At 41.1% G+C, this 57,671-nt stretch carries 46 protein-coding genes, 2 pseudogenes and 1 riboswitch (1 of these 49 running past the window's edge); of the genes and pseudogenes, 26 read left to right on the top strand and 22 right to left on the bottom strand.

Features of this window, described 5'->3' with window-relative positions; translation table 11 throughout:
• Both BM135_RS02150 and maeB read right to left on the bottom strand, forming a co-directional pair.
• A protein-coding gene (locus tag BM135_RS02150; protein ID WP_092517367.1) for a ChaN family lipoprotein crosses the window boundary here: on the bottom strand, nt 1–555 show its 5' portion. The gene continues 348 nt to the left of window position 1, outside the view; 555 of the gene's 903 nt are visible here — the first part of the coding sequence; the start codon lies at nt 553–555; its stop codon lies beyond the left edge, outside the window.
• A 152-nt stretch (nt 556–707) separates the two neighbouring features.
• Nucleotides 708–2,987, bottom strand: coding sequence for an NADP-dependent oxaloacetate-decarboxylating malate dehydrogenase (gene maeB / locus BM135_RS02145; RefSeq protein ID WP_092517365.1), 2,280 nt, complete (start codon nt 2,985–2,987; stop codon nt 708–710).
• Between the two features lie 543 nt (nt 2,988–3,530).
• Between maeB and BM135_RS02140 the strand changes: the two genes are divergently transcribed.
• The 5 genes from BM135_RS02140 (at nt 3,531) to BM135_RS02120 (ending at nt 7,025) form a co-directional block, all read left to right on the top strand.
• Nucleotides 3,531–4,166: a response regulator gene (locus BM135_RS02140; protein WP_092517364.1), complete on the top strand. Its 636-nt coding sequence runs from the start codon at nt 3,531–3,533 to the stop codon at nt 4,164–4,166.
• A 332-nt stretch (nt 4,167–4,498) separates the two neighbouring features.
• On the top strand, nt 4,499–4,909 hold the full coding sequence (locus tag BM135_RS02135; protein WP_092517509.1) for an ArsC family reductase: 411 nt from the start codon (nt 4,499–4,501) through the stop codon (nt 4,907–4,909).
• Nucleotides 4,910–4,923: 14 nt separating this feature from the next.
• Nucleotides 4,924–6,051 carry a succinyl-diaminopimelate desuccinylase gene (dapE, locus tag BM135_RS02130; protein ID WP_092517363.1) on the top strand — a complete coding sequence of 376 codons (1,128 nt, stop codon included), beginning with the start codon at nt 4,924–4,926 and terminating at the stop codon, nt 6,049–6,051.
• Nucleotides 6,048–6,716 (top strand): M15 family metallopeptidase, encoded by a 669-nt coding sequence (locus tag BM135_RS02125; protein WP_092517361.1) that lies wholly within the window; start codon nt 6,048–6,050, stop codon nt 6,714–6,716. Before dapE ends, BM135_RS02125 begins: the two co-directional genes overlap by 4 nt.
• A gap of 111 nt (nt 6,717–6,827) precedes the next feature.
• Entirely contained in the window at nt 6,828–7,025 is a 198-nt protein-coding gene (locus BM135_RS02120) for a YpfN family protein (protein WP_092517359.1), read from the top strand.
• Here the strand turns inward: BM135_RS02120 and BM135_RS02115 are convergent.
• The 5 genes from BM135_RS02115 to dapA all read right to left on the bottom strand — a co-directional run bounded on the left by BM135_RS02115 (nt 6,967) and on the right by dapA (nt 13,263).
• Nucleotides 6,967–9,177 carry a tRNA(Met) cytidine acetyltransferase TmcA gene (locus BM135_RS02115; RefSeq protein WP_479688439.1) on the bottom strand — a complete coding sequence of 737 codons (2,211 nt, stop codon included), beginning with the start codon at nt 9,175–9,177 and terminating at the stop codon, nt 6,967–6,969. The two genes, BM135_RS02120 and BM135_RS02115, sit on opposite strands and share 59 nt — an antisense overlap.
• Nucleotides 9,178–9,179: 2 nt before the next feature.
• Nucleotides 9,180–9,632, bottom strand: coding sequence for a DUF441 domain-containing protein (locus tag BM135_RS02110; RefSeq protein ID WP_092517357.1), 453 nt, complete (start codon nt 9,630–9,632; stop codon nt 9,180–9,182).
• Nucleotides 9,633–10,494: 862 nt separating this feature from the next.
• Complete coding sequence (purC, locus tag BM135_RS02100; RefSeq protein WP_092517353.1) at nt 10,495–11,208, bottom strand: phosphoribosylaminoimidazolesuccinocarboxamide synthase; 714 nt, start codon at nt 11,206–11,208, stop codon at nt 10,495–10,497.
• Nucleotides 11,209–11,299: 91 nt separating this feature from the next.
• Nucleotides 11,300–12,346 (bottom strand): outer membrane protein assembly factor BamC, encoded by a 1,047-nt coding sequence (bamC, locus tag BM135_RS02095; RefSeq protein ID WP_092517351.1) that lies wholly within the window; start codon nt 12,344–12,346, stop codon nt 11,300–11,302.
• Between the two features lie 17 nt (nt 12,347–12,363).
• Nucleotides 12,364–13,263 carry a 4-hydroxy-tetrahydrodipicolinate synthase gene (dapA, locus tag BM135_RS02090; RefSeq protein WP_092517349.1) on the bottom strand — a complete coding sequence of 300 codons (900 nt, stop codon included), beginning with the start codon at nt 13,261–13,263 and terminating at the stop codon, nt 12,364–12,366.
• A gap of 251 nt (nt 13,264–13,514) precedes the next feature.
• Here dapA and BM135_RS02085 point away from each other — a divergent pair, with 251 nt between their 5' ends.
• Complete coding sequence (locus BM135_RS02085; protein WP_092517347.1) at nt 13,515–14,102, top strand: glycine cleavage system transcriptional repressor; 588 nt, start codon at nt 13,515–13,517, stop codon at nt 14,100–14,102.
• Nucleotides 14,103–14,218: 116 nt separating this feature from the next.
• Here the strand turns inward: BM135_RS02085 and BM135_RS02080 are convergent, their stop codons facing one another.
• Nucleotides 14,219–14,947: a Thoeris anti-defense Tad2 family protein gene (locus BM135_RS02080; protein ID WP_092517345.1), complete on the bottom strand. Its 729-nt coding sequence runs from the start codon at nt 14,945–14,947 to the stop codon at nt 14,219–14,221.
• A gap of 402 nt (nt 14,948–15,349) precedes the next feature.
• On the opposite strand from BM135_RS02080, the gene bcp reads away from it, so the two are divergent.
• Nucleotides 15,350–15,817 (top strand): thioredoxin-dependent thiol peroxidase, encoded by a 468-nt coding sequence (gene bcp / locus BM135_RS02075; protein ID WP_092517505.1) that lies wholly within the window; start codon nt 15,350–15,352, stop codon nt 15,815–15,817.
• 223 nt (nt 15,818–16,040) lie between these two features.
• Here bcp and BM135_RS02070 read toward each other — a convergent pair whose 3' ends face one another.
• Nucleotides 16,041–17,096 (bottom strand): AI-2E family transporter, encoded by a 1,056-nt coding sequence (locus BM135_RS02070; RefSeq protein WP_092517343.1) that lies wholly within the window; start codon nt 17,094–17,096, stop codon nt 16,041–16,043.
• A gap of 153 nt (nt 17,097–17,249) precedes the next feature.
• Between BM135_RS02070 and bepA the strand changes: the two genes are divergently transcribed.
• Together bepA and arsC are read left to right on the top strand one after the other, a co-directional pair.
• Nucleotides 17,250–18,713 (top strand): beta-barrel assembly-enhancing protease, encoded by a 1,464-nt coding sequence (bepA, locus tag BM135_RS02065; RefSeq protein ID WP_092517342.1) that lies wholly within the window; start codon nt 17,250–17,252, stop codon nt 18,711–18,713.
• A gap of 11 nt (nt 18,714–18,724) precedes the next feature.
• A complete protein-coding gene (gene arsC / locus BM135_RS02060; protein ID WP_092517341.1) occupies nt 18,725–19,081 on the top strand; it encodes an arsenate reductase (glutaredoxin) in 357 nt (118 codons plus the stop codon).
• A gap of 92 nt (nt 19,082–19,173) precedes the next feature.
• Here arsC and hda read toward each other — a convergent pair whose 3' ends face one another.
• On the bottom strand, nt 19,174–19,881 hold the full coding sequence (gene hda / locus BM135_RS02055) for a DnaA inactivator Hda (protein ID WP_175485901.1): 708 nt from the start codon (nt 19,879–19,881) through the stop codon (nt 19,174–19,176).
• A gap of 849 nt (nt 19,882–20,730) precedes the next feature.
• Here hda and BM135_RS16845 point away from each other — a divergent pair.
• Entirely contained in the window at nt 20,731–20,883 is a 153-nt protein-coding gene (locus BM135_RS16845; RefSeq protein WP_175485899.1) for a hypothetical protein, read from the top strand.
• Here the strand turns inward: BM135_RS16845 and uraA are convergent.
• Nucleotides 20,872–22,104, bottom strand: a complete 1,233-nt coding sequence (gene uraA, locus BM135_RS02045; RefSeq protein ID WP_092517338.1) for a uracil permease — start codon at nt 22,102–22,104, stop codon at nt 20,872–20,874. The genes BM135_RS16845 and uraA overlap by 12 nt on opposite strands.
• 69 nt (nt 22,105–22,173) lie before the next feature.
• Nucleotides 22,174–22,800 carry a uracil phosphoribosyltransferase gene (gene upp / locus BM135_RS02040; protein ID WP_092517336.1) on the bottom strand — a complete coding sequence of 209 codons (627 nt, stop codon included), beginning with the start codon at nt 22,798–22,800 and terminating at the stop codon, nt 22,174–22,176.
• Nucleotides 22,801–23,025: 225 nt separating this feature from the next.
• Here upp and purM point away from each other — a divergent pair, with 225 nt between their 5' ends.
• The 11 genes and pseudogenes from purM (at nt 23,026) to baeR (ending at nt 41,246) form a co-directional block, all read left to right on the top strand.
• The gene (gene purM / locus BM135_RS02035; RefSeq protein ID WP_092517503.1) at nt 23,026–24,069 is read left to right on the top strand and encodes a phosphoribosylformylglycinamidine cyclo-ligase; all 1,044 of its coding nucleotides are present in this window, start codon (nt 23,026–23,028) and stop codon (nt 24,067–24,069) included.
• A gap of 168 nt (nt 24,070–24,237) precedes the next feature.
• Nucleotides 24,238–24,876: a phosphoribosylglycinamide formyltransferase gene (gene purN, locus BM135_RS02030; protein ID WP_092517335.1), complete on the top strand. Its 639-nt coding sequence runs from the start codon at nt 24,238–24,240 to the stop codon at nt 24,874–24,876.
• A 383-nt stretch (nt 24,877–25,259) separates the two neighbouring features.
• A pseudogene (gene speG / locus BM135_RS02025) lies at nt 25,260–25,799 on the top strand (spermidine N1-acetyltransferase); the annotation flags it as partial.
• 76 nt (nt 25,800–25,875) lie between these two features.
• Nucleotides 25,876–27,945: a polyphosphate kinase 1 gene (gene ppk1 / locus BM135_RS02020; protein ID WP_092517334.1), complete on the top strand. Its 2,070-nt coding sequence runs from the start codon at nt 25,876–25,878 to the stop codon at nt 27,943–27,945.
• A 3-nt stretch (nt 27,946–27,948) separates the two neighbouring features.
• Nucleotides 27,949–29,481, top strand: a complete 1,533-nt coding sequence (ppx, locus tag BM135_RS02015; protein ID WP_092517333.1) for an exopolyphosphatase — start codon at nt 27,949–27,951, stop codon at nt 29,479–29,481.
• Nucleotides 29,482–29,741: 260 nt separating this feature from the next.
• On the top strand, nt 29,742–31,205 hold the full coding sequence (gene mgtE, locus BM135_RS02010; protein WP_092517332.1) for a magnesium transporter: 1,464 nt from the start codon (nt 29,742–29,744) through the stop codon (nt 31,203–31,205).
• 442 nt (nt 31,206–31,647) lie between these two features.
• The gene (locus BM135_RS02000) at nt 31,648–32,886 is read left to right on the top strand and encodes an MdtA/MuxA family multidrug efflux RND transporter periplasmic adaptor subunit (protein ID WP_092517330.1); all 1,239 of its coding nucleotides are present in this window, start codon (nt 31,648–31,650) and stop codon (nt 32,884–32,886) included.
• The gene (locus BM135_RS01995; protein WP_092517329.1) at nt 32,886–36,041 is read left to right on the top strand and encodes an MdtB/MuxB family multidrug efflux RND transporter permease subunit; all 3,156 of its coding nucleotides are present in this window, start codon (nt 32,886–32,888) and stop codon (nt 36,039–36,041) included. Before BM135_RS02000 ends, BM135_RS01995 begins: the two co-directional genes overlap by 1 nt.
• Nucleotides 36,038–39,145, top strand: a complete 3,108-nt coding sequence (mdtC, locus tag BM135_RS01990; protein WP_092517328.1) for a multidrug efflux RND transporter permease subunit MdtC — start codon at nt 36,038–36,040, stop codon at nt 39,143–39,145. Before BM135_RS01995 ends, mdtC begins: the two co-directional genes overlap by 4 nt.
• 8 nt (nt 39,146–39,153) lie before the next feature.
• Nucleotides 39,154–40,539 (top strand): envelope stress sensor histidine kinase BaeS, encoded by a 1,386-nt coding sequence (baeS, locus tag BM135_RS01985; protein ID WP_175485913.1) that lies wholly within the window; start codon nt 39,154–39,156, stop codon nt 40,537–40,539.
• Nucleotides 40,539–41,246, top strand: a complete 708-nt coding sequence (baeR, locus tag BM135_RS01980; protein WP_092517326.1) for an envelope stress response regulator BaeR — start codon at nt 40,539–40,541, stop codon at nt 41,244–41,246. The genes baeS and baeR overlap by 1 nt, the downstream gene beginning before the upstream one ends.
• A gap of 117 nt (nt 41,247–41,363) precedes the next feature.
• On the opposite strand, the gene BM135_RS01975 is transcribed toward baeR, so the two are convergent.
• Nucleotides 41,364–42,518 carry an MFS transporter gene (locus BM135_RS01975; RefSeq protein WP_092517324.1) on the bottom strand — a complete coding sequence of 385 codons (1,155 nt, stop codon included), beginning with the start codon at nt 42,516–42,518 and terminating at the stop codon, nt 41,364–41,366.
• A 503-nt stretch (nt 42,519–43,021) separates the two neighbouring features.
• Between BM135_RS01975 and trhP the strand changes: the two genes are divergently transcribed.
• Nucleotides 43,022–44,398 carry a prephenate-dependent tRNA uridine(34) hydroxylase TrhP gene (gene trhP / locus BM135_RS01970; RefSeq protein WP_092517322.1) on the top strand — a complete coding sequence of 459 codons (1,377 nt, stop codon included), beginning with the start codon at nt 43,022–43,024 and terminating at the stop codon, nt 44,396–44,398.
• Nucleotides 44,399–45,012: 614 nt separating this feature from the next.
• Entirely contained in the window at nt 45,013–46,062 is a 1,050-nt protein-coding gene (fbaB, locus tag BM135_RS01965; RefSeq protein WP_092517320.1) for a class I fructose-bisphosphate aldolase, read from the top strand.
• A 105-nt stretch (nt 46,063–46,167) separates the two neighbouring features.
• On the opposite strand, the gene thiD is transcribed toward fbaB, so the two are convergent.
• The 3 genes from thiD to BM135_RS01950 all read right to left on the bottom strand — a co-directional run bounded on the left by thiD (nt 46,168) and on the right by BM135_RS01950 (nt 49,468).
• Nucleotides 46,168–46,965, bottom strand: a complete 798-nt coding sequence (gene thiD / locus BM135_RS01960) for a bifunctional hydroxymethylpyrimidine kinase/phosphomethylpyrimidine kinase (protein ID WP_092517318.1) — start codon at nt 46,963–46,965, stop codon at nt 46,168–46,170.
• Nucleotides 46,966–47,009: 44 nt separating this feature from the next.
• Nucleotides 47,010–47,102, bottom strand: a riboswitch (TPP riboswitch).
• 124 nt (nt 47,103–47,226) lie between these two features.
• A complete protein-coding gene (gene cspE, locus BM135_RS01955) occupies nt 47,227–47,436 on the bottom strand; it encodes a transcription antiterminator/RNA stability regulator CspE (protein ID WP_092517316.1) in 210 nt (69 codons plus the stop codon).
• Between the two features lie 670 nt (nt 47,437–48,106).
• Nucleotides 48,107–49,468 (bottom strand): amino acid permease, encoded by a 1,362-nt coding sequence (locus BM135_RS01950; protein WP_092517314.1) that lies wholly within the window; start codon nt 49,466–49,468, stop codon nt 48,107–48,109.
• Nucleotides 49,469–49,975: 507 nt separating this feature from the next.
• Between BM135_RS01950 and BM135_RS01945 the strand changes: the two genes are divergently transcribed.
• A complete protein-coding gene (locus BM135_RS01945; protein ID WP_092517501.1) occupies nt 49,976–50,362 on the top strand; it encodes a helix-turn-helix domain-containing protein in 387 nt (128 codons plus the stop codon).
• Between the two features lie 49 nt (nt 50,363–50,411).
• Here BM135_RS01945 and BM135_RS01940 read toward each other — a convergent pair whose 3' ends face one another.
• The gene (locus BM135_RS01940; protein WP_175485909.1) at nt 50,412–51,242 is read right to left on the bottom strand and encodes an N-acetylmuramoyl-L-alanine amidase; all 831 of its coding nucleotides are present in this window, start codon (nt 51,240–51,242) and stop codon (nt 50,412–50,414) included.
• Between the two features lie 205 nt (nt 51,243–51,447).
• A complete protein-coding gene (locus tag BM135_RS01935; RefSeq protein WP_092517311.1) occupies nt 51,448–52,905 on the bottom strand; it encodes an alanine/glycine:cation symporter family protein in 1,458 nt (485 codons plus the stop codon).
• 1,255 nt (nt 52,906–54,160) lie between these two features.
• Between BM135_RS01935 and BM135_RS01930 the strand changes: the two genes are divergently transcribed.
• Together BM135_RS01930 and BM135_RS01925 are read left to right on the top strand one after the other, a co-directional pair.
• On the top strand, nt 54,161–54,640 hold the full coding sequence (locus tag BM135_RS01930) for a PliI family lysozyme inhibitor of I-type lysozyme (protein ID WP_092517309.1): 480 nt from the start codon (nt 54,161–54,163) through the stop codon (nt 54,638–54,640).
• A 148-nt stretch (nt 54,641–54,788) separates the two neighbouring features.
• Entirely contained in the window at nt 54,789–55,166 is a 378-nt protein-coding gene (locus BM135_RS01925) for a hypothetical protein (protein ID WP_092517308.1), read from the top strand.
• Nucleotides 55,167–55,233: 67 nt separating this feature from the next.
• On the opposite strand, the gene BM135_RS01920 is transcribed toward BM135_RS01925, so the two are convergent.
• The 4 genes and pseudogenes from BM135_RS01920 to BM135_RS01910 form a co-directional block, all read right to left on the bottom strand.
• Nucleotides 55,234–55,617: a putative signal transducing protein gene (locus BM135_RS01920; protein WP_092517306.1), complete on the bottom strand. Its 384-nt coding sequence runs from the start codon at nt 55,615–55,617 to the stop codon at nt 55,234–55,236.
• A 122-nt stretch (nt 55,618–55,739) separates the two neighbouring features.
• The gene (locus BM135_RS01915) at nt 55,740–56,084 is read right to left on the bottom strand and encodes a hypothetical protein (RefSeq protein ID WP_092517304.1); all 345 of its coding nucleotides are present in this window, start codon (nt 56,082–56,084) and stop codon (nt 55,740–55,742) included.
• Nucleotides 56,085–56,408: 324 nt separating this feature from the next.
• A pseudogene (locus BM135_RS17270) lies at nt 56,409–56,483 on the bottom strand (isocitrate dehydrogenase); the annotation flags it as partial.
• 254 nt (nt 56,484–56,737) lie between these two features.
• Nucleotides 56,738–57,244, bottom strand: a complete 507-nt coding sequence (locus BM135_RS01910; protein WP_092517302.1) for a hypothetical protein — start codon at nt 57,242–57,244, stop codon at nt 56,738–56,740.
• Nucleotides 57,245–57,671 lie beyond the last annotated feature (427 nt).

The raw sequence follows: 57,671 nt of genomic DNA, 5'->3' as shown, positions 1-57,671 counted from the left end.
ATCTCCAGCCCTGTGATTCTTGTACGCTTGATCGATTTCACGGCGATCCAAGTTTGCCGCTAACAATGGGTAAGGTGCTTTCATCAGTTCTATAACCAAATCACCATACCATTTCCATGGCCACCCCTGATTCCACGCCAATAAGTTCTCGACTCGTTCACTCCTGACAATCGGATTACCCTGTAACCAGCTTTTCACTTTATTCACTTTTTCTTGCTGGCTTGGGTTAATCATTTCTAGTAATACGGCACCATGAGGACGTTTCTGCCCTAGTTGTTGAACTAACCATAACTCGATTTGGTGATGGTAAGGATTGTCATGTTTTTCACCAACAACAATGCGAGGATAGGTTGCCAATTGTTCCAGCAGTTCATCAGAGGTTATCGCCTTCCCTGTTTTCATATCAAGTACTGCACCGGATTGCATTAATTCGCCGGGAAGGACTTGAAGTGCTACTTGAGAGGTATTCTGAGCATCATTTGGTGCTACGGCACAGCCACCAAGTAACAGAGAACAGGCTAAAAAAGTCGATTTTATGCAGGGAAATGTTTTCATTCTTATTCATTATCAAAAGAAAAATTGCCCGCATAGTATAGATAATGAGAATTATTTACAAATAAAAATACCCCGTTAAGCATAGACTTAACAGGGTAGCTCACAATTTTATTCCGATCTCACAGCGAAATCGGGACAATGGGCAGAGGTGTTTAGAGAGGGTCGGTTTGCGCTTCAACAGCCGCCAATGCCACCATATTCACGATACGGCGTACAGAAGCGATCGGCGTCAGAATATGAACAGGCTTTGCAACTCCCATCAGGACTGGGCCAACAGTTACGCCATCTGAACTGGTCACACGCAACAAGTTATAACTTATACGAGCGGCTTCCATATTTGGCATGATCAACAAATTCGCAGAACCTTTCAGTGGGCTGTCCGGCATGATATCACGGCGGATGCTTTCCATCAGGGCGGCATCACCGTGCATTTCACCGTCAATCTCAAGTGATGGTGCCATTTGCTGAACCAATTCCAGTGTCTTACGCATTTTTCGTGCAGATTCACAATCGACAGAACCAAAACTTGAGCGTGACAATAGAGCGACTTTAGGTTCAATCCCGAAACGGCGAACAGTTTCAGCCGCCATCAGCGTGATTTCTGCCAACTCTTCTGGGCTTGGATCTTCATTGACATAAGTATCGGCAATAAAAGTATTCCCCGTTGGCAACATCAAGGCATTCATAGCACCTGCGGTATGTACACCTTGACGGAAACCAAAGACATCTTTCACAACTTGGTAATGTTCGTTATAGCTGCCAACCGTGCCACAAATCAGGCCATCCGCTTCACCACGCTGTACCATAATTGCACCTATCAACGTAGGATCACCAATCAATGCGCGACGGGCCTGCTCCTGAGAAACGCCACGGCGCTTCATCATTTGATAATATTCTTGCCAATATTCTTTGAAACGCGGGTCATTCTCGTTGTTCACGACTTCGAAATCTTTACCGACTTCAATATGCAGCCCCTGCTTTTTAATCCGCATTTCAATAACGCTAGGACGACCAATCAGGATAGGGAATGCTAGTCCCAGGGAGACAAGTTCTTGCGTAGCATGCAGAACACGAATATCTTCCCCTTCTGCCAATACAATACGTTTCTTCTCTTTCTTAGCTTGGGAGAAGATTGGTTTCATAAATAGATTGGTCTTATAGACAAACTCACTGAGTTTCTCAATATATGCCCCGAAATCGGTAATAGGCCGAGTTGCTACACCTGATTCCATTGCAGCTTTCGCTACAGCTGGTGCAATTTTTACAATCAAGCGAGGATCAAACGGTTTCGGAATAATATAATCCGGGCCAAAGAACAGGTCTTGATCACCATAGGCAGAAGCAACTTCCTGACTTTGTTCAGCCAGTGCAAGATCAGCAATGGCACGCACACAGGCAAGTTTCATTTCTTCATTGATGGTTGTTGCCCCGACATCCAATGCACCACGGAAGATGAATGGGAAGCAGAGAACATTATTCACCTGATTAGGGAAATCAGAACGACCAGTACAAATAATTGCATCAGGGCGTACTGCTTTTGCCAGTGGTGGCAATATTTCCGGCTCTGGGTTGGCCAATGCCATAATCAGAGGACTTTTTGCCATGGTTTTCACCATGTCTTGTGTCAGTACTCCCGGCCCAGAACAGCCAAGGAAAATGTCAGCATCAGGGATCACATCTGCCAGGGTACGGCTGCCATTATCCTCAATGGCATAATCCGCCTTGGTCTTCTCCATATTCTCTTCGCGACCACGATAAATAATCCCTTTTGAGTCACAGACGACAATATTTTCACGTTTTAGACCCAGTGCTACCAGCAGGTTCATACAGGCAATCGAGGCAGCCCCAGCCCCTGATACAACCATGCGTACTTTACCAATATCTTTGTCAACAACCCGCAATCCATTCAATACTGCTGCGGTACAGATAATTGCCGTACCATGTTGGTCATCGTGGAATACAGGAATTTTCATGCGCTCACGAAGTTTTTGCTCAATGTAGAAACACTCTGGTGCCTTGATATCTTCGAGGTTGATACCACCGAAAGTCGGTTCCATAGCCGCGATGATATCAATCAATTTATCAGGATTGGATTCATCTACTTCAATATCAAAAACATCAATGCCAGAGAATTTTTTAAACAAAACTCCCTTACCTTCCATTACAGGTTTACCGGCTAATGCTCCAATATTTCCCAACCCTAAAACAGCACTACCGTTGGAAATAACTGCAACAAGATTGCCACGTGCAGTATATTTATAAGCCGCCAAAGGATCTTTTGCTATTTCAAGACAAGGTGCAGCAACACCCGGTGAGTACGCCAATGCCAAATCACGCTGCGTTGTCAATGGCTTGGTTGGTGTAACTGTGATTTTTCCAGGTTGTGGAAACTCATGAAAATCAAGAGCACTTTGTTTTAATTTTTCATCCATTATCGGATCCTTTACGCGTCATGTCTTAGTGAAGATTTGCTCAGTATAATAGTTACGGAAGGTTAAATCATGATGCCAACAGCATTTTGTTCATCACCTTCAAAATCAAGGCACAAAAAACAAACAAAGAATGACTTCATGTTGATCAATATTATATAGACATTATCCCAATGATACCTATAGAGAGGTATTTTATCTCCAATAAATAACCTGATAAATTAATTAAATTTGCATTTAAGAATTAATATTTAAAATAAGTTTACAAAAACAAAACTTAATCTATAAAATATTCACTTAAATTTATTTGGAAAATTATCAGCAACTAAGGAAACACATTTTTTTATGAAAGTGAATTTATTTCACCCTAATGGTTAAACCTGTTTGCGATATTTCTATTTTTATATCAGGATATATTTTCAGAATCTCATTAATGATGATTCAATATACTCCATAAAAATCACACAGCAATTTAACATAAAGCAGAATCCTATCTTTTATGTTTTATCAAACATAGAATCTGCATTTCTATATGGGAGAAAGAACATGCATAATCATTCAGTCATGATAGTCGATGATCATCCAATCATTCGTCACGGCTTAAAAGAGTTAATTGAACTAGAACGAGAACTTATTGTGACTGCTGAAACCGGCAATGGTGAAGATGCGATTAATATCGCTTGCCAAATAAAACCTGACATTATTTTGATGGATTTGAAAATTAACGGCCTTTCAGGTGTTGATACGATTAAGTCCCTCCGCCGAAAAGGGCTTGACTCCTATATCCTGGTACTCTCCGATTCAGATTACCGAGGTGACATTTACGATGCGGTTGATGCTGGTGCAAATGGTTATTTATTAAAAGATATCGAGCTTACTCCACTATTGAACAACATAAAAAAAGCCACAGATGGTCACGCAGTTTTCAGTGAAAAAGTCCATCAATACTTATCTACACGTCATCTTTATGTTGATCCGTTAACAAAACTAACCAAACGTGAATTAGATGTCTTAAAAGAAATCGCAGAAGGAATGACAAATAAAGAAATTGCTGATTTCCTTTTTATTTCAGAAGAAACTGTGAAAGTTCACACCCGTAACTTATTGAAAAAACTCAAATCCCGCTCCCGTCTCGAAGCCACTATCATCTTTCTAAAACATAGAAAAACAGATTTCATTTAACGTTAGCTTTTCTCTTAACGTCCCCAATATGAAACACAATTTCCCTAATCTTCATCGGTGGGAAATTGTGAGTTATCAAGAATAATAAATTAATTTGTTTTTAATTGACCCCCAATATAATACATAATGGCATTATATATATAATTTATTACTTGATTTAAAGTTAATCTACCTTTGCTGATGGTTTAAACATCCATAACATAAATGATAGGAAAGAAGTGGACAGAGAGGTGGATAGAAAGTTATGCGCAAGAATGTGTTGTCTGGATAAAATGCTAAATTTCCCGCATTATGTCGGATATGTTAAACAAGATAAAACCAAGGCTTTCATCATGTCAGATGCCACTTCTCACAAAGTATCCATTCTCTACGGTATCAAAAACTGCGATACCATAAAAAAAGCGCGTCGTTGGTTAGAAGATCAAGAAATCCCTTATCAATTTCATGATTATCGGATTGATGGCCTATCCTCTGAGCTGCTTCAATCATTTATTGACCAGGCTGGCTGGGAACCTCTCTTGAATACCCGTGGTACAACGTGGCGCAAATTATCTGACGAGCAAAAAGCAGCCATTAACAATGCAGAAGCTGCCAAGGCACTAATGCTGGAGCAACCCTCAATCATAAAACGCCCTCTGTTGATCTCGAGTACAGAAGATTCAAAAAACAAGGGGACAAAAGCAGAGAAGTATTTGCTAGGCTTCAAGGCAGAACAATATGAACAATTTTTCTCCCACGGCTAGATAAGGATTCCATCATGACTTGTCCAGTAATCGACCTTGCTCAACAGTTAATCAATCGTCCTTCAGTCAGCCCAGATGATCAAGGCTGTCAGGAACTTCTTATCCAGCGCCTGCAAGATATTGGCTTCACAATAGAACGAATGCCTTTCGGCGATACCCTGAATTTCTGGGCTTATCGTGGAACTGGAGTAACTTTTGCTCTTGCTGGACATACTGATGTCGTCCCTGCCGGAGATATCTCACAATGGCAAACTCCCCCTTTTGAAGCGTCTATTCGTGATGGAATGTTGTATGGTCGTGGCGCGGCAGATATGAAAAGCTCTCTGGCTGCAATGGTTGTTGCTGCCGAACGTTTTGTCGCAGAGAATCCTGAGCATAAAGGCCGTCTGGCTTTTCTGATCACCTCCGATGAAGAAGCCAAAGCAGCCAATGGTACTGTTAAGGTGGTTGAAGAGTTAATGTCTCGCCATGAACGCTTGGATTATTGTCTGGTGGGAGAGCCATCCAGTCAGCAATGCCTTGGGGATATGATAAAAAATGGTCGTCGGGGTTCTCTGACTGCCAACCTGACTATTTTTGGCATTCAAGGACATGTCGCCTATCCACAGTTAGCTGATAACCCTATTCATCGTGCAGTGCCTTTTCTGCAAGAACTCGTCAATACTAAATGGGATAATGGCAACGAATTTTTCCCTGCTACCAGTATGCAAATCGCCAATATTCAGGCGGGAACCGACAGTAATAACATTATCCCGGGTAAATTGTGGGTTCAATTTAATTTCCGCTTCAGCACTGAACTGACAGATGCCGAGATTCGCCAGCAGATTGAAGATATGCTGAAAAAGCACCATCTCAAATACGATCTTGATTGGTGGCTATCAGGTCAACCGTTCCTGACTTGCAAGGGTGCTCTTGTGAATGCTGTGGTTGAATCCATTGAGCACTATTGTGGATATAAGCCAGAGCTATCAACCAATGGCGGTACATCAGATGGACGCTTTATTGCCAAGATGGGCGCACAAGTCGTGGAGTTAGGGCCAATCAATGCAACAATCCATAAAACAAATGAATGTGTCAAAATATCTGATTTACAAGAATTGAGCCTGATTTATCAACGTATCATGGAGCAATTAATCAAATGATGACACCTGAAATCTTGACCGGTCTGTCCACGGATCATTTAATCACGCTTACTGGCAATCACCGTTTGCAGTTTAATGCTACTAAAGCGTTTCTTGCCATGCAGAAAGAAGCAACTAAAGCAGGTTTTAAACTACAACCTGCCAGTTCATTCCGCGATTTCACGCGTCAGCAAACTATCTGGAATGAGAAATTCCGTGGTCAGCGCCCAGTATTAGATGACAATAGCCAACCTCTTGATATCTCGAAAATGAGTGAAGGTGAACTTTGTGAAGCCATTCTCCGTTGGTCAGCCCTGCCAGGAGCGAGTCGCCATCATTGGGGTACTGAGCTGGATATTTATGACCTCTTTCTGCTGCCAGAAGGTAAAAAATTACAGCTAGAGCCGTGGGAGTATGAAAATGGAGGGTACTTTGAGCCATTAACCCATTGGCTGACAGAAAACATGTCTCGCTATGATTTCTACCGTCCCTTTACCCGTCATGACGCAGGTGTCGCTTATGAACCATGGCATATCAGTTATTGGCCATTATCCCATGAAGCCGAAAATTTATTCGATGAACAAACTCTGCTGAGTGCTTGGGAGAATCGCGATATTGCCGGTATAGATTGGTTAAAATCCAATCTCTCTTATATATTTAAAAAGTACATCAGGACAGTAGACTAAAAACAGTTAACTTAAAAATAGCTAATCATCAGAAATGACACATTAGGTTCTTAGGCTTCATGAAAGAGGCTCTTAACATTCCAAGGAAAATATCATATTGAGGAAAATACTATGCATTGGTTGATAGATTATTGGTGGATTGTTCTGTTAGTGCTCATCGGCATTATCATTAATGCGATAAAAGCGTTAAATAGCGTCGATCCAAAATCTTTCTTGGATAACAAACGTGAATTGCCCCCGCATCGAGATCTTAACGATCAATGGGATGATGATGAGGATGATTGGTCGCAGAAGAATCGCAAGAAATAACCCAGTTTCGCCAGCGATTGGCAAGCATTTCATCTATGTTTGCCAATGCATCAGCCACCTCTTCTCGCCAGTGTTTCAGCAATGCCTTACGCCCGCTCAAAGATAAATCACTAACACATTGTTCGATACTTAGTTGCTGTTGAAGATGTTTTCTCAACGCAGGCAGAGCCAAATTACTCATCAACAGTAGTCTCTGTAATGCAAAATAAGACGCTGACAAAGGGCGATGGGCAAATGCAAATCCAGCCAATTCCTGCCAATCACTGGCATTAAGATTCTCGTCACTGTCATGCTCAACTGGCAAGGCAAAGCCCAGTAACGATTCCAATCCACTGGCATCTCGGGATAATCGCTGCTGTGCGGATTGGGTAAATCGTTCCCCCTGCTCACTCAACGGCAAGACAGCCATCGCAGTATAACAACCACTGCTCGCTTCTCGATGGGTGCCCATTCTTACCAATCGAAAACCACATTTTTGCCACAGTGCCCAAAGGGCAGCGGTATAGCCAAAACTGACAGAAATAAAATCCAGCTTTTGTTTACTGGCTTCCCGATATTGTTGGATTATCAAATGTTGCGCGATACCACGACGGCGATATTGAGCTTGTACAGCAATACGACTGACTCGCTGCGATCGCAAGATTGCAGCCTGCGGAAAACCGCTATGTGCTGCCAAGGATTGAGCCACCAAATTTCCTCTTGGCCGCCGACGCCCTGCCCATATCTCATGTGCCAATGTCTGTGACAAACCACCTTCGCTCACCATCCATAAAGCGCCTGTCAATTGTTGCTTATGCTCTGAAGTACGGGAGATGGCAACCTGAAATGTCATCCCGTTACCATCCATTAATCGACGCAAATCAAGAGGAGATGTACGATAATGCGCACTGGTTAATAATCCATAAAATTGATGCAGTAATGTGGAATGTTGTTGCCATTCGGACTGATGAATCGGATGAAAATGCAACTTTTCTTCGCTCAGGCTTTTTTCACTCAAAGGTTCTTTGCCTGATCGCTCTTCACTTAATCGTGCGTCATAAACCTGCTGTTTATCATTGAATAATTGTTTGTCATTGAATAACAAAGCACTGTCCAGCCACGCTTCCAATGGATCATTCTCAGCCCAACGCATGGGCGTTTTTAGTTCACGAATATGACAATCAGGTAATGCGGCACAAAGCTTCAACAAAAAACCACGCCCTGTTCCTTCATAACCTTGAACCGTTGATGTCAACAATACTCGTGGAAAATGGCGGATCAATTCTGCCAATTGTGGCGTTGGGATCGCCGCAGCTTCATCAATCAATAACCAATCAGCATCACTTTGATTTTCTTGCCCACCATTTTTCGCTCGGCAATATTTCAATAAATTGTCTACCGCCCAAAAAGGTGTTTCTTGTTCCAAAGATTTCTGCTCGGCATCCTCTGAGATACCGGAATAGCGTCGAATAACTTCCGTCGTTATTTTTGCAGGTGCACATAGCAAGCATTTACCTTGCCAATATCGCACCAACATGCCTGCCAGAGCCGATTTTCCCCGCCCGCGTGGCGCAGTTATCACCCAAACGCCTCGTGTAACCTGTAACAATTCGTCAAGAAGAGATTGTTGGCTGGCTGTTGGGTTCCCATCAGGCATCTGCCACATTCCAGTTTGAGGCAACGCCGACATCTGAAAAGGCATTTCCTGACGCCATAATAATACTTCAGGAAATGCGAGGATTTGCTGTTGAATATGCCGAATAAAATTAGGCGTTGGAGTGATGCCTGCCAATTCATTCCAACGCAAACTATCTTCATCAGGCTGTTCTGACCATTGTGACCAAGCGGGTGCACGCATCACTAACCAGCTTCCCGCTTTTAGTGTGCCAGCCAGTATTGCCAATGCTTCAGCATTAAACCCTTGGGTTGCATCAAAGACACCGTGTAGAAATTCACGTCCAAGCAAACTAACAGCTTTTGTTGGATCAATAGCTTTTATTAAATCAATAGCACCAGATGTATGGGCTGAAACTGTCAGCCAATCCCCTTGGAACTGCTTTGTGAGCTGATTGACGATCAGTGCACTCCATTGGGGATCACCACTTAAAACAATCAAACGGCGCTGTCCCTGTTGTTGCATCTGTGCCTGCAACGTTACCCATGAGCTATGCACAGTTACGACTTACCAATCATGATCGATAAAAGACCAGCAGCAATCAGCGGACCTACGGGAACACCCCTGAATAGAGCCACACCCAACACCGTGCCGACCAATAACCCCGCTACTGTAGAAGGCTGACTAGACATTAAAACAACACCACGGCTACCCAACCATGACACAAGAACACCCACAGCAATGGCCAACAGAGATTTCCAGTGTAAGAAAGAACTAAAAATTTCCTGTGTGGAAATTTTTCCACTTGCGATGGGTGCCATGACTCCGATAGTCAGAATCAGAATACCCATCGTCAAGCCATACTTTTCCACCCAAGGGAAAAACTGATTCAATGGTGTGATACGAACTACCAACAAAAATAACATGGCCAGTGTCACTGTCATGTTATGGCTGATGATGCCAAGCCCTGCAAGCACAAGCAAAATAAGTAAAGTAGGATCAATATGACTCATTAGTTTTTATTTCCTATAAGACTCTATAAAAACAATGTTTGATTATTTTTGAATCAGACAACACAAATTATGACACGGACAGGATAATAACTTAAAATTTTTGTATTTAATGAAAAATATTTTATTCAGTGAGTGAATGATTATAAATATTGAATGAATAGTGTGGCAGCTTGCAGTTTGTTAACTCTCTTGCTTTAAGTAATAACATTGATAAATAATTATTCATACAAATCAAGACGCACCTTGTTTCTTGATAAGAAAAAGTATCACAACATGGCAATTTAGCCACTGTGTCAGTAATAAGCCAGCCTTATCGCGCTTTACTGATAAACACCAACACTTTTACTAGGGTGAATTGCGGAAAGATTGTCAGAAGTAGCTTGCAATCAAGATGCGTTCTTATAAGCGATATGAAAAAATTAACGTCCTCCATCATAATCTGTCTCTCCTTGGCTGGTTGCACCACTCAATGGGTACCTGCAACAAGTAATCCTGCCCCTTTCAGTGAAGCAAATGCTGTATGCACGCAATCGGCATCACAACTATTTCCTGTAAAAAATGAAGTAGCCCAAAGATCAGCACTGAAAACAGTACAGCAACCTTGTGTGAATGGAGTTCAATGCGGAAAAAACGGTTATTACAATCAGAGTGTTCCCGTAACAGAAAGTTATGTGATAGATGTTAACAAGGATTCTAGAGGAGAATCTTATTACAACTGTATGCAACAGAAAGGCTGGAAACAAATAACCAAATCCCTGCTCTAACGTTAGTTGAGCGCGCAAAATAAGAAAATCGGATGCCCTTTTTATTGCCGGGCATCCTTTTATTTTAAATAATATTTGTTAAGTAATCGTTTGCGTCACTAGTCTAAAATAACGCCAATACGGCGTGCAACTTCCTCATACGCTTCAATCAAACCACCGAGACTTTGGCGAAAACGATCTTTATCCATTTTATCCATCGTCTGTTGATCCCATAAGCGGCTACCATCCGGTGAAAATTCATCTCCCAATATGACTTTGCCCTTGAATAAACCAAATTCCAACTTAAAATCCACCAAAATCAAACCCGCATCATCAAACAATTTGGTCAATACTTCATTGGCTTTGTAGCTCAGGCGTTTCATTTCAGATAAATGCTCTTGGCTCACCCAACCAAATGTCTCACAGTAGGATTCATTGACCATAGGATCGTGTTTGGCATCGTCTTTCAGAAACAGATCAAACAGTGGCGGATTAAGCACCATCCCTTCTTCCACCCCCAGACGCTTAACAAGGGAACCGGCGGCACGGTTACGAATAACACACTCAACAGGAACCATATCAAGTTTTTTCACCAAGGACTCATTATCTGACAACAGTTGTTCCATTTGCGTCGGAATGCCCGCTTCTTCCAGTTTGCTCATAATGAAATGATTGAATTTATTATTCACCATTCCCTTGCGATCGAACTGTTCAATGCGTTCACCATCCAATGCTGATGTATCATTACGGAATTCTAGTACAAGCAAGTCAGGATTGTCAGTGGCATACACTGTTTTTGCCTTTCCACGATACAACTCAGCTTTCTTCTGCATTTTATACTCCAGAAATATGACATCTTTAAACGTAAATAATTAAATAAAAAACTCTTCCAAAATATAAAGGGGCCTTAGCCCCTTTAATATATTACTTATCTTTGGATTGGCTAAATGCGGCTTCCAGCACAGCCAGAATTTGATCATTTTCAGATTGAGTCAGCGGCTTACCTTTCTCACTAATAAACTGTAGGCTGCTTCGGTTATCCAAATCACCCACCTGCAATTTATAGCTTCCTTCGCTGATAGAAGGCGCTTCTACTCCCAACGCTTTCCAGTCAGAAGAACTACGTCCTTTATAAGTCACTTCTATCTCTCCCTTGGAACGTGTACGATCCGTGACCTGCATACCGATGCTTTCCAACACATATGGCAATCTGTTCCAAACTACGTTGTATGGGGCACGCACAATGATTTGTGGCAATCCGGTATTATCACTACCACTTTGTAAGAACAATGCACCTGAGCTTTTAGCGCTGTTCAGGCTCGTAGCCTCTTGTTGCAGGCTTAAGCCACTGACCAATTTATTAAGCATTATTACATTGTAACGCTGAATTTCGGCCGGAGCGGTAATTTCCTTTTCTCCCTGTTTCAAACCTTCATTCGAAACAGACAGAACTGTTTGATAACTTTGCTGGGTAACCGAAATACGGTAACGTCCCTGATAAGGAACATCTTCATCTGCCCGTTGCCATGTGATCCAATCAGTCGTCACTGTTTGTGCAGAATCATCTTTATGGCTGACTTTATACCCATTTTCTGCCAGCAGATTGTTTATCTGTGACCATAATTTGCTGTATTCCGGGGTATTCTCAAGCAACAACTTACTGCTGTTAGCACTATTTTCAACGCGGGAACCCGTCAATAACGCCAGAACCTGCAATGGAGGACGTATATCCAAATCTTTTCCCACTGCTCCTGTTGAATCCGTTGCCGGAATATTATACTCGCCATTTTGCAGCGGTAATATCATTCCCGCAGGGATGTTCAATGTCTTCAGTGGAGGCATAGCAAGATAGGATTGATCCCCGCTTACTTGACGTTTATAGCGCTGATCGCTGGAGCAGGCAGCCAAAAAAACCACCAATGACAGACCAGCAATCTTTATGACCTTCGATTTTTGCAATAATGTTGCCATTAAAATTCCCTAAAATTTTACAGTAATCCAGCTATTTTCAAGGCCTTACCAACTGGAATTTGCCCTTCCTGCGTTAGCGGGATCATTGGCAAACGCAATGAATCATCGGCAATCAATCCCAATTGACGGCAAGCCCATTTAACTGGCGTCGGGCTAGGTTCAACAAATAATTGATGATGCAACTCCATCAGTCGGCTGTTCAGGCCACGAGCCTTCAAAAATTCACCTTGCTCAGCCAATTCACACACCTGTGCCATTTCCGCCGCCGCAGCGTTTGCGGTTACAGAAATAACACCTTTACCACCAAGCTGCATGAAATCGACAAAACTTGCATCATCACCACTCAGCAGAATGAAATTTTCATCATTAACCAATTCTTGGATCTGACTAACACGACTTAAGTTCCCTGTCGCTTCCTTAAGCGCAACAATATTTTTCAGTTTCGCCAAACGTGCGACAGTCGGAGGCAATAAATCACATCCGGTACGAGGTGGCACATTATACAGAATTTGTGGTAAGTCAGTATTCTCAGCTATTGCCTTATAGTGCAAATATAAACCTTCCTGCGATGGTCTATTATAATAAGGTGTCACCGACAGGCAACCCACAACACCCGTGTTTTCGAAACAGTTGGTCAGAGAAATAGCTTCCGCCGTAGCATTCGCTCCTGTTCCTGCAATCACAGGAATGCGTCCATCAGCCATTTCCAATGTTGTCAGTACAACATCAACGTGTTCGTCATGGTTAAGTGTTGCGCATTCGCCAGTTGTTCCAACAGACACAATCGCAGATGTACCACTGGCGATATGATAATTAACTAATTTTTTCAAACTAGCCTTATCAATCTGACCAGCTGAGTCCATCGGAGTTATCAATGCAACTATACTGCCTGTAAAACCAGAATGATTGCTTACCATTGCCATTTCCCCTTAGTAAAACCTTAAACTGCAAATGAGAAGTTCATGGTACTTTCTTGTTATACAGAAGAAAACTCTTTAAACACGCGATTTCAATGAATTTTGTTAATATCAAGTGTAGCCAATTAAACAGAAATTATAATCATACTCTGTACACTCTTAACAAATGCGATTGACCTTCTCCTGAACATTTTTTATGTTTAAACACAATATACACAGCAGACATCTATTAAAATTAAAGGAAAATCGCTTTGCCAACATCAGAACAGCATTTTTTAGTGATCACAGCCCTGGGTACCGATCGGCCCGGCATCGTTAATACCATCACCCGTCTCGTTAGTACATGCGGTTGTAATATTGAAGATAGCCGTCTGGCAATGTTTGGCGAAGAATTTACTTTTATCATGTTACTATCTGGTAGCTGGAATGCCATTACTTTGATCGAGTCCACCCTGCCACAAAAGGGCGCAGAGCTTGAATTACTCATAGTAATGAAACGCACACGATGCAGTGTTCAGAAAAAATTTCCTTCGACCATCACCGTTAAAGTAGATGTAGATGATTCACCGGGCATTGTTGAACGTTTTACCAGTTTATTCACGGCCCAAGATTTTAATATCGCTGAACTGGTATCAAAAACTCAACCAGCAGAAGGGAATCACCATGCTCGCTTACAGATTCAAATTATAGGCCACAACCCATCTGACGATAACGGCACGATATTTAAAGAAACTTTTCATCATCTATGTACGGAATTAAAGGCACAAGGCAGCATTAGTGTACAAAATCGTTCAAAAGTTGAAATATTACAACAAAAACGAAATAAAAATAAAAACTAAAGAATGCATATCCGTATGTGCAAAGAAAAAAGACACTCAGGGCCTTCAATGTGGAGGCTGATTCTTAAGAAAAAGCCACGCCGGAGCGTAGCCTTGCATTCAGGGTGTAAGCAGAATTAACGCCAATTTATACAGAATGCCTTGGTTTTATTTGTTTGTTTCAATATCTCACCTAGTTTTCGCGAGTCATTATTGCTATATGCAACGGTGTATGTATCGTTGGTGTCGTCTCCACTTAAAAGTGCGGAAGCGCTAAGATTATAGATTGTGTTATCAACGGTTACATAGACATTTTTCGTAAGTAATCCTGCCACCTTCTCATGGCTCTCTTTCGAAGATACTATCAAATGCAACCAATCATACGTACTCCAATAGAATGCCAGAATATCTGCAATTTCTGTCTTATTTGAGATTATATTTAGAGTACCAAAAGGAGATTCACTTCCACTGACCCATCCTCCTCTGTCGCTTATATATCCCCAATCCTGACCGTGATTAAATTTGCTGGTTCCGGATGTAAGATCAAAGGACAGCATGCAGTTAAATTTCCAATCACAAGCCATCATGTCTTCTTGAGTTGGCTGCCAAATTGAAAATTCGCCACTTTCATTGATCTTTTCAATTTGGGGCGAAAAATTCGCCGACTTGGGGGCAAGGCGAATATATTCGTCAGAAGCCTCCCAATCACTACGATACAGCTGATTACCTAAATACACTTGAATTATTGCCCAAGGAAAAGAACCTGTTGGCGCTGCTACAGCATCAATCTTAATCTTATATTGGTCTGGATCAAATGGGCATTTGAGATCAAACTGTTGATTTTCTGGCTTATTAACTTCAGACATAAATCCCTCACTTATTATTTGTTAAAGTTCAAGGCAATTTCATCCTACGGCTAAATCACCAAAAAATTTTACTTAAGTAAGATTATTGCTTCAATCAAATATCCTCGTGTAGCAAGACATATAATTTGATATATGAGGAGTGATTCACTGAATTGTAAGCTCAAAGTTTGCTGCTATGTACATTTTACTGCTACGTACATTTTACTGCTACGTACATATTTATCGTGAAATAAGACGAATGCATATGAATAATGTTTAATACAACGATGCAAAAAGAAAAAATTTAACTTTAAATTCATATGCATGTATAACATGTGATGCATACACATGTTAATGTAAGAATGTATAGCAGCATTAGCGTTCAAATCATTTAAATCAAAACAACTAAACGGAGAATGAATGATGAGTCCATTGAAAGCCGGTGATAAGGCACCTCAATTCAGCCTTCCTGACCAAGATGGCGAAGCCATTAATTTGTCTGATTTCAAGGGGCAGCGTGTTTTAGTTTACTTTTATCCCAAAGCAATGACTCCAGGCTGCACAGTTCAAGCATGTAACTTACGTGATACAATGGATGAACTGAAAAGTGTTAATGTTGAAGTACTGGGCATTAGCACAGATGCACCTGAAAAGTTATCCCGCTTTGTAGAAAAAGAGATGCTGAATTTCACACTACTTTCTGATGTTAACCATCAAGTTGCCGAGCAATTCGGTGTTTGGGGAGAAAAGCAGTTCATGGGGAAAACCTATGACGGCATTCATCGCATCAGTTTCTTAATTAACCCACAAGGTGATGTTGAACACGTTTTTGATAAATTTAAAACCAGTGATCACCATCAAATTGTACTGGATTATGTGAAACAACATTAATCTTGTGCCTATTACACCATAGGCACAATAAATTTTGAGTTGCCGCTCCATCCAACAGGCGGCAACTTATTTACTCTTTCACTCGCTACTTTTCATGATTAATTCTCACGACTTAATTCCGCAACGAAGCCCAATTCGACAAGGAAGCGAATATCGATTAACCCTGCTTACGATGTCGCTGAAAAGATAAAGCTATAACCATCTGTAATATTAGCAGTTGCTTTTATCGTTCTTTTTCTTCCGGCAAAACGTGGATGACAGCCTTGATTAAAGTAGCCAGTGGAATAGCAAAGAAAACGCCCCAGAATCCCCATAATCCGCCAAAAATAATGACAGAAAGGATGATGACAAGTGGGTGAAGATTAACTGCTTCCGAGAACAAAATTGGCACAAGGAGGTTACCGTCTAACCCTTGTACCACTAAATATGCGATGAACAGAGTCCAGAAATCAGCCCCAATTCCCCATTGAAACAAAGCCACAACAATAACTGGAATGGTGACAAGTACGGTGCCGATATAAGGAACGAGCACAGATAAACCGACCAAAACCGCAAGCAACAAAGAATAATGCAATCCAAAGAAAGCAAATACCGCATATGTACAGATAGTCAATATAACCATTTCTGTTACTTTACCGCGGATATAATTGGTGATCTGCTGGTTCATTTCGCGCCACACTTTTCCAGCTAAGCTGCGGTTACGTGGCAATATACACTGTAATGCCACCACCATTTGTTTTTTGTCTTTTAATAGAAAGAACACCATCAAGGGAACAAGGATCAGATAAATCGCTAGCGTCAATAATCCAATCAAAGATGCAACCGAAAACTTAAAAACGGACTCACCCGCCAAAGAGAGTTTGCTGCGCAGATTATCAGCAACCATATCAATAATGCCGGCATCAACCAACGCAGGATAACGAGAAGGTAAAGTATGCGCGTACTCATTAAATCGGTTAATCATATTGGGGAGATCAGAAATTAAATTTAAACCTTGCTGCCAGACAGTCGGAGCAACAATCAAGATAATTAACGCGCTGATTCCCATAAAAACTGTTAATACAATAGAAACAGAAAGTGTACGGCTACAGCCCAACCTTCCTAATTGTACAGTGGGCCATTCCAACAAATAAGCCAGTACAATAGCTGCAAGAACAGGTGCCAAAATTCCATTGAAAAAGTAGATGATCCCAAAACCAGCTAATAAAATAACTGATAATGCAACAACTTGTGGATCAGTGAAACGGCGACGATACCATTGCATGATCATATCTAACATAAATACAGCTCCTTAAAGATTAGAGACAACTCCTAATGATTATTTTTCACTAAAATTTATTATCATTAACAATTTTAGGGTACCCTTTTACCATAAACGTATTCATGAAATTGATAGCCAGAACGGAGCACACTGTTTTATGAGAATCGCTTTATGAAAAAAACGTCGAAAAAATCTCCGATAACCCTCTTTATCAGCCTGTTGTTATTGGGTAATACACCTGTATTATCTGCCCCGGCTGAAGATTCACTGCCTGATATTGGCACTACAGCAGGGGCAACCCTCAGCATCAATCAGGAAATGGCTATGGGTGATTTTTATATACGCTCAATACGGGCCCAGGCACCTCTGATTTATGACCCGCTACTAACCCAATACATTAATGACCTAGGTCATAAATTAGTCAGCCATGCCGATTCAGTAAAAACTCCCTTCCATTTCTATCTAATCAATAATCCTAATATTAATGCCTACGCATTTTTCGGCGGTAACGTTGTTCTGCACTCGGCTCTATTGCACTATAGTCGCAATGAAAGCGAGCTGGCATCTGTCATGGCTCATGAAATTTCCCATGTTACACAACGGCATTTAGCACGATTAATAGAAGAACAAAAACGTACCAGTCCTCTGGCATGGGCTGGCACACTGGGTTCGATCCTGCTAATAATGGCCAATCCACAGGCCGGTATGGCTGCACTCAGTAGTACATTAGCCGGTTTCCAACAGGGCATGATCAGTTTTACTCAATCGAATGAGCAAGAAGCTGATCGCATTGGCATGCGAACGCTCAGTCGAGCAGGATTTGACCCGCGCGGTATGCCTAATTTTATGCAGATACTGGCAGACCAATCCCGCTACAGCTCCAGGCTACCGGAAATGCTATATACACATCCATTACCTGACAGCCGCTTGGCCGATGCTCGCAATAGGGCAACTCAATATTCAGCTAAAACCGTTCCTGAGTCGCAAGATTTTCTGTTCGCCCGTGTTCATATTTTAACCATGTATTCAACCGATCAACGCCCTTATATTGACGAGTTATTAAAAAAATATAGTCAAGGAACCGCCAAAGAACAGTTTGCAGCTGCCTATGGACATGCTATTTTGCTTTCTCAGGATAAAAAATATACTGAGGCCAGAACAATACTCTCTCCATTGCTGGATAAACAACCGGATAACATTTGGTTTATTGATACAATGACTAATATTGATATCGGGCAAAAACAGTATACCAGTGCCATCAATCGATTACAGGACGCCCTTAAAAAGCATAAAAACAACCCAGTGTTGCAATTTTCCCTCTCAAATGCCTATTTTCAGGACAATAAGTATTCTCAGGCATCACAACTTCTGTTTCGTTATACCTTCAATCACCCAGACGATCTCAATGGATGGGAGCTGCTAAGAAACGCCGCCGGAAAACAAGGGAAACGCGATGAGGCACTCGCCGCCCAAGCAGAAGTCATGGCATTAAAAGGTCAATTTGACTTAGCGATAATGCAACTTAGCGAGGCCAGTGCATTGGCAAAATTGGGCAGTTATGCTCAAAAACGGTATGATGCCCGCATTGATCAATTGCGCCAACTGCAACAAAGTTATAGCCAATACAAAAAATGAAGGATTTTTACATGCAACAAGTTACTTTCTACCATAATCCCCGCTGCTCAAAGAGCCGTGAAACACTTAAATTGGTTGAAGAACTCGGCATTGTGCCAGAAATCATTCACTATCTCGATACGCCACCTACAGTAGAACAACTTGCCGTGTTATTGAAACAGCTCGGTTTCAAAGATGCCCGTCAATTGATGCGCATCAAAGAAGAGCTATATAAAGAGTTAAACCTTGATGATGCTGCATTATCCCAAGAGGCCTTGCTTCAGGCGATGGCTGAAAACCCTAAATTGATAGAGCGCCCGATTGTTGTTGTTGGTGATAAGGCGCGTTTGGGGCGTCCCCCTGAGCAAGTTAAAGAAATTCTGTTCTAAATATTCTTCAGAGAAAATAAATAAAAAAGTGATAGGGATATATTCTCTATCACTTTTTTATCCTGATCTAATTTCCTTTCTGCTTTATTAATTCAAAGCTCAAGGATATCCTTCACAAATGGAATCGTCAGTTTGCGTTGTGCCACAATGGAAGCACGATCAAGCTCATCCAAAGTTTTAAACAACGTTTGCATTTCCCTATCGAGCCGTTTCAGAACAAAGCGCCCGACATCTTCTGGTAATTCAAAACCCCGTAATTTTGCCCGTAGTTGTAATGCCTGAATTTTCTCATCATCAGACAAAGGCTGTAATTTGTAAATTTGCCCCCAATCCAAACGAGATGCTAAATCCGGCAGCGTCAGGTTAATTTGCCGCGGGGGACGATCACCTGTGATCAAAAGACAAGTCCGGCCAATTTCTACAATTCGGTTGTAAAGATTAAAAATAGCCATCTCCCATGCCTGATCACCGGCAATACACTCAATATTATCGATGCACACTAATGATAAATGTTCCATGCCATCAAGGACTTCAGGAACAAAATAGGCACGTTTATCCAGTGGTACATACCCTACAGCTTCTTCCTGCTGGGACAATTCGGTACAAGCTGCATGAAGCAAATGGCTCTTACCCCCGCCATCGCGGGACCAAAAATAGATATAACTGCCGTGTGAATGGCTAATGGCCAATTTTATTGCAGCTAATAAGGAAGTATTCTCACCTGCAAAGAAACTGGCAAAGGTTTCATCATCGGGCAAATATAATGGCAATGAAAGCTGCGACGGTGTATTCAGAAGCACCTCAAACAGAATGGATAACGAACAGTGCTAAGTCTACCACAAAAGAGCTCTATAAATGAAACGAATGCTTTGTTTAAAGCAGGAGGTTATTATTGAGGCACATTACCCCATAAAATGGGGGCAATTTACAACCAATCAGATAGTAAAAATTTACTTTTTTTGACTGGCATTATAATGAAAATTCAGGTTAGTATCAAAACATACTTTTCATAACTATACAGCTGTAACAAAACAAAGCCCATTATGTCCTCAAGCTAGATATAGTCCACCCCAGAGAAAAAGTTCTTATATCTGACAACCCTATACTACCAATAGTCAATATTGCTAATGGTAGAAATACGATACATTACCAGAGACTTTAACTTATCTATCTTAAATTATTTTCATTGGAGGTTAATATGTTAATAGAAACAATATGACGTGATGTGATAAAAAAACTCAAATCTTTTTTATAAATGTTTCCTCCAACAAATTTTTTTTGAAACTAAAAAAATTGATAAAGTTGGTGAATATGAGGATCCTATAGTACATAAACTAATAAATATCATTGAACAAAAAGAAGAGATAATTAATAAATTACATACAGAAGAAAAGCAGATTTATAGTCAAAATGGCTCAGAAAGCATTCCCCGATGCTATAAACATTTTACTGAGAATAAATTCAAAACTAATCTCGTTGAAAATTGTGATGAACTTTCTACTTATGCTTTTCATTACTTGATCAAGAATTATTCCCTCAAAATTTTTAATCATTACAAAAAGCTAGATCCCAAACCTAAGAAAATAATATACATAACCATGTATGAGACCCAGGAACCTCATGATCATATTTTTATAAATATATGCCACATGGAAGATAAAAATATTAGAGAACAAATAGCAAACATGGGAAGATACAATAATTTATCTGATATTACAGCCGATAAGCTAAGAGAAAAAGCACGCATATATAGTGAATTAACTAAGATAGCCTTAAAAAAAGATGTTAAATTATCTGATTAATTTGAAAAGCAAACTCAAACCAATGCCTACAACCGTGGCAAGAGCCATACCTTTCAATTCGGCTGCACCAATCTGAATTTTCGCTCCACTGACACCAATAATCAAAATAACGGAAGTCAGAATCAAATTCTGCGCCTTGCTGTAATCAACTTTCGAATCAATCAAAACTCGGATACCTGATGCACCAATCACTCCGTATAGCAACAGGGAAACGCCACCCATAACAGGAACAGGGATCATTTGAATTGCCGCGGCCAATTTACCGACACAGGAAAGCAATATTGCAATCACCGCAGCACCACCAATCACCCACGTGCTATACACACGGGTAAGCTCCATAACACCAATATTTTCACCATAAGTCGTATTGGGTGTTGAACCAAAGAAACCCGAAATCATCGTTGAAAAACCATTCGCAAACATCGAGCAATGCAGGCCCGGATTTTTCAATAAATCTTTCTGCACAATATTTGCTGTTACCACCAAGTGCCCAACATGCTCCGCAATGACTACCAACGCCGCAGGTAAAATCGTCATGATGGCAAGCCATTCAAAACGTGGAGTATAGAATGTTGGCAATGCAAACCACGGAGCTTCACGTACTGGAGTTAAATCTACAACACCCATGAAGAATGACAACGCATAACCCGCCAAAACACCAATCAGAATCGGGATAATCGCCATAAAACCACGGAACATCACTGAACCAAAGATAGTTACACCCAGCGTTACCATCGATATAGTCAGGTTGGTCGTATTGACCTCAGTGCCTGCTGCTGGACGCAAACCCGCCATATCAGCAGCAACACCTGCCAGCTCCAGCCCGATCACTGCAACAATAGCCCCCATTGCTGCAGGCGGAAACATCGCATTGATCCATCCCCTTCCTGCAACTTTTACAATCAGGGCAACCAGACAAAACAACAAACCACAGATAATGAATCCACCCAATGCCAACTCATACCCCAAAGGAAGCAACAACAATACAGGAGAGATAAAAGCAAAACTGGAACCTAAGTAGGCCGGAATTCTTCCTTTACAAATCACCAAATACAGCAATGTTCCAATGCCGTTGAACAACAAAATTGTCGCGGGATTAACTTTAAACAAAATGGGAACTAAAACGGTTGCACCAAACATGGCAAATAGATGCTGTAAACTTAAAGGGATAGTCTGTGCCAAAGGCGGCTTTTCGTCTACCCCAATAGTCCGACGGGTCATTATTGATATCCTCTTATATCATCTTGCTAGAAACCAAAAAAAAGCCGACTTTTCAGCCGGCTATAAATGTTATTTAGTACCAAATATTTTATCACCTGCATCTCCTAAGCCGGGGACGATGTATCCATGCTCATTAAGATATTCATCAATCGAAGCGGTATACAATTCAACATCAGGGTGAGCTTTCTCTAGTGCAGTAACCCCTTCCGGCGCAGCAACCAAAACCAGTACCTTAATTACAGGGCATCCCGCTTTTTTCAGCAAATCAATGGTGGCAATCATGGAGCCACCAGTCGCCAACATCGGATCAACAACCAATGCCATGCGTTCATTAATGTCAGAAACTAATTTCTGAAAATAGGGCACAGGTTCAAGTGTTTCCTCATCACGATACACACCAACCACACTGATTCGCGCACTAGGGATATTTTCCAGTACGCCATCCATCATGCCCAAGCCCGCACGCAGGATAGGTACAACTGTAATTTTCTTCCCTTTAATTTGGTCTACTTCTACCGGACCACACCAGCCATCAATGGTTACTTTCTCAACCTCTAAATCAGCAGTTGCTTCATATGTCAGAAGACTACCCACCTCTGAGGCCAGTTCACGAAAGCGTTTGGTGCTTATATCATGATCTCGCATCAGGCCAAGCTTATGTCTAACTAGTGGGTGTTTAACCTCAACGATCTTCATGGGTTTCTCCTAATATAGCCAGCAGATAAAAAATCGCGGGATTATACCGCCTTTTCAATATCAAGCCACTACTAATCTATTGATTTTTATCAATCACGAATAGTTTTCTTCTGTTCTGCTCCGGCAGGAAACCTATACAAAGCTATCGCAAACGTTTGCTTAGGCTGTTAGAATTGTCGCCGTTCTGTTTTATTCATAAAAATGCAACCGCCTGGGAGCTACGCAGTGACCAACAAAACCTCTCTTAGCTATAAAGATGCTGGTGTCGATATTGATGCTGGCAATGCCTTAGTCAATCGTATCAAAGGTGTCGTAAAACAGACCCGTCGCCCCGAAGTGATGGGAGGATTAGGTGGTTTCGGTGCATTATGTGCCCTGCCACAGAAATATCGTGAACCAATATTGGTTTCCGGTACAGATGGCGTTGGTACCAAGCTGCGTCTGGCCATGGACTTGAAGCGCCATGATACTATCGGAATTGATTTGGTTGCCATGTGTGTCAATGATCTGGTTGTTCAGGGAGCTGAGCCTCTTTTCTTCCTTGATTACTATGCCACCGGCAAACTGGATGTCGACACAGCTGCCAGTGTCATTACGGGGATAGCAGAAGGCTGTAAACAAGCAGGCTGTGCATTGGTCGGTGGTGAAACAGCAGAAATGCCCGGTATGTATCACGGTGAAGATTATGATGTCGCTGGTTTTTGCGTCGGTGTTGTCGAAAAATCAGAAATTATTGATGGCAGTCAGGTGCAGGCTGGCGATGCACTGATTGCACTCGCGTCCAGTGGACCACACTCCAACGGCTACTCCCTGATCCGTAAAATCCTTGAGGTGAGTCAGGCAGATCCAGAGACAACTCAGCTCGAAGGGAAACCACTCGCAGACCATTTACTTGCCCCAACCCAAATTTACGTTAAATCAGTCCTTGAGCTGATCGAAAAAGTTGAGGTTCATGCGATTTCACATTTGACCGGTGGTGGCTTCTGGGAAAATATTCCCCGCGTTCTGCCAGAAAACATGCAGGCCAGAATCAATGCCGACAGTTGGCAATGGCCAGCAATTTTTACCTGGTTACAGCAAACAGGTAATGTCAGCGAGCACGAAATGTACCGCACATTTAACTGCGGAGTCGGTATGATAATCGCTCTTCCACAATCTCAGGCAGAACAGGCAATTTCATATCTGCAAGCATCAGGCGAAAATGCCTGGCAAATCGGTACAATTACCGAACGCCATGCCGATGATCAATCTGTTGTTATTTCAATATAAAGTTGCAATATAAAGTTACAATATAAATTATTAAATAAACATTCTGCCCAATTGATTTCAGGTTACAGCCAATCAAGCTGTAGCCTGAAAAAGATGTATCTTATGGCTTTCAAGTTGCAATGAAGACAAGCTATTCAGTGAAAACAAATCATTCAGCGAAAATAAATCATGAAAAAAATTGTCGTTTTAGTATCCGGCAATGGTAGTAATCTTCAATCTATCATAGACGCCTGCCAACAAAATCGAATTAATGGACGTATTGCGGCGGTTTTCAGTAATAATGCTGATGCCTATGGCCTGCAACGTGCTGAACAGGCAGATATCCCAGCCTACTTTATCAATCCGAAAGCCTATGGGGATCGTACAAGTTATGATATCGCCCTATTCAAAGCCATTGATCAATATGATCCAGATTTAGTGGTTTTAGCGGGTTATATGAGAATTTTATCGCCCGAATTTGTACAGCACTATTATGGACGCCTGCTCAATATCCATCCTTCTCTTTTGCCCAAATATCCTGGCCTGCATACCCATCGGAAAGCCATTGAAAACGGCGATAAAGAACATGGTACTTCTATCCATTTCGTTACTGAAGAATTAGATGGTGGCCCCATTATTTTACAAGCTAAAGTGCCGATTTTTGCAAGAGATAAAGAAGAGGATGTTATCGAACGTGTACAAACCCAAGAACACAGTATTTATCCTTTAGTCATCGGCTGGTTTTTAGATCAGCGTTTGGCAATGGAAGGCAATACAGCAATAATGGATGGCAAAGTTCTGCCACCACAAGGTTACGCATCGGAATAATCTAGGCTAGCAAATTTCAACTTACAGCTTTCTGTTACTGATTTTATTAGAGTATTTTTTAAGTGCTATGCTTCAGTGACACTTTACTGTAAGTTGCTATTTTTGATTGATTTATTTTTTACGCACGAGATGATTGGTTATTTATCAACCTAAAGATAAATCTAGTAATAATTATTTATTCGAACATTATTTAATATCAAATATATTTATACCCAATAGATTTCAATTTGATACGCAATGGTGAGAGAACAAACTTCCGGGAGCATAGCGAGTTATATGGCTTGGACAAGTAGGTGCAGCCAACAAAGCGGCGACTTGAAATCTGAAAGGTGTAAGCATGGTTTCATGCTTATACAATCCCTTAAAAAACACTGAGGTATCCAATGCCCAATGGTGCAGAAAGCCCATCTGTAAACTTGCGTCCCCTTGAACGGGAAGACCTCCCTTTTGTTCACCAGCTTGATAACAATGCTAGTGTCATGCGTTATTGGTTTGAAGAACCTTATGAAGCCTTTGTTGAATTATGCGACCTCTATGACAAGCATATTCATGATCAAAATGAGCGCCGCTTTATCATCGAAAGCCTGAACTCCAAAGTTGGGCTGGTGGAATTAGTCGAGATTGATTATGTCCACCGTCGTGCTGAATTCCAGATTATCATCGCCCCAGCCTATCAAGGACAAGGCTACGCAACAGTGGCCGCCAAACTGGCGATGGAATACGCTTTTGCTGTTTTGAATCTTTACAAACTGTATTTGATTGTTGATAAAGAGAATACGAAAGCAATTCATATATACAATAAATTGGGATTCCACATTGAAGGCGAATTAATCGATGAATTTTTCGTAAACGGCTCTTATCATACAGTTATTAGGATGTGTACTTTCCAACACCACTATTTCGCCAATAAAGCCCGTAAAGCTCAGACCAGCACATCGGCTCATCAAACGCTAACCATCAAGCCAGATGGAAAACCAAATGGAGCAGTAAGGAGTAGTAATGTCCCACGATCGCCTTTATACCGAAAAAGAACTCAGCTGGCTCTCTTTCAACGAGCGTGTACTTCAGGAAGCGGCTGACAAAAGTAACCCGCTGATTGAAAGAATGAGGTTTTTAGGGATCTACTCCAATAATTTGGATGAGTTTTATAAAGTTCGTTTTGCTGATGTAAAGCGACGCATTCTTATCAGTGAAGAACGGGGTTCAGCCACTGGTTCCCGCCAATTATTGAGAAAGATTCAGGCTAAGGTTGTCAAAATTGATCAAGAATTCGATGCCCTCTATAACGATCTGCTGCTGGAAATGGCACGTAATCAAATTTTCTTGATCAACGAACGTCAGATATCCCCGAATCAACAAATCTGGCTGCGGCAATATTTTCGTCAGCATTTACGGCCACACATAACACCAATTGTCATCAACTCAGAAACCAATTTGGTTGAGTTTTTAAAGGATGATTATACCTATTTGGCCGTTGAAATTATCCGTGGGCAAGAAACGCAATATGCTTTGTTGGAAATTCCATCCGATAAAGTCCCGCGTTTTGTCAATCTACCCCCAGAGATGCCTAAAAAACGCAAGTCAATGATATTACTTGATAATATTCTGCGTTACACACTGGATGAAATTTTCAAGGGATTTTTCGATTATGATACGTTGAACGTCTACTCAATGAAAATGACCCGCGATTCCGAATATGACCTTGCAACAGAAATGGAATCCAGTCTGCTGGAACTGATGTCTTCCACATTGAAGCAAAGACTGACTGCGGAGCCTGTACGGTTTGTCTATCAGCGTGATATGCCTGATGAAATGGTGGAACTACTGCGCAGCAAGCTGGGGTTATCGAATGATGACTCTGTGATTGCAGGTGGTCGCTATCATAACTTTAAAGATTTCATCAAATTTCCCAATGAAGGAAACCGGAACCTTCTGAACAAACCCATACCGCGGCTGCGCCATACTTGGTTTGACCATTTCCGCAACGGATTCGACGCTATCCGTGAAAGGGATGTCCTGCTTTATTATCCTTACCACACGTTCGAGCATGTGCTGGAATTACTGCGTCAGGCGTCTTTCGATCCTAGTGTGCTTTCAATCAAGATTAATATCTACCGCGTCGCAAAAGACTCACGCATTATTGATTCCATGATTCATGCGGCACATAACGGCAAGAAAGTGACTGTAGTGGTGGAATTGCAAGCACGCTTTGACGAAGAAGCTAATATCCATTGGGCAAAACGCCTGACTGAAGCGGGAGTACATGTTATTTTCTCCGCCCTGGGCCTGAAAATTCACGCAAAACTCTTCATTATTTCACGGCTGGAAGGTGAAGAAATTATTCGTTACGCCCATATAGGTACGGGAAATTTCAACGAAAAAACAGCACGCCTCTATACTGATTATTCTCTGCTGACTGCCAACCCCGAAGTCACTAATGAAGTTCGTCGGGTATTTAACTTTATTGAAAACCCTTATCGGCCTGTCACATTTAATAATTTAATGGTATCGCCCCAAAATTCACGCTCCATGCTCAATCGACTGATTACTCAGGAAATCGAGAATGCACAGGCTGGTGAATTGGCGGGGATCACTCTGAAAGTCAACAACCTTGTAGATAAGGAGTTGGTGGATCGCCTATATGATGCCTCTGAAGCTGGTGTCAAAATCCGCATTCTTGTACGTGGCATGTGCTCTTTGGTTCCTAATCAATCCGGCTTTAGTGAAAACATTCAAGTCACCAGTATTGTGGATCGTTTCCTGGAGCACGATCGCGTTTATGTTTTCACTAACAAAGGCAATGAAAAAGTTTTCCTTTCTTCAGCCGACTGGATGACCCGCAACATTGACCATCGCATTGAAGTGGCTGTTTGCCTGCTCGATCCTCTTCTGAAACAACAGGTTATGGATATCCTTGAATTGCAGTTCAGTGATACCGTCAAAGCACGATATATTGATAAGGAATTGAGCAATCACTATGTTCCACGAGGAAATAAGCGTAAAATCCGCGCGCAGCTTGCTGTTTATGATTATTTGAAAAACCTCGAACAACCGGAACCAAGGGCCTGATTTATGCCGTTAAAACACGATACCCCGATGCCCAAACCCCAAGAAATTGCCACTATTGATTTGGGTTCCAATAGCTTCCATATGGTAATCGCCCGTATTGTTAATGGCGCACTACAGGTTATTGGGCGTTTAAAGAAGCGGGTTTATCTTGCCGATGGTTTAAACAATAAAAATGAATTAAGCGAAGAAGCCATAAGCCGTGGCCTGAATTGCCTTTCTCTGTTTGCAGAACGATTACAGGGCTTTTCCGCCGATAATGTCTGTTTAGTGGGAACGCATAGCTTACGTGAAGCCACCAACGTACAAGAATTTTTGAAACGGGCAAAAGAAGTTATCCCCTACCCAATTGAAATCATCTCTGGTCATGAAGAAGCCCGTCTGATTTTTATGGGCGTTGAGCATACGCAACCAGAAAAAGGCCGGAAGCTGGTGATTGATATTGGTGGAGGTTCCACTGAATTAGTCATCGGTGAAGACTTCGAACCTCTATTAATTGAAAGCCGCCGTATGGGCTGTGTTAGTTTTGCCCGTCAATTCTTCCCGGACGGTGTAATTAATGAACATAACTTTCGCCGGGCGCGACTCCAGGCAGCACAAAAACTGGAAAATCTCGTCTGGCAATTTCGGACAAAAGGCTGGGATTTTGCCTTGGGCGCATCGGGAACTATCAAGGCAGTACACGAACTGTTGGTGGAATTGGATGAGAAAGATGGACTAATTACGCCAGAGCGTTTAAATATGCTGGTAGAACGAGTCCTGAAATACAGAGATTTCACAGCACTGGAATTGCCGGGATTATCCGATGACCGCAAACAAACTTTTGTTTCCGGGCTATCAATATTGTGTGGCATTTTCGATGCTTTAAATATTCAGGAATTACGCCTGTCTCATGGTGCATTGCGGGAAGGTGTACTTTACGAAATGGAGGATCGTTTCCGTCATCAGGATATTCGCCAGCGAACTGCCAAAAGCCTTGCTGAGCACTATAATATCGATCGGGAACAGGCAGACCGAGTTTGGTGTACTGCTAGAAACCTTTATAACCAATGGGCAGCACAAAATCCCAAACGAGTACATCCACAACTAGAGTCAATTCTACTTTGGGCAGCCATGCTGCATGAGGTTGGTTTAAGCATCAATCTGAGTGGCTTGCAACGGCATTCTGCTTATATCCTGCAAAACACCGATCTGCCGGGGTTCAACCAAGAACAACAATCATTGTTGGCAACACTGGTTCGCTATCACCGCAAAGCGGTTAAAGTACATGAGCATCCCCGCTTCTATTTGTACAAGAAAAAACAGTATCTTCCCATGCTCAAGATATTGCGATTGGCAACTTTGTTGAACAACCAACGCCAATCTACCACAACACCGGATACATTAAGACTAGAAACCGATCACGGTCATTGGATACTCTATCTGCCCAAAAATTATTTAGCACAAAATGCCCTCGTGTTGCTCGATCTGGAGAAAGAGCAAAGCTACTGGCGTGACGTGACTGGTTGGAAATTATACATTGAAGAGGAATCGACTTAACGATATCGCGTTATGAAAAAGAACAAGAAAACGGTTCAAATTATAAAATTAATACTGTTTGTCAGCTTCTTAATGTTATTTGGGCGCTTTATCTATTCATTTATGGCAGCATTGGAACATTATCTGCAAACACAACAGTAATCGGTGAAATATCTCAGTAGCCCAAAAACAGAATATAATACCCAATAACACACAAATTTATGGCGATATTATTACAATCGCCTAATTTTTTGCCCTATTTTCTGCCTTAAAGGTGCTCCATGTCACAACCAACCTTTACACCTGATAATCCAACTGTTGCCAGCCAATATTCCCAAAAGCTGGCACATGTTCGTCAACGTCTGCTTTCACTATTTATCCACGATAAGCTATTTGTCGATACATTATTGGGTCAAGCTGATGAATATTCAGCTATCAGTGACGAACAATTATTGGAGAAAATAGAGGAAGTCAGTGCGCTGCTGACCAGTCTGCATGCAGCCGATATTGCCGATATTCTGGAGGCTTTGCCTTATGATGAGCGTCTCGCTTTATGGCGTTTGATCGACAGTAACCATCGTGGTGAGGTTTTGGTAGAAGCCTCTATTCCCGTTTGGGATAATCTGATCAAAGATATGTCTGATGTTGAGCTGTTACGCACCATTGGTAAGCTACATGTAGATGAACAGGCTTATATTGCAGAATATCTCCCCCGTGATACCACTCGCCGCCTGCTGACCTATCTGGAACCGAGCCAACGCAATCGCATCCGAGAAGTATTACAGTACCATAAAGATAGTATCGGTCAGATGATGGATTTCGAATTTTTGACAGTACGAGGCAATGTTACACTCAGCACCGTTCAGCGTTTTTTACGCACCAGAGGCTCAATTCCTGAAACGACAGATAAAATCTTTGTAATTGATCGCAAGAATCGTCTTCAAGGAGAGCTGCTCCTCACAACCTTACTGCTCAATGCACCAGACAGATTGGTATCCGAAGTCATGAATATGGATACCGTTACTTTCTCACCAGAGCAAAAAGGTGAAGATGCCGCCAGTGCATTTGAACGTTACGACTTGATTTCTGCCGCCGTAGTGGACAATAACGGGCGCTTAATGGGACGCCTGACTGTTGAAGATATCGTTGATACCTTAAATGAAGAAACTGACACCAATATCCGCCGAATGGGGGGCTTAAGCCGCGAAGAGGATGTTTTTGCTCCTGTTGGTCAGGCGGTAAAAACTCGTTGGACATGGCTTGCCATAAACTTATGTACCGCTTTTGTTGCTTCACGCGTAATTGGTTTATTTGAACATACCATTTCCCAGCTCGTTGCCCTTGCAACCTTAATGCCTATCGTGGCAGGCATCGGCGGCAATACTGGTAACCAGACCATCACCATGATCGTCCGTGCGCTGGCACTTCATCAAATCCAAACTGGCAGCTTTTCTTACCTGTTATTGAGAGAGCTGGGTGTTGCCGTTATCAATGGCATTATCTGGGGTGGAATCATGGGCGTCATCACTTACCTGCTCTATGGTGACCTTGCCATGGGATGTGTCATGACGATGGCAATGGTATTGAACTTATTGATGGCAGCACTGATGGGAGTATTGATACCCTTTATTATGATGAAATTGGGCAGAGATCCAGCAATTGGCTCCAGCGTGATGATTACCGCAATTACAGATACAGGCGGATTCTTTATCTTTTTAGGATTGGCGACGCTATTTCTGGTTTAGTTCTGATATAGACCCCATTAAACAAAAACTCAAAAACGCCGATTAAAACATCGGCGTTTTTTGTCATTTATGGCTTTAGCCAGTTTAAGAAGCTTATGTTTCTTAACATAAAACCACCTGCTATGCGGGTGGTTATGATTAATAGGCTTTAACTATTAATAGTCTCTTTCGTACCAAATAATATCTTTACAAGTGACAACTCAATAATTGTCGTATCACGACATTCAATGGAATAATACAATTCCTGCGCCCCAGATTGGGCTGTACGATAGAAATCAAATTTCAGATTCAGCGTTTCATTATCTTTTTGACATAACCTCCATATTTTCTTCATTATTGACTAATTCCCATTGGTTACACTAATAATATATTTTTGCATCTATTTTGGCATAAGATGCTACATGACTGATTACTGTCATTACATTAAGAGAATGTCGAGCAAATGAATAACGAAAGCCGTTCCTACTTTTTCCGTCTCGCTGCGGCGCTAACCGTGATCGTCGCGGTAGTTTTCTTTACGTGGAAATATTTCAACGCACCTTCATCATCAGATAACTCTCAGGGTTCAGAGTCAAAACGGAATTTAAACAATCCAATCCATCCTCCCGTACAGGTAGCAACGGCTGAAATCAAATCTGTACCTCATTATTTAGGCGGATTAGGAACGGTTATGGCGGCAAACACAGTGACTGTTACCAGCCAAGTGGAAGGTCAGTTAATGGCTTTACATTTTAATGAAGGCCAGTATGTCAAAAAAGACGATTTACTGGCGGAAATCGATCCTCGTCCCCTGAAAGTCAAGCTGGCAAGAGCGCAGGGGCAATATGCCAAAGATCAGGCAACGTTGACTAATGCAAAACAGGATTTGCTCCGCTTTCAGCAATTGGCGAAAAATAAACTTATCTCCCAGCAGGATCTGGATAAGCAAACCTCTTTGGTTCGTCAGAGTGAAGCCAGCGTGAAAGCCACCCAATCCGATATTGATGAAGCCAAATTAAAATTGGCATACAGCCGTATTACGGCACCTATTTCTGGTCGCGTCGGATTAAAACGCATTGATGTCGGCAATTATGTGTCTGGTGCGGGAGCAACTCCCATTGTAGTCATTACACAAGTTGATCCCATCAATGTGCTGTTTTCCCTGCCTGAAAACGATATTAGCACTGTGTTAAAGGCTCAGAAAGATCACGAAAATGTCGCTGTCATCGCGTGGGATCGCAATAATCAACAGCAATTGGCACAAGGAAAACTATTCAGTATCGATAATCAAATTGATGTAACTACTGGCACAATCAAGATGAAAGCTCAGTTTGATAATCAAAGTAATGTGCTGTTCCCTAATCAATTCGTCAATATCCAGATGAAGGTTAATACACTGAATAATGTCGTTGTTATTCCAACGGCTGGATTACAAATGGGAAATAGCGGTAATTTTGTCTGGAAAATAAGTAAAGACAATAAAGTCGGTAAACACAAGGTCATTGCAGGACTGCAAAATAATCAGTTGGTGGTCATCAATAGTGGCCTGTCAGCAGGTGATCGCGTCGTTACTGATGGCATTGACAGTCTGACCGAAGGTGCCAAAGTTGAGATTGTCAAACCCTTGGCAATTGAATCACTTGATGCAGATAAAAATAAGAAGAATTCAGAACAATCAAACGGTAAGGTGGAGAACTCCTAATGCAACCTGATTCTTCAATGACAGGCGGAGGGCCATCACGCCTGTTTATCCTGCGTCCTGTTGCTACGACGCTATTTATGGTTGCGATCTTACTGGCCGGGATAATTGGTTATCGGATGCTGCCAGTTTCTGCATTGCCGCAAGTCGATTATCCAACAATTCAAGTGGTAACACTGTATCCCGGCGCCAATCCGGATGTGATGACATCCGCCGTTACCGCTCCGCTGGAAAAACAGTTTGGTCAGATGTCCGGCTTAAAACAAATGTCATCCAGAAGTTCTGGTGGAGCTTCTGTTATCACGCTGGTATTCCAGCTCTCATTGCCCTTGGATGTGGCAGAGCAGGATGTGCAGGCGGCGATCAATTCAGCCAGTAATCTATTGCCGGAAGATCTGCCTTATCCGCCAATTTACAGCAAAGTCAATCCGGCTGATCCTCCCATATTGACACTGGCTGTAACGTCTGATGCCCTGCCGATGACTCAGGTGCAAGATATGGTGGAAACCCGCGTAGCACAGCGTATTTCTCAAGTCAGTGGTGTCGGTTTGGTCACTTTAGCAGGTGGGCAGCGCCCTGCTGTACGTGTGAAATTGAATGCACAGGCCGTAGCTTCACAAGGATTAGATAGTGATATTATCCGTTCTGCTATCATGAAAGCCAACGTAAATTCGGCAAAAGGCAGTTTTGACGGGCCAACCCGCTCCATTACTATATCCACCAACGATCAAATGAAATCTATTGATGATTACCGCAATTTAATCGTAGCCTACAAAAATAATGCTCCGGTTCGCCTGCGTGATGTCGCCACCATTGAACAGGGTGTGGAAAATAGTAAATTGGGCGCATGGGCAAATGAGAAGCCGGCCATCGTTATTAATGTTCAACGCCAACCCGGAGCGAATGTTATTGAGACTACAGATAATATTCATACCATGCTGCCAGAATTGATCAGCAGCCTGCCCAAATCCGTCAATGTAGAGCTACTGACAGACCGCACGATTTCGATCCGCAATTCAGTCAAAGATGTTCAATTTGAACTGTTACTGGCTATCGCACTGGTCGTCATGGTGATTTACCTATTTTTGCGCAATGTCACTGCAACCTTGATCCCCAGTATTGCAGTACCGCTTTCGCTGGTAGGTACATTCGTCGTTATGTATTTTTGCGGCTTTTCCGTTAATAACCTCACTTTAATGGCGTTAACCGTTGCAACCGGCTTTGTTGTGGATGATGCTATTGTCGTTATAGAAAATATTTCTCGTTATATCGAACGGGGAGAAAAGCCTCTGGCTGCTGCACTGAAAGGGGCGGGAGAAATCGGCTTTACGATTATTTCCCTGACTTTTTCATTAATTGCCGTCTTGATCCCTCTGTTGTTTATGGGAGATATTGTCGGTCGGCTGTTCAGGGAATTCGCCATTACCCTTGCTGTTGCCATTTTAATTTCTGCTGTTGTGTCATTGACGCTAACGCCGATGATGTGCGCAAGAATGCTAAAACCCGAAGCCAATACTAAACACAATCGCTTCGAACAGGCATGCGAGCGTTTTTTCGAACGCATGATTGCAACATATGCTGTTTTCCTGAAACGAGTGCTAAATCACCCTTGGATTACACTGGGTGTTACATTCAGCACATTGGCTCTGACTGCCCTGCTCTATGTCGTGATCCCCAAAGGATTCTTTCCCCTGCAAGACAACGGGCTGATTCAGGGCACACTGGAAGCACCACAATCCATTTCGTTCAATGCAATGGCAGATAAACAGCGGCAAGTCACGACGCTGTTATTAAAAGATCCCGCTGTGGATAATGTCACGACATTTATCGGTGTTGATGGTAATAATCCAACCTTGAATAATGCGCGTCTTCAAATCACGTTGAAACCACTCAGCCAACGTGACGATCCCATTGACGAAGTCATTCCACGTTTACAGGCGCGCATTGCCAAAGTCCCTGATGTCACACTGTACCTACAACCAACACAGGATTTGACAATTGATACCCAATTATCACGCACGCAATATCAGTTTACATTGCAGGCTACTTCACTTGATGAACTCGCTGTCTGGGTTCCTAAATTGCAAAATGCCCTGAAACAACGACCAGAGTTGGTGGATATCGGTAACAATTGGCAAAATCAAGGGTTAGTGGCTTATCTCCATGTAAATCGAGATATGGCCAGTCGGTTTGGGATCTCTATGGCTGCGGTGGATAATGCCTTGTATAACGCTTTTGGCCAACGCCTGATTTCGACCATTTACACTCAATCAAATCAGTATCGCGTCATCCTTGAGCAAGATACGAAGAATGCTCAGGGGCTGGAAGCGCTGAATAATCTTTATCTGACCGGTAATGATGGAAAAATGGTACCTCTCAATACCATTGCCACCGTCAAACAGCGGCTGGGGAATTTGTCTATCGATCATCTACAACAATTTCCTTCCGCCACTTTTTCATTCAACGTTGCGAAAGGTTCTTCCCTTGAACAAGCAGTCAATGCCGTCAATGAGGCAGAACGGGCGATCCAAATGCCCAAAGACATCATTACGCAATTTCAGGGAGCAACGCTGGCATTCCAAGATGCACTCAGTAATACCCTTTGGCTAATTCTGGCTGCTGTCGTCGCCATGTATATCGTACTCGGTATATTGTACGAAAGTTTTATTCATCCCGTTACAATCTTGTCAACCTTACCTACCGCAGGTGTTGGTGCATTGCTGGCTTTGATGATCGGTGGCTATGAATTAGATATTATCGCCGTCATTGGGATCATTCTCTTGATCGGCATTGTGAAGAAAAATGCCATCATGATGATTGATTTTGCTCTGGCGGCAGAGCGGGAAAAAGGAATGCCTCCTTATGAGGCCATTTACCAAGCCTGTTTGTTGCGTTTCAGGCCAATCTTGATGACAACAATGGCAGCGCTGCTGGGAGCATTGCCACTGATGTTGAGTACCGGTATCGGTGCAGAGCTGCGCCGTCCTTTAGGCGCAAGCATGGTCGGGGGCCTGATCATGAGCCAGATTCTAACCTTGTTCACAACTCCCGTTATTTATCTGCTGTTTGATAAGCTAGCATGCTATTACCGAAAAAACGGCAAAGATAAGCAAATAAGGCTTGATAAATCCTCAATTAATCATCAGGAGCCGCTGTGAAATTCTTCGCCCTATTTATTCAGCGGCCAGTTGCTACAACATTACTGAGTGTAGCCATCACTCTCTGTGGTGCATTCAGTTTTTTCTTGCTGCCTGTGTCACCACTGCCACAAATTGATTTTCCCGTGATAACGGTTCGTGCCTCCATGCCCGGCGCGTCACCAGAAACTATGGCATCCTCAGTGACGACGCCTCTGGAACGTGCATTGGGTCGGATTTCAGGGGTAAAAGAGATGTCTTCCGCCAGCTCACTGGGGGCCTCTTTTATTTATCTGGAGTTCAATCTCAACCGGGATATCAACGGTGCGGCACGGGATGTTCAAGCGGCCATCAATGCCGCACAAAGCTTATTGCCTTCCGGTATGCCAAGCAAACCGAGATATTATAAAGCCAATTTGTCAGATGCCCCGATTATGATTTTAACCCTCACCTCTGACAATTATAGTGAGGGACAATTGTATGATCTTGCTTCTACCAGATTGGCCCAAAGAATTTCTCAGACGGAAGGCGTCAGTAAAGTCAGTATCGGCGGTAGTTCATTACCGGCAATACGTGTTGAACTAAACCCGAATTCACTTTTCAATCAAGGTGTTTCTCTCAACGATGTCGGTAATGCCATCAATAATGCCAATGTCCAATTTCCAACGGGACATATTGATTCCGATAAACAGATTTGGCAACTACGTACCAATGACGAACTGAAAACCCCTGACAGTTACCGCTCGATTATTGTGCATTATAATAATGGAGCCCCTGTCAGGTTGCAGGATGTCGCAAATGTTAAGAACTCTGTCGAGGATATTCGCGCAGCAGGTATGTCCGGAAATAAGTCTGCTATTGTTCTTATTATCCGTCGTGAAGCGGGTGCAAATATTATCTCAACCGTTCAACGCATTCGTGAGCAACTTCCTAATCTGCAAGCATCTTTACCCGCCAATATTCAGCTAAATATTGCTCAGGATCGTTCACCGGCTATTCAAACTTCTCTGCAAGAAGTAAAAAGTGCACTAGCGATTGCCGTCGCCTCGGTGATTCTGGTCGTGTTCCTGTTTTTACGTTCTGGCCGAGCGACATTGATTCCGGCAATTGCCGTTCCGGTATCACTGATTGGCACCTTTACCGCCATGTATTTATGTGGTTTCAGTTTGAACAACCTCTCTTTGATGGCATTAACCATTGCCACTGGATTTGTTGTCGATGATGCCATTGTGGTACTGGAGAATATTTCCCGCCACCTGAATGCTGGGTTAAAACCCATGCAAGCCGCTCTCAAAGGGGTCAGAGAAGTTGGTTTCACTGTATTGGCTATGAGCCTGTCACTCGTTGCAGTATTTATTCCCCTCGTATTAATTGATGAGTTACTCGGCAGATTATTCCGGGATTTTGCGGTCACACTTACAACCGCCATCGGGATTTCTTTGTTCATTTCACTGACCTTGACTCCAATGATGTGTGCTTACTTGCTCAAATCCACACCAGCAAACACACAGAAGCAGACACTGGGGTTCGGGAAGGTATTGCTGAGAATTCAGCAAGGCTATGGCCGTTCATTGAAATGGATACTCAATCATACTCGTTGGGTATTGTTGGCATTACTTGGCATTATTGCCCTGAATATCTGGCTCTATGTCAGTATCCCAAAAACACTTTTCCCTAAACAAGATACGGGGAAAATGCTGGGTTTTGTGATTGCTGACCAAAGTATTTCATTTCAAGCCATGCGTGAAAAAGTGAAACGCTTTATGCAGGTCGTCAATGACGATCCATCCGTGGATAATGTTGTGGGTTCTACTGGTGGTGACAGCATCAATACAGGCTCTATGTTTATTTCTCTGAAGCCATTGAAAGAACGTACCGAAAGTATCCAGCAAGTTATTACCCGCTTAAGAAGCAAACTGACCAATGAAGCAGGAGCACGCTTATATTTAGTTCCTGTTCAAGATCTAAGAAGCGGAGGACGGGGAGCTAAATCAACTTATCAGTTTAATTTACTGTCTGATGATTTTGGCGAGCTGCGTAAATGGAGTCCTATTGTCAAGAAAGCATTGGAAAAAATACCTCAATTGGTAGATGTCAATGCTGATGACGATGAAGAGGCTAAAGCTGCTGAAATAGCGATTACCTATGATCGTGATGTTATGGCTCATTTGGGCATTAATGTTGCCGAGGCAAATAATTTGCTCAACAACGCTTTTGGACAGAGGCAAGTTTCCACGATTTACGAACCGCTGAATCAATACAGAGTAGTCATGGAAGTTGCTCCGCAATATAACCAAGATCCCAGCGCGCTGGAGAAAATGTTTGTCATTAATAGCAAGGGAGAACGCATTCCCCTCTCCTACTTTGCACAGTGGTATCCTTCTAATGCACCATTGGACGTTTATCATCAGGGGCTTTCAGCTTCTTCTACTATTGCGTTTGATGTGGCACCCGGCTATACGTTGTCCGATGCAATCAGTGCAATAGAAAGAACAATAACAGAACTGGGTGTTCCTTCAGCAGTGCGTAGCTCTTTCGCTGGTACAGCACAGGATTTCCAAGAGAGCGAGCACTCCCAATTACTGGTGATCCTTGCTGCCATCGTCACTGTTTATCTGGTGCTCGGAGTGCTCTATGAAAGTTACATCCATCCTCTGACAATTCTTTCTACCCTGCCTTCTGCGGGAATAGGTGCTTTATTGGCTCTGGAACTGTTCAATACTCCATTTAGCCTAATTGCTATGATTGGAATTATGCTGTTGGTCGGTATTGTCAAGAAAAACGCCATTATCATGGTGGATTTTGCCCTTGAAGCACAACGAAGCGGCAAACTCAGTGCCCAGGAAGCGATTTTTCAGGCTAGTTTATTGCGATTCCGTCCGATCATGATGACGACGTTCTCTGCTCTGGCGGGTGCTTTACCTTTGGTACTGAGCAATGGAGATGGGGCTGAATTACGCTTCCCGCTGGGGATCACTATTGTTGGTGGTCTGGTGATGAGTCAACTTCTCACTCTGTATACCACTCCGGTTGTGTATCTGTTTTTTGACCGATTGCGTGAAAAATGGCGTCATCATCAGGCAACACTCAACATCTCCCTATCTCGGGTAACTGAGTCAAAATGAAATACATGATAAAAACGGGGATCAGAACTAAACTTTTCCTGGCAATTTTTGCTACTTGTATGCTGGTGTTGGTCACAATGCACTGGGGAGTTCACGTCAGTTTTCAGCATGGCTTTATTGGCTATATCAAACAAAATAGCCGAATGCAGGCTAATAGGCTGGCAGAAGTATTAACAGAACAATACCAGAAACAAGGTAATTGGCATTTTCTGACTCAAAATGATCGAGCGATATTTCAAATTATCCGCACGATTGAACAGGATAACTATCTCCGTCAGAAAACCAAATCTCATGGCTTGCGCCCCCAATTTTGGATTGTTGACGCTCGAATGAATCGTTTAGTGGGGCACTCTAGTGATATTCCAGCGGGGAGTTATCGCAAATCAGTCACCTATCAAAATAAGACTGTCGGTTGGGTCATTGTCAGCCCATCTGACAAAATTACTCGTCAGGCCGACATTAGTTTCGCCCACCAGCAGCAATACACCAGTTGGATTATTGCAGGTTTTTCAACTTTATTGGCACTGATCGCCACTTTTCTTTTCTCCCGTGGTCTTTTAAGACCCGTTAAGCGGTTAGTGGAAGGTACACATAAACTCGCAGCAGGTGATTTCACTGTTCGCGTCATCCCATCCAGTAAAGATGAAATCGGCAAATTAGCATCAGATTTTAACCAGCTTGCCTGTACGCTGGAAAAAAATGAACAAATGCGCCGTGATTACATGGCCGATATCTCCCATGAACTACGCACCCCACTTTCTGTTTTGCGCGGTGAGCTGGAAGCGTTGCAAGATGGCTTGCGGAAGCCAACACAAGAAACTATCCATTCTTTGCTCACAGAAGTGGCTACCCTGACAAAGCTGGTAGACGATTTGCATTTATTATCCCTTTCTAATCGGGGTTCACTGGCCTATAGGAAAGAATCTATTAATGTCAGTGAATTACTGCAAATATCCGTGGCAAATTATCGTGGCCGCTTTGCAGATAAACAAATCTCTTTAAAATTGAATTTAAAAGAAAACGTGACCTTATTTGCAGATCCCAATCGACTGACACAATTATTTCACAATTTGCTGGAAAATAGCCTGCGTTACACCAATGAGCACGGAAAAGTGATTATTAGTGCATGTTCAGATCAGCAAAAATGGATATTCGATTTACAGGATAGTGCTCCCGGACTGACTGTTGAGCAATGCCAGCGGGTTTTTGAGCGTTTTTACCGATGTGAATCTTCCCGTAACCGTGCAAGCGGTGGTTCAGGGCTTGGGCTGGCAATTTGCTATAATATCGTTGAAGCCCATGATGGAATAATTCGTGCAGAAATATCACCTTTAGGCGGTATTAAAATTCACGTAGTATTACCGCTGATTAAATCGTCTGAACTTGAAACATAATGAGTACACATCTTACACAAAATACCGTTCTAATCGTTGAAGATGAACCAAAGTTGGGGCAATTGCTGGTTGATTATCTACAATCCGCAGATTATCAAACCCAATGGCTCACACATGGTGATGAAGTCATCGCTCATGTTCAAAAATACCAACCCCATATTATTTTGCTTGATCTTATGCTGCCCGGCCTTGATGGATTGTCGATCTGTCGGGAAATCCGTAAGTTTTCAGATATTCCGATCGTAATAATGACAGCAAAAACAGAGGAGATTGACCGGTTACTCGGTCTGGAAATTGGAGCTGACGATTATATCTGCAAACCGTACAGCCCACGAGAAATAGTCGCCAGAGTAAAAGTAATTTTGCGTCGTTGCTACCGCCCAAAAGATATCATTAGTGAGCAAAACTCACTGACCATTGATGAAAACCACTTTCAGGCTCGTTATCTTGAACAAGTGCTTGAGCTAACTCCGGTTGAATTCCGCTTGCTCAAAATTATGTCCACTCAACCAGGACGTGTTTTTTCTCGTGATCAGTTATTGGATAATCTTTATAACGATCACCGCATTGTGAATGACCGTACTATTGATAGTCACATTAAAAATTTACGCAGGAAACTGGAACAATTGGATGAGGATAAATCTTTTATCCGCTCCATTTATGGATTGGGTTATCGATGGGAAGCAGAAATCTGCCGTTTGATGTAACGATATTCAGCGCAACCGATTTTTATTGAGTACTATTTGCAACATTTTCACAGTAACTGACATTAATAATAATGTCAGTTACTGTTGAGATTGTATATTTATGTTGAGACTATATGCTTAAGCTCTTTTATGATCGATCAAGCCCGAAATAACAGCGAGTAACAGCGCCATCAAGGCTAATAAACCACCTGCCAGATTGAGGGTTATGTAGCCATAATTAGATGCAATAATCACACCACCCAGCCATGCACCGACTGCATTGCCCAAATTAAAAAACCCAATATTAACAGAAGAAACAAGGTTAGGTGCGCCGGCTTCCTGAGCTTTATCCATCACCAAACGCTGGATTGGCGATACTGTAGCAAAGCCACACGCTGCCATTAGAAATATACTCAAACAGGCAATGAATTGATTGTCGCCATAAAGCCAAAAAACAAACAAAATAAAGGACTGTAGCCCCAGAGTCCAATACAGCAATGGCATCATTGCCTTATCGGCAAGTTTCCCACCAACAATATTGCCAAAGAAAAAACCTAGCCCCAAAACCAACAGAATCCATGTTATTGCACTCTCAGAGAACCCAGCAATATTGATCATCAATGGAGCAATATAGGTAATAGTTATGAAAAATGCAGCAGGACCCAGAACGGTAATCCCCATAGCCAGAAGGACATGGATATTGGTGAAAGCCAACAATTCCTTTTTGATACTGGTGGGCGCTTTTTGGTCAAATTTAGGTAATAACTTTAAAATCCCAAATAATGCAATAATGCCAATGACAGTAATTATTGCAAAAGTGACGCGCCAGGAAATTGCTTTCCCTATCCATGTTCCAAGCGGGATACCAACCAAATTGGCCACTGTCATTCCGCTAAACATAAATGCGATAGCGGTAGTTCTTTTATTTTCCGGCACCAGCTCAGCAGCAATAATAGCACCGATTCCCATAAAAGCACCGTGGGTCAAAGAGGCCACAATTCGACCGATAATTGCCAGATAAAATGTCGGGGAAAAAGTAGTCAGCGCATTTCCGATAATAAATAATATCATTAACACGGAAAGCATCTTTTTCCTTTCTATGCGTCCCCCTAATATTATTAGAACAGGTGCTCCAACAAATACACCAAGTGCATAACTGGTTACCATATACCCCGCAGTTGGTATTGAAATACTAAATTCAAGTGCGATTTCAGGAAGTAAACCAGCGACAATAAATTCGGTTGTAGCGATTCCAAATGTCGCTATGGCTAAAGCCCAAATAGCTGCCGGCATGCGGAACTCCTAATGAGAAGCTGAATTAATCAGGTTATTATTGTTACGGTGTGTAATTATCTCTGAATGAGAGATACTTTAATATATTCGTGCAGTATCCAATTTGAAAGTAATTGTAAATTAATCGACAAATACAAAATAGTCATCATGCTCTATAAAATAGAGGAACGGGAGATAAATTTTTTATAAAACTCTTACTTATTCGAAATTCAAGCTAAAATCAAGCTGATAATTACCCAATCAGGAGGATTTCTTATCTTATTTTATCCTGAAAACCCAGAATCACCAGAACCAAGTCAACATGAGCATGTCCATAGATGTATAGACGGATAGATGTTTTCAATCAGTTTTATGCGGGACGTAGCATCATTATATTTCCATAATATATTTGTGCTAATGATGGTATAAGCGCTAAAATCCCCCTCCTTTAAACCTTACCCTTAGTAATGATAATGAAGTCTGGGTAAGGGCTGACTTGAACTCAGACCGAGAACGTTAAAAATATGTTTACTCCAGAATTACTTTCTCCTGCCGGCTCTTTGAAAAACATGCGTTACGCATTCGCTTATGGTGCAGATGCCATTTATGCCGGACAACCCCGCTATAGCCTGCGTGTTCGCAATAATGAATTTAACCATGAAACATTGGCGCAGGGCATAAAGGAAGCTCACGATTTGGGTAAGCGTTTTTATGTCGTCGTCAATATCGCACCACATAACGCAAAGCTGAAAACTTTTATCCGTGATTTAAAACCTGTCGTGGAAATGGGGCCTGATGCGTTGATTATGTCTGATCCGGGCTTGATTATGATGGTACGTGAAGCATTTCCTGAAATAGATATTCATCTTTCAGTTCAAGCCAATGCTGTAAACTGGGCCACTGTAAAATTCTGGAAACAGATGGGACTGACGCGAGTCATCCTCTCCCGTGAACTCTCACTGGAGGAAATCGCTGAAATCCGCCAGCAAGTACCTGATATGGAACTTGAGATTTTTGTACATGGCGCACTGTGTATGGCTTATTCCGGTCGCTGCCTGTTATCGGGTTATATCAATAAACGCGATCCCAATCAGGGTACATGCACCAATGCCTGCCGCTGGGAGTACAATGTGCAGGAAGGCAAAGAAGACACTGTCGGTAATATTGTCCATATGCACGACCCTATCCCTGTCAAAAATATTGAGCCAACACTGGGTCAAGGCGCGCCAACAGATAAAGTATTCATGATAGAAGAAGCCAAACGTCCTGGCGAATATATGTCAGCGTTTGAAGATGAACATGGTACTTATATTATGAACTCCAAGGACTTACGTGCCATTGAACATGTGGAAAGATTAACAAAGATGGGTGTTCACTCGTTGAAAATCGAAGGCCGTACCAAATCTTTCTATTATTGCGCCCGTACCGCTCAAGTATATCGCCGTGCCATAGATGATGCCGTTGCCGGAAAGCCTTTCGACCCAACGTTAATGACTACACTGGAGGGTTTGGCACACCGCGGCTATACAGAAGGCTTTCTGCGACGCCATACTCATGATGCCTACCAAACCTATGAATATGGCTATTCAGTATCAGACACTCAACAATTTGTTGGAGAACTTACTGGTAATCGAGTCAATGGCTTGGCTGAAGTCGCCGTAAAGAATAAATTTCTTGTTGGGGATAATCTGGAACTCATGACGCCATCGGGCAATATTAACTTCACGTTAGAATCCATGACAAATAAAAAAGGCCAAATAATAGAAGTTGCACCAGGTGATGGACACATCGTTTATCTTCTTATTCCTGAAGAAATCGAGCTGGATTATGCTTTACTTGTCCGGAAATTAAAAAGCGGTAATACCAGGACACCTCATCCACAAGAATTACAAGTGAAATAATTAGAAATAAGATTTTAAAGAAATTAATCTATTTTTTTAGAAACAGATCACATCAATGCTATTTTATTTCTCGTATTATCATCTCTGAAAAATAAAGAACTAAAAAATTTTTACTGTAAGACTAGGAACCACCTCCTTGGCTAGCTCAATCTCCCTTGGGCTGGCCTTTTCTTTTATATTAAAGGATAAATAATTCAATAAATTCAATGCATTAAAAAAACACTCACCTTCATTAGACATAAATTGATTTAATGATTACTAATTCACACTGGATATTTATTGAACTCTTATTACTAATACTAATTATGATAACCAAAAAAAACAGTATTCCAATAAATAATTGGAAGAATTTATTCAGTTTAATGAAGGAAATTTTACGAAAAAACAATCAAAACCATTCAATACACGAATGACTACAATATTTACTTATCACCAATTCAAATCAATCAAGCCAGATACATAATATTTCTCTTTATTTTTGTACAAAATGATTAAATTTTAGCAATATTTGTATTAACTGAAGCGATCCACTGCGGCTTCCCTCTCTACTTAACTTGTGATCAGCGCAAATATAAACAACAATTAGCAGCGCCTTTTGCAAACTGGAGCCAATTATGACTGATATCGCTAAGTTGTTAGGAAAAGACGCAGAAAGTTTATTGCAACATCAATGCAATACTATTCCACGTGAAAATCTCTATCTCCCAGGTACAGATTTTGTCGATAGAGTAATGATTGAAAATAACCGCCCCAATACTGTCCTTTGTTCCATGCAAACCTTACTGAATCATGGCCGTCTGTCAGGCACTGGTTATCTCTCAATTTTGCCAGTAGATCAGGGAGTTGAACATTCTGCCAGCGCTTCTTTTGCTGCCAATCCTCTCTATTTTGATCCCAAAAACATCGTTGAACTGGCAATTGAAGCTGGCTGTAACTGTGTTGCTTCAACTTATGGTGTTCTGGCGTCTGTTTCTCGTCGTTATGCCCATAAGATTCCATTTCTGGTCAAGCTAAACCACAATGAGACGCTGACCTATCCGGCTCAATATGATCAAACTTTGTATGCCAGTGTCGAGCAAGCATTTAACATGGGTGCAGTTGCAGTGGGTGCGACAATCTATTACGGCTCTCCAGAATCACGCCGCCAAATAGAAGAAATTTCAGCCGCTTTTGAACGCGCTCACGAATTAGGCATGGTTACCGTATTATGGGCTTATCTACGCAACTTAGCCTTCAAGAAAAATGGGGTTGATTACCACACCAGCGCTGATTTAACCGGTCAAGCAAACCATCTGGCAGCAACAATCGGTGCCGATATCGTTAAACAAAAAATGGCTGAAACGAATGGTGGCTATACTACGATTGGGTTCGGGCACACAGATAAACGTGTCTACAGCAATTTGACCACTGAACACCCGATTGATCTCGTTCGCTATCAACTTGCTAACTGTTATATGGGGCGCGCTGGATTAATCAATTCAGGTGGTGCTTCCGGAGATAATGATTTAAGTGATTCAGTCCGCACAGCTGTTATCAATAAACGTGCCGGAGGGATGGGATTGATTCTTGGGCGCAAAGCGTTCAAAAAATCGATGAAAGAAGGTATTGAGTTGATCCACTCCGTGCAGGATGTCTATCTCGATAAGAAAATTACTATCGCCTAATCAAAATTTCTGGGCAATCCAACGTTAAGATGGGGATCTTTGTATCCCCATTATTAAGCATGATATTATCCAAAGAAAGTATCTTCAGAGAAAATACTCCCTAATTCACCACCATTGATGAAAATGATGTACTGGCCCAATACCATGACCAACTTCTAAACTATCCGCCTGTGTCAGTGCATTTTGTAAATATGTTTTCGCAATCGGTAGTGTACTTTGCCAATCTGAATAACGTGGGCGCAATGCAGCAAGTGCAGCAGACAAGGTACAACCAGTTCCATGAGTGTGCTGTGTATTTACTCTCGGAGCAGTAAAACGCCATTCCCCTTCCGAGGTAAAAAGCCAATCAGGGCTTTCCGCATTATTTAAATGCCCACCTTTCAATAAAACTGCCTGACATCCCATTGAACGTAATGCGTATCCCTGCTGTAATATTTCATCTTCGGTATTGGCAAGAGCACATTTTAATATGGCCGCCGCTTCCGGTAAGTTGGGCGTAATCAAAGAGACGATCGGCAATAATTGTTCTACCATCGTTGTAATGGCCTCCGGTGATAACAAGGGATCACCACTTTTCGCCACCATAACAGTATCCAATACAATGTAGGGAATAGGATAACGATGTAATGATTCTGCTACTGCCGCGATATTGGCAGCATTCGACAACATACCAATTTTGGCACTATCTATTCTGACATCTGAAAGTACTGATTCTAACTGAGCAGCAACAAAGAGAGGATCGAGGTTATAAACCGATTGTACACCCATTGTATTTTGCGCAACCAATGCAGTGATAACTGTCGTACCGTAAACACCAAGCGCAGAAAAGGTTTTTAAATCGGCCTGAATGCCGGCTCCACCGCTAGGATCTGTTCCTGCGATAGTCAGTGAATTAATTCTCATAATAGTGATTCCTACCACCAGCTAAAGAAAAGCGGGTATCGGAACTAGAGATACCATGACTTCCCTCCGCTGGCATTATCCAGATCAGGTAATACGGGTACTTCTCAGTTCAATAAAGAACGCCCCGAGTCAAAATAAAAATCACTCTATTAGTATCCCAATAGAGTGATATTTGCAATAGCTTATCATCAGATAATAAAACTAGACTGACGATAAATATATTTAGCCAGTAATCAAACAATAACCAAATTAAATTGATTACTATAAAGTTGATACATTTGCAGCGGCAGGACCTTTAGGACCATCCTGAATTTCAAACTCAACTTTTTGGCCTTCAGACAATGTTTTAAACCCATCTTTCATAATTGCAGAAAAATGTACAAATACATCTTTGCTACCATCAGCTGGAGTAATAAAACCAAAACCTTTAGACTCGTTGAACCACTTCACAGTACCAGTGATTTTTGCCATTTCAAAAATTTCCTTTGAATCACTTTATTAGCCTGTTGGCATAAAAATAAACAAACCCATATTAGTTTCTGTTATTAATTAACAGAACGGCACTTCGTTTACCCACACGTTTTATCACATACTCTTTATATAATCGCAAGCCATTTTTTTCAGGTGCTGGAGCCAACGCACATATTTAAAACTCTTAATATCTGTTCCAGTTTGAAATTACTCAATAATTTTCAAATCACTTAACCATATGAATTAAAGGAAAAAGAAAATTTTAACTTAAAGAAATTACTTTGATAAGTTTAATACATAATGCTGTTTTTCACATCTATTATGTTGTAGACCAGAAAGTTATAGTTATACTAAATCTATTTTAGATAACTGTAATAATCATGATTAATTTCAATCATTCTTTTTGAACATACAATATAATTATTTTACATGTAACCAACTTATTTTTTGTCTATCATTTATCAAATATTATTCAATTATAATATTTATAAGACGTTTTTTAACTATTTCTCTATATGTTTTTATCTTGCCAGAAAAAGATCACAAATACTCTTCTTCTGAGTTATGGGAAAAATGCGGCTTCAGAATAGGTGGAGGATTAACATTCAGTGTTTTTCAGCCGAGCACAATCCCCGACTGAAAAAACTGAATGGATTAGCAACCAGTCTATTTATTTCTTAGTTTTCTTTGATTGAGCAATCAAGTATCCACCCCATAAGACAGCAATCCAAAACGGCATTAAGATAACCGAAATACGAATTGGTGGCATCATTAGAATAATGATGAGAATGAACACCAGGAATGCCAAACACAGATAGTTCCCAAATGGATACCACAGTGCCTGAAACTTCGTTTTGATACCCTCTTTATTCTTGGCTGCACGGAATTTCAGGTGAGCAAAACAAATCATAATCCAGTTAATGACCAGAGTAGTTACCACTAATGCCATTAATAGTTCAAACGCCTTACCAGGCATCACATAGTTAACCAATACTCCAATCGATGTTGCCAGCGCGGATAAACCAATAGACAAGACCGGCACACTACGTTTGTTAACTTTTATGAGGATACGGGGGGCATTACCTTGTTTAGCCAAACCATACAACATCCGACTATTACAATATACGCCACTGTTATAAACAGATAATGCCGCCGTTAGTACCACCACATTCAGAACATTCGCTACCCAGAAGCTATCCAGATTATGAAAGATCAAAACAAATGGGCTACCACCTTCTATCACATTCGCCCATGGATACAGCGACAGCAAAATAGCCAATGAACCGATATAAAACAGTAAGATTCGATAAACAACTTGGTTAGTTGCTTTTGGGATATTTCTTTCAGGATTTTCTGCTTCTGCTGCTGTAATGCCCACGGTTTCCAGACCACCAAATGAAAACATGATCACGGCCATCGCCATAATCAAGCCAGAAATTCCATTTGGCATAAAACCGCCCTTCTGCCATAAGTTGGTGATGCTTGCCTGTGGACCGCCATTACCGCTAATCAGTAAATAGCTCCCAAAGATAATCATCCCGATGATTGCACCAACTTTAATAAGAGAGAACCAAAATTCAGTTTCGCCATATAATCGAACATTAATTAGGTTGACAAGGTTGATCAGTACAAAGAATATTGCAGCAGAAACCCATGTTGGAACTTCTGGCCACCAATATTGGATATACAAACCAACAGCCGTTAACTCAGCCATTCCAACCAAAATGAACATTGCCCAGTAGTTCCAACCTGATAGGAAACCGGCAAAATTTCCCCAATATTTATAAGCAAAGTGGCTAAATGATCCCGCTACAGGTTCCTCAACAACCATCTCGCCTAATTGGCGCATAATCAAAAATGCAATAAACCCACCAATGGCATACCCAAGGATCACTGAAGGTCCTGCCATTTTGATGGTTTGAGCGATACCCAAAAATAATCCGGTTCCGACTGCACCACCAAGGGCAATAAGCTGAATATGCCTATTCTTTAAACCACGCTTAAGCGTTGATTGTTGTTCTTGTTCTGCCATCTAGTCCTCTTTTTACGATGTTTAGAACTTGTCTCATTAAAAGCTATTTAATTTGTTGTTTTAAGTTGTTAAATCTGAATAGAACCAGACATTTTCCTACCTTCTCAACTTATGCAAGATTTGTCGAATCCAAATTTCCTCAATATGATTCCCTCAACATATTGTAGTGATTGAGTTATATACTAATTTAACGCAATATTGAGTGTGTTAATTCGTATCAGGTGGATATTAAAACATCATTGACAAAGAATGAATACCGTAAATGTATGTTAATCAATATTGAGTACAGAATTAAAAGAACTTATTTGGTGTTCAATTAGACCACTTTATGATTACTCCATTGTTGCTAACTTTAAAATAAAATATTATGGCGAGTTATCATATGATAGAGGGATGATAGCGTGTTGAAATTTTTATCTAGTCGTTGTACCCCTATAATAATCGATTTTGTCATCTTGAAAAGAAGTTGTGTATACTTCCTCAACCTTCAACCAGTTTAAAATTGTAATGGCACAAGATAACCACTTAGCACTTGTATGCGCACTGAGTAAATGGATTGAAAACCATCTTGGCCGTGTCATTCATCTTGAAGAGCTTGCTGCTTACTCTGGCTATTCACTTTGGCACATGCAGAAAATATTCAAGGAAGTTACCGGCATATCTCTTGGGAAGTACATCCGCCAACGACGCTTGGCTGGCGCTGTTTTTCTGCTGAGAAATAGTTCCTTGCCTATTTTTGATATTGCTTTGGATTTTGGCTTCGGCTCTCAATCCCATTTCACCTATATGTTCCGTAAAGAATATGGCATTACGCCTCACGATTTTCGCCAAAGTACAGATATTGAACTTGAAGTTAAAGTTCCATTACATCTTACTTACAACTGCGAACCATGAGGTTTAGTATCATCAGCGGCCATTCTCCAAGGCCGCTATGCATAAATCATTATTGGTATTTTTCGATTAATGCCAAAGCGATCGCTTCCGTTTCTGCATCGGGGATACCGCTAATGTCTGACGGACGAAAATGCATCTGAAAGGCTTGAATAGTTCTATAAGAAGTATTATCTAAGAGTCCCGTTTGAGGGATATTATAGCCATAAAGAGCCAGTGCTTTCTGAATTGCCATCACTGACACAGGAAAATTAGGTGCCCTACCAGCCAAATATTTATTCACTGTTGCGTCGTCAGGCCAAGCACCAATTCCTTGTTCATAAAGCTCACGCCACGGAAAAACAGGCCCGGGATCTTTTTTTCTCAATGGTGCTATATCGCTATGACCCACAACATTAACAGCTTTAATTTTATACTTATGAATAATATCTTTTGCCAATCGTATAACAGCATCAATTTGTGACGGATGATATAAACACCATTCTTTTTTAATGAACTCTTGCTTAAACCCACAATTAACAATTTCAATACCAATAGAATAACGGTTTAAGTTTTGGTACCCATTCCACTCACTCTTTCCCGCGTGCCATGCTCTTTCCTTTTCTGAAACCAATTGAAAAATAATCGGTTCTTTATTCTCATGCTTCGGCTGCGAGGGAATAAGGTAATGAATATTGACACTACCTCCCGTTAATGCCCGTAAAGATTTTTTGTCATTCAACGCAGTATAGTGGAGGACAAGGAATCTAATTGAATCAATATCTTGCTTAGTCGAATAGGGATAGGAATGGTCAACAATATACCCATCTCTACCTTCCCGCTCAGGGGAATAAGAACAACCAATCAACAATGTGATAAACATACATATCATTAATCTTTTTATCATGTCAGGTCAGCTATTTTGCAGGAAAAGATAACATTATGATGATTATATACTAGATGTGATGTTTTTTTGCTTATCAACATGTTTTTAAGAACAAATAAAAGCCAGCCATTCGCGGAACGTTCGAATGGCTGGCTAATAAAGTTTTACCTGATGTGAGCAATATTCTGCTACTGATATCCTCTATAGAGGCATTTCATCAGTATCAGTGATTACCCTTCTCGCTGTTATGCGATATATCATTATCCCAAATACCTTTTTCAACTTGCTGTTGAATCTCTGGGTAAGAATTGATATTAAATGTTGGCAACTGCCCTAATTTTCTCTGTCGGTTATAATCTTTTGCCAACTTTATTGCAATACCTGACAACATAAGTATGGCAATCAAGTTAACAATAGCCATACATGCCATTGATAGATTAGCCATACTCCAAACCAGAGGGACTTCTGCCAATGCACCAAACATCACCATACCCAATGCAGCCAACCGCAGAATAAATAAGCCAGCAGTGTGGTTGCGCTCCAGGAATATCATGTTGCTTTCAGCATAAGCATAATTGGCAATAATTGATGTGAAAGCAAAGAAGAAAATAGCAATCGCAATAAATGTCGTTCCCCAATGCCCAACGGCTGATGACAATGCTCGCTGAGTCAATTCAATTCCGCTGATAGCAGTAACGTTTACCTCGTTGAGAACTCCAGAAGAAAGGATAATAGCAGCCGTTGCACTACAGATAACGATCGTATCCATAAATACACCCAACATCTGAACATATCCCTGAGAAGCTGGATGTGGCGGATATGGAGAAGCGGATGCCGCAGCATTTGGCGCAGAACCCATCCCTGCTTCATTCGAAAATAATCCACGTTGAACACCCTGAGTCATTGCCTGAGAGATGCCGTAGCCTAATGTTCCGGCTATCGCTTCCTGAAGGCCGAAGGCGCTCTTGATAATTAATGCAAATACCGCGGGGATGCGTTCAATATTGTGACCAACAACCCAAAATGCCAAGATTAAATAAGCGCCAGCCATGAACGGTACAACCAATTCCGCTACTCGGGCAATGGAACGCAGCCCACCGAAAATAATTATGCCACTGATAATGACTAAGACAATACCAACGTAAAATGGTTTGACATTAAAGGCAAAGGCAGCCGCTTCCGCAATTGAGTTTGCCTGAACAGCATTAAATACAAGACCAAACGCGATAATAAGGAAGAATGAAAACAGTACTCCCATCCATCGCTTCTTCAACCCTTTTTCCATGTAATAAGCTGGGCCACCGCGATAATTTCCTTGATCGTCTTTCGTCTTGTACAACTGGGCAAGCGTACTCTCCACAAAAGAAGTTGCCATACCAATAAATGCCACTACCCACATCCAGAAAATAGCACCTGGCCCACCAGCAGTAATTGCAATGGCGACCCCTGCTAAGTTACCGGTTCCTACACGAGCAGCAAGACTAGTACATAAGGCCTGAAAAGATGAAATGCCAGAATTATCTGATTTATTACTATTTTTCAGAACTGAAAACATGTGACCGAAGTGACGAAGCTGTATAAAACCAGAACGCAGTGTGAAGTAAAGGCCAACCCCAAGAAGCAAGTATATTAGTACGTAGTCCCAAAGAATATTGTTAATGAAGTTAATCAGATCCGTCAAGATATTTTCCCCTTACTAATTAGCAAACATTAGCTGACCATAATGCCGTATCCGGTGAAATTTTATTGTGCTTAATTTCCTTTATGATTAACAAGTAACACAATTCTGTATACAAAAACACAGAGATACTAGCCAGTAAAAACGGAAAGAATGTAACATAATATCTATTTCAATGTGTAACTTTTAATGAAATTTTTACATTTACTTTAGAAAAATTAAACAGTTATTTATTCGCCATAACCGCTTTATTCCCTATTTTGAGCTGATTAAGTGCATTTTACAAACAAGAATTACGGGTTAATTTTCTTCTTATATATAAGTAAGAAACATAAATCAATTAACAGCCCACCCCAAAAGATAAAACATACCATAAACAAAAATAAAACTTTTAAAAAACAATACTAATACAATAACCATATGAAAAGAATGTGTTAATCGGAAGTTATTGATGCCACTCAAAACAAAATGCACAGAGTAAATTTAGATAATCACGCTCTGCTATATCACTAATGTAGTAATCACCGAATTCATTATAAAAAATGGGTGAATTACAAAATTTAATCTTGAAATTTCTAATATTTACGAAAACATATAGTAATATCTTTCTCCAAATGAGATTATTAAATTTTAATACTGTGATAGTTGGAAAAAGCCACCATCGCGTATTAAAATTTTCAGTTGTTATTTTTACAATCGGAAACAAAAATAACAGTTTAGTAAGATGTTAATAATTTACTATCTGGCCATCAGATAATCTGCAAGTGAGGTTATAATTGATGTTAGAACGAAAAAGAAAAAACCCCGCAGACAACATACTGCCTAAGAGAGTTTATAGAGGAAAATCAAAGTATGAATATCATCCTGCAACAGGTGGTTCAATCTCTATCTGCTGTTTAAACTCACCGGTATCCGTTGTTTGGAAAGAGTACAATAAGATTGTGGAAAAAATAGCAAAAAACAGTACGTAGAAACTACTATATATTTAAGTTAATAAAAAACGGGAGTGGTAACTCCCGTTGATTCAACCATTATCAGAAAATATTATTTCGTTTTTTATCTTAAAAACAGCCATTTCCCAACAATAAAAACAATAAGAAAAAATAATGTTTTTTGGGTTCAGTATTATATCTCAACACTAGCATAAGCATTGAACTGCTCTTTCCACCGGGAATATGCTTTTCCTAAATTCGTGCTACGATTTAAATCTCACCTATACATTTGTTAAAATAAGATAGCAAACAATGGAGCATTGTTTATGCGTATAAGTAACATTTTGAAAGCTATTACCATTCCGACTCTAATAACTCTATTGTTATCAACCCAGGCTGGAGCAAGAGAAGGAAAACTGATTAACTTACCTGATAAACGATTTGCCGTCCTGTCAACTGGTGATCTGGAAAGTGCATCAATTGGCAGCTATTCTATCGCCATTTTTAAGGATAAAGATCTCACGGACTTTGTAACTGGAGCTGTCTTTAAACGTGATGGTTCAGTGCTTGAAGATAATGGAAATCCGAGGATTACATTTGCTGATATTAATGGCGATGGTTCCAAAGAACTAATTGTTTCCAAACTCACTGCTGGCTCAGGTAATTACCTTGAAGTTGATGCTCTCAAAATTACTAAAAGAAATGTCAAACTTCTCACACGCATCCATATAAATGGAAATAATGATCCCATAAAGTCACTCCGTACGATATGTAAAAGAGAGATGTGTGTAGAGCAAAAACATTGAATAAGCGTTTTCTCAATCAAAATAACTATGCACTGAGATTCAACGCAAACGTTGAATTATGTACTATTGTTAATGTTGTCATTTCAGTTACAGTTATCACCACTATTATGGTATAGCCAATAATGGTATAGTCTATCAAGAGGAAATTATGAAACATCTTTTATTGCCGATTTTCCTTGCCCCGCTCTTCTCATATTCATATGCCGCACATGCTAATGTAGATAAAATTGCAGAAACTTATTGTAACTTGTTTGGGAAAGCTTCTATAGAAGCATTTAAAACCCATGATTCCCCCGATGCGATAGCCCAAAAGGCCTTCAAGGAATTAAGTCGTAAAGGATTTGATCTTAAAGAGATCAATAGTAATAAAGATGGATTTATTGCATCTATCAAACAAACAGTCTCAGAAATCAGAAAAAATAAACAAGTCTTCCCAAGCCCTCGTCATTTTGACGAATCACTTGTTAAATCTATCGAAGCATGCAAAGTACAAACAAAGCATGTTTTATCCGAGAGAACAAAATAAGATCTTGTAGAGCGACTAAATTTACGTTGTCGCTCTACTTCGCTTAAGATTAAAGAGAATAGTGTCATTAAGCCTTTATCGGTAATGCTATGCCGAATATTAAAAACAATAAAAGTATTAAAAAAGTATTTATTAACTCAGAACAATGATATTGAGATGATGATTTTTTCTTATTATCCTGATTAAACTCTACTTTATCTAATGAAAACTTATTATCCTTAATTTCAGCAAGTATCGTTTTCGCACGTTCAATATCAGACTGATGGACAAGAAGTTTTACACCACCAAATGCCTGAGAATACATATAGTTATTCCACACAATATCTTCATCTATCACAACTGCATAAATATCTTCTGATAACATTCTTCCCAAAACAATGTGGGCATCTATCGGCGATAGAAAATTTGCCAATAATTGCATATTTCCTCTTTGAGGATGACTGTTCCACATAAGCACACCATGATTAAATGATTTATTAATCAGTATAATCTACTATTACACTCTTATTCCAGCTTTCTTCCATTGATTAGAGATAAGGCGCACTGGAACATGAATGCACCTTTACTCAATAACTAAATTTTTCCCATTTCCTTTAATCTTTTGAACATTTCTACATCTCTTCTGGTTTGTTCTGCCATTCTGCTGGATTCACGAGCCCAGGCGCCAGGATCGCCAAAATTAGAGCCTCTTGTTCTTGCTGACATTTCAAGTGCATGGCATTTGTCCATATCAACGGTGCCTTTTCTGGATGTTATTTCATCTAAGATTCTGAGGGTAGTATTGCCATTATCTGAGTTTTCACCAAGAGCCGAACATAATTCATTACTACTGAGTGATGTTAAGTTATCTGTTGGTATTTTATTGAATACACAACCAGACATAGCAAGTGTAGATAATAATAGTAATTTTTTTAGCATTTAATTCTGAATCCATAAAAGCGGGACGGCAGTATATATACATAAGCAAATTAGGTAAATACAACATGAGGCACTCACCGGATATGTGCTACTAATACCATCTAGAGGTTAATTTAATTTGTGCAAAAATTTGACGTGATAATAACAATTAATTAGAGGAAAACTGACAAACACCATAATGATTGTGGTAAAGATTGGATAAAAATTGCTGTTTGAAATGTTCAGAATTTGACAGATTTTGATAACTGTTTGATAACCGTTTTGTAAGTGATAATAACATAATAGGAACTATTAACTCCCGTCATATATTTCAATTAGTAATTATTACATTTGAGAGATAATTGCGTCACCGAACTCACTACATTTCAGAAGATTAGCATCATTCATCAGGCGCTCAAAACCGCAAAAATGCTTCATCATTTGAAAACAAGTTTCCTGATCATGAATGAGCGAAAAATTTATCTTATTAACAAATCAAATAAGAGGAGCCTCCCAAATCGGTGACTCCTCAATATCAAGGAGTTCTGATAGTTAATTTCACCAAACTGATCGGTATTTAATCGCTGCGTTTGAAACGGAATGATACCTGCACCATGCAAAAGTTAAAGATGAGAAACCTCACCTTTTTGTATAGGCTGCGGAAGTTTCCAAGTTCACCGAACAAGGAATTCCACGCTTATATCCATATACGATGAACTTCCGTAAACTTTATTCTGATTGCAGTCAGCATTTCCACAAGTAGCACTATTGACTATATTCGAACACCCTTTAATCACTGTATACCAATCTAAATCACTTACATCGTATCCGCGCTCAAATCTCAAAGCACAACTCATAGAGCCACTAGACACTGACCACTCAACCCATTTAGGCCTAAGTGTGCAAGCACTAAATAAATTATCATTGTCTTGTAAATGAGTACGTTGCTGGTTGCCAGGATTAATACTTATCCGATCTGCACCACTATCATACATACAGTCGGTGCTTCGTTTGACTATCACAAGCTCATTTACGGAAGAAAAGTGATTTTTAAATTCCATATTATAGTCAGCAGAAAGAATCTGTTGTTTTTCTGAATGAGTATTTTCTTCAACTGCAAAGGCAACGAATGTCAATAAACAAGATAACATAGCTAAAATGATGTTAGATAATATCTTCATATCACACTCCTTTTGATGTAATTACCCAAAATAAAATTCGTATTACTTCACTGTTAATGGAGTACTGAAATGATAATCACCAATATCATATAGGTTATTCACCTATCTGCTTTAGTATAAATAAGCCTCTCCGATAAAATTAACTCAAAAATCGACAAGCTACTGAGGTGGTTTAATATACTCTCGCTGCTGGACAGCCCGAATATATTAACGAGTGGGGAGGGTTGAATGAATTGATTGGGGTTGTGTCGGAAGAGGTACAAGTGGGGCACTGAGGGGTTAACGGATGCTGATTTCACCTTTATCACGTCAAGCTTTATCGACCATAGGCGTAGGGCAAACGGGTCTAATTTATACAGATGAAAATCCCACTGTCAGGATTTTCATCATATAGCCATTATCCCAGCCAGCCTTCTGGCGCTTAGTC

This window comes from Xenorhabdus japonica (genome assembly GCF_900115195.1).
GTDB lineage: Bacteria > Pseudomonadota > Gammaproteobacteria > Enterobacterales > Enterobacteriaceae > Xenorhabdus > Xenorhabdus japonica.
Note: the sequence above shows the minus strand (reverse complement) of the source record. Positions and strands in the feature narration are given on the sequence as shown.

What these genes read in the sequence shown, in the direction of transcription:
- maeB (WP_092517365.1), bottom strand. Translation starts at nt 2,987, where the DNA reads ATGGATGAAAAATTAAAACAAAGTGCTCTTGATTTTCATGAGTTTCCA.
- BM135_RS02140 (WP_092517364.1), top strand. Translation starts at nt 3,531, where the DNA reads ATGCATAATCATTCAGTCATGATAGTCGATGATCATCCAATCATTCGT.
- BM135_RS02135 (WP_092517509.1), top strand. Translation starts at nt 4,499, where the DNA reads ATGTCAGATGCCACTTCTCACAAAGTATCCATTCTCTACGGTATCAAA.
- dapE (WP_092517363.1), top strand. Translation starts at nt 4,924, where the DNA reads ATGACTTGTCCAGTAATCGACCTTGCTCAACAGTTAATCAATCGTCCT.
- BM135_RS02125 (WP_092517361.1), top strand. Translation starts at nt 6,048, where the DNA reads ATGATGACACCTGAAATCTTGACCGGTCTGTCCACGGATCATTTAATC.
- BM135_RS02120 (WP_092517359.1), top strand. Translation starts at nt 6,828, where the DNA reads ATGCATTGGTTGATAGATTATTGGTGGATTGTTCTGTTAGTGCTCATC.
- BM135_RS02110 (WP_092517357.1), bottom strand. Translation starts at nt 9,632, where the DNA reads ATGAGTCATATTGATCCTACTTTACTTATTTTGCTTGTGCTTGCAGGG.
- purC (WP_092517353.1), bottom strand. Translation starts at nt 11,208, where the DNA reads ATGCAGAAGAAAGCTGAGTTGTATCGTGGAAAGGCAAAAACAGTGTAT.
- bamC (WP_092517351.1), bottom strand. Translation starts at nt 12,346, where the DNA reads ATGGCAACATTATTGCAAAAATCGAAGGTCATAAAGATTGCTGGTCTG.
- dapA (WP_092517349.1), bottom strand. Translation starts at nt 13,263, where the DNA reads ATGGTAAGCAATCATTCTGGTTTTACAGGCAGTATAGTTGCATTGATA.
- BM135_RS02080 (WP_092517345.1), bottom strand. Translation starts at nt 14,947, where the DNA reads ATGTCTGAAGTTAATAAGCCAGAAAATCAACAGTTTGATCTCAAATGC.
- bcp (WP_092517505.1), top strand. Translation starts at nt 15,350, where the DNA reads ATGAGTCCATTGAAAGCCGGTGATAAGGCACCTCAATTCAGCCTTCCT.
- BM135_RS02070 (WP_092517343.1), bottom strand. Translation starts at nt 17,096, where the DNA reads ATGTTAGATATGATCATGCAATGGTATCGTCGCCGTTTCACTGATCCA.
- bepA (WP_092517342.1), top strand. Translation starts at nt 17,250, where the DNA reads ATGAAAAAAACGTCGAAAAAATCTCCGATAACCCTCTTTATCAGCCTG.
- arsC (WP_092517341.1), top strand. Translation starts at nt 18,725, where the DNA reads ATGCAACAAGTTACTTTCTACCATAATCCCCGCTGCTCAAAGAGCCGT.
- BM135_RS16845 (WP_175485899.1), top strand. Translation starts at nt 20,731, where the DNA reads ATGGAAGATAAAAATATTAGAGAACAAATAGCAAACATGGGAAGATAC.
- uraA (WP_092517338.1), bottom strand. Translation starts at nt 22,104, where the DNA reads ATGACCCGTCGGACTATTGGGGTAGACGAAAAGCCGCCTTTGGCACAG.
- upp (WP_092517336.1), bottom strand. Translation starts at nt 22,800, where the DNA reads ATGAAGATCGTTGAGGTTAAACACCCACTAGTTAGACATAAGCTTGGC.
- purN (WP_092517335.1), top strand. Translation starts at nt 24,238, where the DNA reads ATGAAAAAAATTGTCGTTTTAGTATCCGGCAATGGTAGTAATCTTCAA.
- ppk1 (WP_092517334.1), top strand. Translation starts at nt 25,876, where the DNA reads ATGTCCCACGATCGCCTTTATACCGAAAAAGAACTCAGCTGGCTCTCT.
- ppx (WP_092517333.1), top strand. Translation starts at nt 27,949, where the DNA reads ATGCCGTTAAAACACGATACCCCGATGCCCAAACCCCAAGAAATTGCC.
- mgtE (WP_092517332.1), top strand. Translation starts at nt 29,742, where the DNA reads ATGTCACAACCAACCTTTACACCTGATAATCCAACTGTTGCCAGCCAA.
- BM135_RS02000 (WP_092517330.1), top strand. Translation starts at nt 31,648, where the DNA reads ATGAATAACGAAAGCCGTTCCTACTTTTTCCGTCTCGCTGCGGCGCTA.
- BM135_RS01995 (WP_092517329.1), top strand. Translation starts at nt 32,886, where the DNA reads ATGCAACCTGATTCTTCAATGACAGGCGGAGGGCCATCACGCCTGTTT.
- baeR (WP_092517326.1), top strand. Translation starts at nt 40,539, where the DNA reads ATGAGTACACATCTTACACAAAATACCGTTCTAATCGTTGAAGATGAA.
- BM135_RS01975 (WP_092517324.1), bottom strand. Translation starts at nt 42,518, where the DNA reads ATGCCGGCAGCTATTTGGGCTTTAGCCATAGCGACATTTGGAATCGCT.
- trhP (WP_092517322.1), top strand. Translation starts at nt 43,022, where the DNA reads ATGTTTACTCCAGAATTACTTTCTCCTGCCGGCTCTTTGAAAAACATG.
- fbaB (WP_092517320.1), top strand. Translation starts at nt 45,013, where the DNA reads ATGACTGATATCGCTAAGTTGTTAGGAAAAGACGCAGAAAGTTTATTG.
- thiD (WP_092517318.1), bottom strand. Translation starts at nt 46,965, where the DNA reads ATGAGAATTAATTCACTGACTATCGCAGGAACAGATCCTAGCGGTGGA.
- cspE (WP_092517316.1), bottom strand. Translation starts at nt 47,436, where the DNA reads ATGGCAAAAATCACTGGTACTGTGAAGTGGTTCAACGAGTCTAAAGGT.
- BM135_RS01950 (WP_092517314.1), bottom strand. Translation starts at nt 49,468, where the DNA reads ATGGCAGAACAAGAACAACAATCAACGCTTAAGCGTGGTTTAAAGAAT.
- BM135_RS01945 (WP_092517501.1), top strand. Translation starts at nt 49,976, where the DNA reads ATGGCACAAGATAACCACTTAGCACTTGTATGCGCACTGAGTAAATGG.
- BM135_RS01930 (WP_092517309.1), top strand. Translation starts at nt 54,161, where the DNA reads ATGCGTATAAGTAACATTTTGAAAGCTATTACCATTCCGACTCTAATA.
- BM135_RS01925 (WP_092517308.1), top strand. Translation starts at nt 54,789, where the DNA reads ATGAAACATCTTTTATTGCCGATTTTCCTTGCCCCGCTCTTCTCATAT.
- BM135_RS01920 (WP_092517306.1), bottom strand. Translation starts at nt 55,617, where the DNA reads ATGTGGAACAGTCATCCTCAAAGAGGAAATATGCAATTATTGGCAAAT.
- BM135_RS01915 (WP_092517304.1), bottom strand. Translation starts at nt 56,084, where the DNA reads ATGCTAAAAAAATTACTATTATTATCTACACTTGCTATGTCTGGTTGT.
- BM135_RS01910 (WP_092517302.1), bottom strand. Translation starts at nt 57,244, where the DNA reads ATGAAGATATTATCTAACATCATTTTAGCTATGTTATCTTGTTTATTG.